This window comes from Blautia sp. HCP3S3_G3, from assembly GCF_052063365.1.
Lineage (GTDB): Bacteria > Bacillota > Clostridia > Lachnospirales > Lachnospiraceae > Blautia_A.
Genome location: NZ_JBQHXR010000016.1, coordinates 1 through 57671, shown reverse-complemented (window position 1 = coordinate 57671; position 57671 = coordinate 1). Strand labels below are relative to the sequence as shown.

50 protein-coding genes and 1 riboswitch (1 of these 51 running past the window's edge) are annotated in these 57671 nt (G+C 45.2%); of the genes, 35 read left to right on the top strand and 15 right to left on the bottom strand.

Annotated features, from left to right (window positions below; translation table 11 throughout):
- The 6 genes in view from ACTNEW_RS12380 to ACTNEW_RS12355 are tightly spaced (at most 24 nt apart) and all read right to left on the bottom strand, a layout consistent with a single transcriptional unit that may run on beyond the window.
- Nucleotides 1-250 carry the 5' portion of a hypothetical protein gene (locus ACTNEW_RS12380; RefSeq protein WP_441061445.1) on the bottom strand. The gene continues 239 nt to the left of window position 1, outside the view, so 250 of the gene's 489 nt are visible here — the first part of the coding sequence; its start codon is at nucleotides 248-250; the stop codon falls past the left edge of the window.
- The gene (locus ACTNEW_RS12375) at nucleotides 251-697 is read right to left on the bottom strand and encodes a hypothetical protein (RefSeq protein ID WP_441061443.1); all 447 of its coding nucleotides are present in this window, start codon (nucleotides 695-697) and stop codon (nucleotides 251-253) included.
- Nucleotides 698-714: 17 nt separating this feature from the next.
- Entirely contained in the window at nucleotides 715-1200 is a 486-nt protein-coding gene (locus tag ACTNEW_RS12370; protein WP_441061440.1) for a DUF4860 domain-containing protein, read from the bottom strand.
- Nucleotides 1197-1550 (bottom strand): hypothetical protein, encoded by a 354-nt coding sequence (locus tag ACTNEW_RS12365; RefSeq protein ID WP_441061438.1) that lies wholly within the window; start codon nucleotides 1548-1550, stop codon nucleotides 1197-1199. The genes ACTNEW_RS12370 and ACTNEW_RS12365 overlap by 4 nt, the downstream gene beginning before the upstream one ends.
- 10 nt (nucleotides 1551-1560) lie before the next feature.
- A complete protein-coding gene (locus ACTNEW_RS12360) occupies nucleotides 1561-2604 on the bottom strand; it encodes a type II secretion system F family protein (RefSeq protein ID WP_441061436.1) in 1044 nt (347 codons plus the stop codon).
- A 24-nt stretch (nucleotides 2605-2628) separates the two neighbouring features.
- Nucleotides 2629-3549, bottom strand: a complete 921-nt coding sequence (locus ACTNEW_RS12355; protein ID WP_441061434.1) for a transglutaminase-like domain-containing protein — start codon at nucleotides 3547-3549, stop codon at nucleotides 2629-2631.
- Nucleotides 3550-3808: 259 nt separating this feature from the next.
- A riboswitch (cyclic di-GMP riboswitch) is annotated at nucleotides 3809-3916 on the top strand.
- Nucleotides 3917-4155: 239 nt separating this feature from the next.
- On the opposite strand from ACTNEW_RS12355, the gene ACTNEW_RS12350 reads away from it, so the two are divergent.
- From ACTNEW_RS12350 to ACTNEW_RS12300, 11 genes are all read left to right on the top strand, one after another.
- The gene (locus ACTNEW_RS12350) at nucleotides 4156-5130 is read left to right on the top strand and encodes an anthrax toxin lethal factor-related metalloendopeptidase (RefSeq protein WP_441061432.1); all 975 of its coding nucleotides are present in this window, start codon (nucleotides 4156-4158) and stop codon (nucleotides 5128-5130) included.
- 633 nt (nucleotides 5131-5763) lie between these two features.
- Nucleotides 5764-7374 carry a transcription termination factor Rho gene (gene rho, locus ACTNEW_RS12345; protein ID WP_441061429.1) on the top strand — a complete coding sequence of 537 codons (1611 nt, stop codon included), beginning with the start codon at nucleotides 5764-5766 and terminating at the stop codon, nucleotides 7372-7374.
- A 128-nt stretch (nucleotides 7375-7502) separates the two neighbouring features.
- Nucleotides 7503-7706 carry a 50S ribosomal protein L31 gene (rpmE, locus tag ACTNEW_RS12340; protein ID WP_441061426.1) on the top strand — a complete coding sequence of 68 codons (204 nt, stop codon included), beginning with the start codon at nucleotides 7503-7505 and terminating at the stop codon, nucleotides 7704-7706.
- A 105-nt stretch (nucleotides 7707-7811) separates the two neighbouring features.
- Nucleotides 7812-8879, top strand: a complete 1068-nt coding sequence (locus ACTNEW_RS12335) for a DUF1385 domain-containing protein (protein WP_441061424.1) — start codon at nucleotides 7812-7814, stop codon at nucleotides 8877-8879.
- Entirely contained in the window at nucleotides 8866-9741 is an 876-nt protein-coding gene (prmC, locus tag ACTNEW_RS12330) for a peptide chain release factor N(5)-glutamine methyltransferase (protein ID WP_441061421.1), read from the top strand. Before ACTNEW_RS12335 ends, prmC begins: the two co-directional genes overlap by 14 nt.
- Before the next feature lie 24 nt (nucleotides 9742-9765).
- Complete coding sequence (gene prfA / locus ACTNEW_RS12325) at nucleotides 9766-10842, top strand: peptide chain release factor 1 (RefSeq protein WP_441061418.1); 1077 nt, start codon at nucleotides 9766-9768, stop codon at nucleotides 10840-10842.
- Between the two features lie 133 nt (nucleotides 10843-10975).
- Entirely contained in the window at nucleotides 10976-11893 is a 918-nt protein-coding gene (locus ACTNEW_RS12320; RefSeq protein ID WP_441061415.1) for a nucleotidyltransferase family protein, read from the top strand.
- Nucleotides 11894-11964: 71 nt separating this feature from the next.
- Nucleotides 11965-13311 (top strand): phosphoglucosamine mutase, encoded by a 1347-nt coding sequence (gene glmM / locus ACTNEW_RS12315; RefSeq protein WP_441061412.1) that lies wholly within the window; start codon nucleotides 11965-11967, stop codon nucleotides 13309-13311.
- Nucleotides 13312-13322: 11 nt separating this feature from the next.
- The gene (locus ACTNEW_RS12310) at nucleotides 13323-14381 is read left to right on the top strand and encodes a tetratricopeptide repeat protein (RefSeq protein WP_441061409.1); all 1059 of its coding nucleotides are present in this window, start codon (nucleotides 13323-13325) and stop codon (nucleotides 14379-14381) included.
- A 10-nt stretch (nucleotides 14382-14391) separates the two neighbouring features.
- A complete protein-coding gene (hflX, locus tag ACTNEW_RS12305; RefSeq protein ID WP_441061407.1) occupies nucleotides 14392-15633 on the top strand; it encodes a GTPase HflX in 1242 nt (413 codons plus the stop codon).
- 321 nt (nucleotides 15634-15954) lie between these two features.
- Nucleotides 15955-18324 (top strand): ribonucleoside triphosphate reductase, encoded by a 2370-nt coding sequence (locus tag ACTNEW_RS12300; protein ID WP_441061404.1) that lies wholly within the window; start codon nucleotides 15955-15957, stop codon nucleotides 18322-18324.
- A gap of 232 nt (nucleotides 18325-18556) precedes the next feature.
- Here ACTNEW_RS12300 and ACTNEW_RS12295 read toward each other — a convergent pair whose 3' ends face one another.
- Complete coding sequence (locus ACTNEW_RS12295; protein WP_441061401.1) at nucleotides 18557-20191, bottom strand: class I adenylate-forming enzyme family protein; 1635 nt, start codon at nucleotides 20189-20191, stop codon at nucleotides 18557-18559.
- 253 nt (nucleotides 20192-20444) lie between these two features.
- Here ACTNEW_RS12295 and ACTNEW_RS12290 point away from each other — a divergent pair, with 253 nt between their 5' ends.
- The gene (locus tag ACTNEW_RS12290; RefSeq protein WP_441061398.1) at nucleotides 20445-21983 is read left to right on the top strand and encodes a sodium:solute symporter family protein; all 1539 of its coding nucleotides are present in this window, start codon (nucleotides 20445-20447) and stop codon (nucleotides 21981-21983) included.
- A gap of 161 nt (nucleotides 21984-22144) precedes the next feature.
- Here ACTNEW_RS12290 and ACTNEW_RS12285 read toward each other — a convergent pair whose 3' ends face one another.
- Together ACTNEW_RS12285 and ACTNEW_RS12280 are read right to left on the bottom strand one after the other, a co-directional pair.
- The gene (locus ACTNEW_RS12285; RefSeq protein WP_441061467.1) at nucleotides 22145-22240 is read right to left on the bottom strand and encodes a putative holin-like toxin; all 96 of its coding nucleotides are present in this window, start codon (nucleotides 22238-22240) and stop codon (nucleotides 22145-22147) included.
- Nucleotides 22241-22344: 104 nt separating this feature from the next.
- The gene (locus ACTNEW_RS12280) at nucleotides 22345-23154 is read right to left on the bottom strand and encodes an amidohydrolase family protein (protein WP_441061395.1); all 810 of its coding nucleotides are present in this window, start codon (nucleotides 23152-23154) and stop codon (nucleotides 22345-22347) included.
- A gap of 245 nt (nucleotides 23155-23399) precedes the next feature.
- Between ACTNEW_RS12280 and ACTNEW_RS12275 the strand changes: the two genes are divergently transcribed.
- Nucleotides 23400-23828 carry an amino acid-binding protein gene (locus ACTNEW_RS12275; RefSeq protein ID WP_441061393.1) on the top strand — a complete coding sequence of 143 codons (429 nt, stop codon included), beginning with the start codon at nucleotides 23400-23402 and terminating at the stop codon, nucleotides 23826-23828.
- Between the two features lie 116 nt (nucleotides 23829-23944).
- On the opposite strand, the gene ACTNEW_RS12270 is transcribed toward ACTNEW_RS12275, so the two are convergent.
- Nucleotides 23945-24628: a DUF3786 domain-containing protein gene (locus ACTNEW_RS12270; protein ID WP_441061390.1), complete on the bottom strand. Its 684-nt coding sequence runs from the start codon at nucleotides 24626-24628 to the stop codon at nucleotides 23945-23947.
- Nucleotides 24629-24918: 290 nt separating this feature from the next.
- Here ACTNEW_RS12270 and ACTNEW_RS12265 point away from each other — a divergent pair, with 290 nt between their 5' ends.
- Entirely contained in the window at nucleotides 24919-25635 is a 717-nt protein-coding gene (locus ACTNEW_RS12265; protein ID WP_441061388.1) for an AzlC family ABC transporter permease, read from the top strand.
- On the top strand, nucleotides 25625-25942 hold the full coding sequence (locus tag ACTNEW_RS12260; protein ID WP_441061385.1) for an AzlD domain-containing protein: 318 nt from the start codon (nucleotides 25625-25627) through the stop codon (nucleotides 25940-25942). The genes ACTNEW_RS12265 and ACTNEW_RS12260 overlap by 11 nt, the downstream gene beginning before the upstream one ends.
- Before the next feature lie 72 nt (nucleotides 25943-26014).
- Here ACTNEW_RS12260 and dapF read toward each other — a convergent pair whose 3' ends face one another.
- Together dapF and hydF are read right to left on the bottom strand one after the other, a co-directional pair.
- On the bottom strand, nucleotides 26015-26869 hold the full coding sequence (gene dapF, locus ACTNEW_RS12255) for a diaminopimelate epimerase (protein ID WP_441061383.1): 855 nt from the start codon (nucleotides 26867-26869) through the stop codon (nucleotides 26015-26017).
- A gap of 212 nt (nucleotides 26870-27081) precedes the next feature.
- Nucleotides 27082-28335: a [FeFe] hydrogenase H-cluster maturation GTPase HydF gene (gene hydF, locus ACTNEW_RS12250; RefSeq protein ID WP_441061380.1), complete on the bottom strand. Its 1254-nt coding sequence runs from the start codon at nucleotides 28333-28335 to the stop codon at nucleotides 27082-27084.
- Between the two features lie 269 nt (nucleotides 28336-28604).
- Here hydF and ACTNEW_RS12245 point away from each other — a divergent pair, with 269 nt between their 5' ends.
- The 4 genes from ACTNEW_RS12245 to ACTNEW_RS12230 all read left to right on the top strand — a co-directional run bounded on the left by ACTNEW_RS12245 (nucleotide 28605) and on the right by ACTNEW_RS12230 (nucleotide 32643).
- Nucleotides 28605-29489, top strand: a complete 885-nt coding sequence (locus ACTNEW_RS12245; protein ID WP_441061377.1) for a transporter substrate-binding domain-containing protein — start codon at nucleotides 28605-28607, stop codon at nucleotides 29487-29489.
- Nucleotides 29490-29640: 151 nt separating this feature from the next.
- On the top strand, nucleotides 29641-30426 hold the full coding sequence (locus tag ACTNEW_RS12240; protein ID WP_441061374.1) for an amino acid ABC transporter permease: 786 nt from the start codon (nucleotides 29641-29643) through the stop codon (nucleotides 30424-30426).
- Between the two features lie 37 nt (nucleotides 30427-30463).
- Nucleotides 30464-31186: an amino acid ABC transporter ATP-binding protein gene (locus tag ACTNEW_RS12235; RefSeq protein ID WP_441061463.1), complete on the top strand. Its 723-nt coding sequence runs from the start codon at nucleotides 30464-30466 to the stop codon at nucleotides 31184-31186.
- Between the two features lie 14 nt (nucleotides 31187-31200).
- Nucleotides 31201-32643, top strand: a complete 1443-nt coding sequence (locus tag ACTNEW_RS12230; protein WP_441061372.1) for a M20 family metallopeptidase — start codon at nucleotides 31201-31203, stop codon at nucleotides 32641-32643.
- Between the two features lie 124 nt (nucleotides 32644-32767).
- Here the strand turns inward: ACTNEW_RS12230 and ACTNEW_RS12225 are convergent, their stop codons facing one another.
- Nucleotides 32768-33205, bottom strand: a complete 438-nt coding sequence (locus ACTNEW_RS12225; RefSeq protein WP_441061370.1) for a CBS domain-containing protein — start codon at nucleotides 33203-33205, stop codon at nucleotides 32768-32770.
- Nucleotides 33206-33390: 185 nt separating this feature from the next.
- Nucleotides 33391-34398, bottom strand: a complete 1008-nt coding sequence (asnA, locus tag ACTNEW_RS12220) for an aspartate--ammonia ligase (RefSeq protein ID WP_441061367.1) — start codon at nucleotides 34396-34398, stop codon at nucleotides 33391-33393.
- Between the two features lie 388 nt (nucleotides 34399-34786).
- Here asnA and nrdD point away from each other — a divergent pair, with 388 nt between their 5' ends.
- Complete coding sequence (gene nrdD / locus ACTNEW_RS12215; protein WP_441061365.1) at nucleotides 34787-36922, top strand: anaerobic ribonucleoside-triphosphate reductase; 2136 nt, start codon at nucleotides 34787-34789, stop codon at nucleotides 36920-36922.
- Between the two features lie 262 nt (nucleotides 36923-37184).
- On the opposite strand, the gene arcC is transcribed toward nrdD, so the two are convergent.
- Nucleotides 37185-38117, bottom strand: coding sequence for a carbamate kinase (gene arcC / locus ACTNEW_RS12210; RefSeq protein ID WP_441061363.1), 933 nt, complete (start codon nucleotides 38115-38117; stop codon nucleotides 37185-37187).
- A 723-nt stretch (nucleotides 38118-38840) separates the two neighbouring features.
- Here arcC and ACTNEW_RS12205 point away from each other — a divergent pair.
- The 15 genes from ACTNEW_RS12205 (at nucleotide 38841) to lgt (ending at nucleotide 57320) form a co-directional block, all read left to right on the top strand.
- Nucleotides 38841-41027: a hypothetical protein gene (locus tag ACTNEW_RS12205; protein WP_441061360.1), complete on the top strand. Its 2187-nt coding sequence runs from the start codon at nucleotides 38841-38843 to the stop codon at nucleotides 41025-41027.
- Nucleotides 41028-41161: 134 nt separating this feature from the next.
- Nucleotides 41162-42619 carry a UDP-N-acetylmuramoyl-L-alanyl-D-glutamate--2,6-diaminopimelate ligase gene (locus ACTNEW_RS12200; RefSeq protein WP_441061357.1) on the top strand — a complete coding sequence of 486 codons (1458 nt, stop codon included), beginning with the start codon at nucleotides 41162-41164 and terminating at the stop codon, nucleotides 42617-42619.
- Between the two features lie 15 nt (nucleotides 42620-42634).
- Nucleotides 42635-44854: a replication restart helicase PriA gene (gene priA, locus ACTNEW_RS12195; RefSeq protein WP_441061355.1), complete on the top strand. Its 2220-nt coding sequence runs from the start codon at nucleotides 42635-42637 to the stop codon at nucleotides 44852-44854.
- A gap of 28 nt (nucleotides 44855-44882) precedes the next feature.
- The gene (def, locus tag ACTNEW_RS12190) at nucleotides 44883-45365 is read left to right on the top strand and encodes a peptide deformylase (protein ID WP_441061352.1); all 483 of its coding nucleotides are present in this window, start codon (nucleotides 44883-44885) and stop codon (nucleotides 45363-45365) included.
- Nucleotides 45366-45370: 5 nt separating this feature from the next.
- Nucleotides 45371-46315, top strand: a complete 945-nt coding sequence (fmt, locus tag ACTNEW_RS12185) for a methionyl-tRNA formyltransferase (protein ID WP_441061349.1) — start codon at nucleotides 45371-45373, stop codon at nucleotides 46313-46315.
- A 5-nt stretch (nucleotides 46316-46320) separates the two neighbouring features.
- Nucleotides 46321-47028 (top strand): zinc metallopeptidase, encoded by a 708-nt coding sequence (locus ACTNEW_RS12180; RefSeq protein WP_441061346.1) that lies wholly within the window; start codon nucleotides 46321-46323, stop codon nucleotides 47026-47028.
- A 19-nt stretch (nucleotides 47029-47047) separates the two neighbouring features.
- Nucleotides 47048-48370, top strand: coding sequence for a 16S rRNA (cytosine(967)-C(5))-methyltransferase RsmB (rsmB, locus tag ACTNEW_RS12175; RefSeq protein ID WP_441061461.1), 1323 nt, complete (start codon nucleotides 47048-47050; stop codon nucleotides 48368-48370).
- A gap of 12 nt (nucleotides 48371-48382) precedes the next feature.
- Nucleotides 48383-49423 (top strand): 23S rRNA (adenine(2503)-C(2))-methyltransferase RlmN, encoded by a 1041-nt coding sequence (gene rlmN / locus ACTNEW_RS12170; protein ID WP_441061459.1) that lies wholly within the window; start codon nucleotides 48383-48385, stop codon nucleotides 49421-49423.
- 1 nt (nucleotide 49424) lies between these two features.
- Entirely contained in the window at nucleotides 49425-50171 is a 747-nt protein-coding gene (locus ACTNEW_RS12165) for a Stp1/IreP family PP2C-type Ser/Thr phosphatase (RefSeq protein WP_441061343.1), read from the top strand.
- Nucleotides 50165-52387: a Stk1 family PASTA domain-containing Ser/Thr kinase gene (gene pknB, locus ACTNEW_RS12160; RefSeq protein WP_441061340.1), complete on the top strand. Its 2223-nt coding sequence runs from the start codon at nucleotides 50165-50167 to the stop codon at nucleotides 52385-52387. Before ACTNEW_RS12165 ends, pknB begins: the two co-directional genes overlap by 7 nt.
- A gap of 3 nt (nucleotides 52388-52390) precedes the next feature.
- On the top strand, nucleotides 52391-53269 hold the full coding sequence (rsgA, locus tag ACTNEW_RS12155; protein WP_441061337.1) for a ribosome small subunit-dependent GTPase A: 879 nt from the start codon (nucleotides 52391-52393) through the stop codon (nucleotides 53267-53269).
- Nucleotides 53270-53944, top strand: coding sequence for a ribulose-phosphate 3-epimerase (rpe, locus tag ACTNEW_RS12150; protein WP_441061457.1), 675 nt, complete (start codon nucleotides 53270-53272; stop codon nucleotides 53942-53944).
- An 11-nt stretch (nucleotides 53945-53955) separates the two neighbouring features.
- Nucleotides 53956-54666 carry a thiamine diphosphokinase gene (locus ACTNEW_RS12145; RefSeq protein WP_441061334.1) on the top strand — a complete coding sequence of 237 codons (711 nt, stop codon included), beginning with the start codon at nucleotides 53956-53958 and terminating at the stop codon, nucleotides 54664-54666.
- 329 nt (nucleotides 54667-54995) lie between these two features.
- Complete coding sequence (gene ychF / locus ACTNEW_RS12140; RefSeq protein ID WP_441061331.1) at nucleotides 54996-56093, top strand: redox-regulated ATPase YchF; 1098 nt, start codon at nucleotides 54996-54998, stop codon at nucleotides 56091-56093.
- Nucleotides 56094-56111: 18 nt separating this feature from the next.
- Entirely contained in the window at nucleotides 56112-57320 is a 1209-nt protein-coding gene (gene lgt / locus ACTNEW_RS12135; protein WP_441061328.1) for a prolipoprotein diacylglyceryl transferase, read from the top strand.
- The last annotated feature ends 351 nt before the right edge of the window (nucleotides 57321-57671 follow it).

The following is a 57671-nucleotide window of genomic DNA, read 5'->3' as shown; positions in this document are numbered from 1 at the left end:
AGTCTTTTTCCTCAGCCGCCGTGGAGCGGATCTGGTAAAGCTCTTCTTCCGTCTCCCGGCAAAGGTCCGTTGCAGTGCAGCACGCATGATAATAGGCAGTTGTCTGTTCTATGGAACGTTTGCTCATAGTCAGATCAGAATGGGAACTTCCAAATGTCAGAAGTGCCAGAATTACCATACATAATACGGAAAAAATCAGAAGAAAAGAGGTAATTCCCATGGTAACAAGAGAACGGTGACGTGATTTCATCTAATTGGCCTCCTTTTTGCTGGTTAGTCTGGGAAACCGTATGGTCTGCTGATGGACAAGCGTTCCGTCTGCATTCTGGAAGGCTAGTACAGCCTGTTTGTAATCAGAAGCATGAGATAAGCTTACCGTCAGTTTCCAGACTGCATTTGTTTCGGAACAGGGGGCCCATTGGCTGTCGTAAAAATACAAAAGATTATTACCGGATAATTCTCCTTCCGGCATCAGGTTCAGGAATTGATCCGGATTTCCATCTGTGCCTTCCATAATCTCGCCGGCAGAAATGATGAGTTCTTCTATATGATTCCAGTTTCTGGCTTCTTTTTGATTGGATCTGGCAGAGGCAAAGAGCTGAATACAGACGGCTGATGTCAGTGCGAGAACCAGAATGGAAAAGATCATTTCTGTCAGAAACAATCCTGCTCTGGAATGTATCGCTGATTTTTTCATGTAAGGTCTCCTTATCGTTATACAGGTGTTCCGGGATGAAGCAAAAGGCTTCCGGTATGCCCGTTGTGATCAGTCAGGGAAATACGATAAAAATGTTCCGGTGTTTCATCTATGGAGAAAGAATCCAGAGAAGCAATCGTAGTTCCCATGGAAAGAGCAGCATCGCTTTGCCTAGTGGTAAACAGCTCCTTCAGTTCTCCATCATAGAGATAAATATAAGTAATGTAGGTTTGGCCGTCAATTTTGTCAGTAAGACAAAGCGCCTCAGTGTCTTCAATGGTATCGGTAAAAACATCTGTGTCATTATCGTGCTGCCGTATTTTTACAGTCAGATAGGACATGGCGGTACGAAGATTGGAGTTCTCGTCAGTCCCCTGCACAGCATTTCTGTATGCACGGGCCGCAAACAGGAGCAGGAGCAGAAGAAGCAGCACGTACAGACCGAAAAGCAAAAGGGATGCGAGAAGGTCGGAAGAATGCTTTTTTGCGGCAAAATGTTTCATAAAATACCTCCTTTATCCTCTTCAAGAGGAAGGACAGAAATCATTGGAAACAGATTGGATCCGCTGGGAATATATTCTATTACAAATTTCTGTCTGTCATAGGTGATGTGATATTCTTCCAGAAGCTGCGAAAGACTTTCCGGATATTTGCCTGTCAGAGCATAGGTCTGCACAGCGCCATGTTCCAGTGCCTGAAGAAGAACGGTCTGTTCTTTTTCCAGTGCGCCTTCGGAGGTACGGGAAACAGCTGCCAGAAAAAGGATACACAGGAGTGCAGGAAATACTGCAGGAAGAAGAGTACGCAGTACACAAAAAAATTTTTTTCTGCGCGGTTCAAAAATATCATCCATAATGATCACCTCACACGAGCATTTCGGAAAGGATTCCCAGAAGAGGCATCATGACAGAAAGAAGAATCAGTCCTACCAGAATAGAGAGAAGGATGACGCATGCAGGCTCTACAATGGAGATTACCTGTTCTGTCATGTCAAGAGCTTCCTGAGCGCAGCGGTCAGACAATTTTTCCATTACCTCATCAGAAGAACCTGCCCGGATTCCGATGGAAATCAGCCGGGCATCCATTCCGGAGAAAAGGCCGGACTGGGTAATGGCATCTGCAAAAAGGGCCCCTTCGTTCAGGCGGCTGACAGCTCTGGAAAGCTGTTCTTTTATCAATGGCTGTGTGAGCATTCCGTCTGCCAGCTCCAGGCTGGACTGGGGATCAAGACCGCTTCGCAGTCCCATGGAAACGGCTTTTGTAAGGCGGGCATAATCCAGTGCAGCAGGAATTTTCTTAAAGTGCGGGACAGAGGATAAAAAGTTTCTGGCTGTACTGCGTCCTTTTTCTGTGCAGCAGAAAAAGAGAATGCAGACGATCAGGATTGCCAGTAGACCAAGAAAAACCGCACTGTAGCGGCTGAAAACAGAACCGAGCCGTAAGAGTCCGGAAGAAAGCCCGTTCATTTCCATGCCCATCTGGCGGAAAACCTGCTGGAATACAGGCAGAACTTTTACGAGAAGAATAACAATCACAGCGCCCATGATTCCAAGCATGATCAGAGGGTAAGTGACAGCACTTCGAATACCCGCGGAAATTTCCATTTCCTGTTCATAATGTTCGGCGAGACTTGTGAGAACTTCATCGAGACAGCCGGTTTCTTCCCCGGTTTTTACATAGGCAATCATGGAACCTGGAAAAATTCCGGCATCTGTCAATGCCTGGGAGAGACTTCCTGTTTCTTCCTGAGTCTGGATCAACTCTGCAAAAATCTGTTTGCTCCTGTCAGAACTGCTGTCTTCTAAAAGAATCTGAAGACCTTCCGCACTGGAAATCCCGGAGTGGAGAAGAATGGCAAGCTGTTCGCAAAAATGAAACAGTTCCTGATTCGTAAGTTTCTGGTTCATAATTAACTCCTTTCGACAGGCAAATCATCGGGTAAACTGGACGGTATAATTATCACTGTCTCCAATATATTCCTGTATCTGTTCTTTATTATCTGCATCTGTGCTGGAATCGAAGGTGGGATCCATGCGGCTCCAGGTTTCGCCGTCAAAGGAAATGGCATGGTTGATCCATCCTTTGGAACGGATGTATACGTCAATCCAGGCATGTTTGATGTCACTGGTATATCCGATCTGCAGTTTGCAGGGAATATCACGGGCGCGGAGCATAGCAGTCATCAGTGCTGCGTAATCAAAGCAGATTCCTGTGCCGCTGGAGAGTGTTTCGTCAATATCCGGCAGATAACCGGCTTCCACGTTCCAGGCTTTTTCTTCATCGTATGTGATATTGGAAATGACATAATTGTAAACAGCATCAAGCCCGTCCAGATCAGAAGCATCATCCGGCAGCATGGTCTGTGCCAGAAGACAGGCATTGGATTCCGGACTGAAATTTACATATTGATTGGGGTAAAGGAATGGAAGGAATGGATTCTCCAGAGAGATTTCCAGTGTGTGGCTGCTGACAGCCGCATATTTGTCTCCGCTGATTTTCTGATAGCAGAGAATCTGATAACTTCCATCCCCGCTGGTAAAAGGAATGACGGCATTTTCTCCGGGGTCCAGGAAATAAGAGTAAAGGATACCATCCGGTCCGGTCATCTGAACATTGATGCCGGAAACAGAGGTATCGGCCTGCACGATCATATAGCCAAGAGTTTTGTTGGAAACATCCAGGGTTACCGGAGAATTTCCGAGAATCTCCGTTCCGTCTGCCTGAGGAACCAGTACCTGAAGGGGAGTGTAAACAGGCGGTTCATCGGAAGATGTGTTCTTCTGACTGCATCCTGTAGAAAAGAACAGGAAGAGAAAAAGAAAAAACGGTATGTAAGCAGAGATTTTTTTCATCTGACCGCTCCTCCTGTAATTTTTGTTATAATCAAAAGGGAAATGTCTGCTTATGCAGATATCACGAATGATAAAAGCCGATTATAGTAAGTATAACAGATTTATGCGAAAAGGGAAGAAAATAATGTGCATAATTTCTGTGCATCGCGAAGCGTGTTACTGAGAACGGAGTGAACAGTAACCTTCGGTTGCGTTACTGTTCATTTTTGAAACAGAAAATGATTGACAAAAGAAAGAAAAAAGGAGTATACTGTAACTAATTTAACAAGGGCAAACCTGTCGAAAGGCAGGGACGCAAAGCCAGGGGTCTAAAGTCCGGTATATAATTTGGAAAATGATATACGGAATATGATAGCCGGTTGCCGCATTAAATTCCGGTTTAGTGACGTAATTCAGGAACAGATCAGAGAATATTTGTATGCGTATGTGGTAACCGTTTATGAAAATAAACGGTTTTTTATATTTATAAGAACAAAGCGGATACTGAAAAAATCTGATATGACACAACTGCTCTGGCTGCGTAAAATTCTATTGTTACTATGGACAATAACAATCTGTTTGATAGATTGCTGTATACGTTGGTTTTATCAGAGGAGATGTGCGAAGATGAAGAAGAAAATTGCGAAAATACTCAGTAGTAAAAAATTTGCATGTGGTTTTGCAGCTGTTGCGCTGACTGTAATCATTGGCAGTGCGGTGGTACTGCAGCAGTCGGTTCCGTCTGTGGAAATGCCGGTATATGATGCAGATCCGATTATGGAGGTATCTCTGGAAGAGGAGGCTCCCCCCCTTGGTTCTGCTCCGAAAACAACAACCAAAACAACTAAGAAGACAACCAAAAAGAATGTAAAATTATCCAGGGCTGCAACCAAAACCTACAGCAAGAAAATTCCGACAACCAAGAAAACAACCAAAAAAACAACGACAAGCAGTACCAAAAAAGTAACCACTCAGACAACGGTTTCTACTGCAAAAACAGAAAAATATACCAAAAAATCAAAAGTCAAAGTAGTGACGACAACTGTTACCACAACGGTTAAGACTACAACAACGAAGCTTACGACAACCACTGCTGCAGCAGTTAAGACATCGTCTGCAAATACAACAGCTCCGAAAGGAAAGTATGAAGTGAGTGTTGCTGCGGCAGCGCCGAAGGCAGATGCACGGGTTCTGAATGCCTTCCGGACTCTGGGATTTAAGGTATATGTAGATTCTTCCGTATCCTATTCGGGATTGTTTGATGCATCTGCAAGAAGTATTACCCTTAAATCCCAGGATGATACCATTTATCATGAACTTGGTCATTTTCTTGCATTTATTGCCGGAAATGCAGATAAGACTACGGATTTCAAAAATATTTATGCGGCTGAGAAGAATCTGTACACGGGCGCTAATAAATCCTATGTAACTCAGAACAGTGCAGAATATTTTGCAGAATCTTTTAAGAATTATACCCAGAGTGCAGGAACTCTTAAGAGTGTCCGGCCAAAAACTTATTCAGCGATCAGCGCAGCTCTGAATAAGGTCACAACAGAACAGGTCACAAAAGTTCAAAAACTGTATTCTGTATTCTGGAAATAAATAGTTTCTGTCGTTTCATTTCGGCGGTATCTGTGAAGATACCGCCTTTTTTATATTACAGGAAAGTGCTCCGCATTTTCCTGTAATATAAAAATGTTTTTCTGTAATTATGAAAAAAATTCTTCTGTTTTGTATCATATTTTTATGATTTTTTATGTTCCGTACATAGGTGGACAGATTGAAAAAAATGTGTTAGAATACAGTTCGAAAATACTAAAAGAGTGGAGACATGGTATTTTGTGTCTCTGCATCATACGATTTAGCCGCTGCATCATGCAGTACAGAGCAGAAAAAGACGGATCCGCAAGGATTCTGATGTTCTTGTCTATTTCAGACAGAGTATCCCGTAGAATTAATGATAAAATTTGTAAAAGTCCCGGTATATGATATCTCGCAGGAGATATAGGAACAGCAGATATGAAACAGAATATGCCCGTGTACAGTCGTTCACGGACATGGACTTTTATAACTGGTATATCGTTTTTTGAATAACAATTTCCTTCGTTTGTCTGTATTTTTAAATTCGCATATTGTGTGAATGGTATAGTTATTTGTGAGACGATGTATTAACAGGGTCTGCAGGAGCAGACAGTTGCAGTTAGATGTGTATAATAGAAGGCTGAGGGAAAATTTATGAGAGAAAAGTACGAATCATTATCGCTGGCAGTCTTAAAAGATCTTGCCAAAGCCAGAGGTTTAAAAGGAGTTTCTGCATTGCGGAAACCTGAATTGGTTGAGCGTATGCTTGAGGAAGATGCAAAAGAAGAAAACCAGAGACCATCTGAAGTGAAAACCGGGGAGAAACCGGCAGCAGGAAATCCTGCCGTTGAGAAAAAAACGACGGAAAGACAAGCACACAGTCTGCCTGCATCGGACAGGCCATTCAGGGACAATGCAGCGAGAGACAATCAGTCCAGAGAAGGCCAGTATAGAGAAAATCAGCCGAGGGATAATCAGCCCAGAGAAGGTCAGTATAGAGAAAATCAGCCGAGGGATAATCAGTCCAGAGAAGGCCAATATAGAGACAACCAGTCCAGAGAGGGTCAGTTCAGAGAAAACACAGACCGTAATACCTCCGACAGCTCCTACCGTATCCCGGCAGAGACGGTACAGCTGGACAGCGGCGAAAAGGCCAATGGTATCCTTGAAGTAATGCCGGACGGTTTTGGATTTATCCGATGCGAGAATTACATGCCGGGAGAGAATGATATCTATGTATCTCCGTCACAGATCCGTCGTTTTAATTTAAAAACCGGTGATATCATTCAGGGAAATATCCGGATCAAAACACAGGGAGAGAAATTCAGCGCTCTTCTGTATCTGACATCCATCAACGGATTTCATCCCAGTGAGGGTCAGAGACGATACAATTTTGAGGATATGACACCGATCTTTCCGAATGAACGACTGGTGATGGAACGTCCGGGCGGAACCATGGCCATGAGAATCGTGGATCTGATCAGCCCGATCGGCAAGGGCCAGAGAGGAATGATCGTGTCTCCTCCGAAAGCCGGTAAGACCACACTTCTGAAAGATGTGGCAAAATCTATATTGAGAAATAATCCATCCATGCATCTGATCATCCTGCTGATCGATGAACGTCCGGAGGAAGTTACAGATATCAAGGAAGCAATTCACGGACCGAACGTAGAAGTTATCTATTCTACCTTTGATGAACTTCCGGAACATCATAAGAGGGTATCAGAAATGGTAGTGGAACGAGCACGCCGTCTTGTAGAACACAAAAAAGATGTGACGATTCTCCTGGATTCGATCACAAGACTGGCAAGAGCATACAATCTGATTATTCCGCCAAGCGGCAGAACCCTGTCCGGCGGTCTTGATCCTGCTGCTCTCCATATGCCGAAGCGGTTCTTTGGTGCAGCCAGAAATATGAGAGAAGGCGGAAGTCTTACCATTCTTGCGACTGCACTTGTGGATACGGGAAGCAAGATGGACGACGTTATTTATGAAGAATTTAAGGGAACCGGAAACATGGAACTGGTGCTCGACCGCAAACTTCAGGAAAAACGTGTATTTCCGGCAATTGATATTCAGAAATCCGGTACCCGCCGTGAGGATCTTCTTCTCAGCCGCGAAGAGCAGGAGGCAGTATACAATATGCGTAAGGCGCTGAACGGTATGAAACCGGATGAGGCGGTAGAACAGATTCTGAATATGTTTTCCAGAACACGGAATAATGCAGAATTTGTGCAGATGGCGAAGAAACAGAAATTTTCTTAATGATGCAGAAAATTTTATAAACAGCTTGCATTTGGCAGGGGAGTATGTTATAATCAGAAAGCTGTTTAATAGTGAATTCGTCAAATGAATACGAATAGAAATACAATAATCATAGAGAGGTGAAAATCATGAGAGAAGGAATCCATCCGAATTATTATCAGGCAACTGTAACCTGCAACTGTGGTAACACATTCGTTACCGGTTCTACCAAATCTGATATCCACGTAGAAATCTGCTCCAAATGCCATCCGTTCTACACAGGACAGCAGAAAGCAGCTCAGGCTCGCGGACGTATCGATAAGTTCAATAAGAAATACGGCCTGAATAAATAATCAAATAATTATAGACGTAATGTGAAGGTTGAGGTTGGGAAATCTCAACCTTTCTTTGCACCTGGGCAGAAATATGCTGTCCGTTCAGAACATTAGGAGAATTATATGAAATCATCGAATATTGGTGGTCAGGCAGTCATGGAAGGAATCATGATGCGGCATAAGGATAAGTACTCGATTGCTGTCCGACGTCCTGACAATGGAATTGAGCTGAAGACAGAGGATTACAAATGTATATTTGGAAAAGCTGCTTTCTGGCGTAAGCCGATTATCCGCGGTGTGGTAAGTTTTGTGGATTCTCTTGTAATGGGAACCAAATGTCTGATGTATTCCGCTGAAATCGTGGGAGATGAAGAGGACGAGGACTATGCGGCCAAAACCGCGCATCTTTCCGAAGAAGAAAAAGCAGCGAAGAAAGCAAAGGAAGACAGGCAGTTCCAGTGGCTTCTGTATGTGACGGTTGCAATCTCGATTGTCGTTTCCATTGGAGCATTTATGCTTCTGCCGTATGTGCTTGCAAGTCTTTGCAGGAAAGTTGGAGCGTCAGAGATTGTTATCACAATTGTGGAAGCGTTTGTCAAGCTGGCATTGTTTATGGGATATATGCTTCTGATCTCCAGAATGAAGGATATCCAGAGAACGTTTATGTATCACGGTGCCGAACACAAATGCATCAATTGTGTTGAACACGGGCTTCCGCTTACGGTTGAAAATGTCATGAACAGTTCCCGTCAGCATAAGCGCTGCGGTACCAGCTTTTTATTTCTGGTCATGCTGGTGAGTATTGCATTGCATTTTGTATTTGTTCTGGTTCCGGTTTACTGGGTGCGTTTATTTGGCCGTCTTCTGATGGTTCCGGTGGTGTCCGGAATTTCTTTTGAGATCATTCAGTGGGCAGGCAGAACAGACAGTAAATTTGCAGATATTATGAGCAGACCGGGACTTGCCATGCAGAAGCTGACAACGAAAGAACCGACACCGGATATGGTAGAGGTTGCGATCAAAGCAGTCGAAGCAGTATTTGACTGGAAGGCTTATTTAAAAGAAGAGTTTGGTGTGGAAGTGGAAGATGCAGAGTCGGACATGGATGTACATCAGACAACAACAGAAACAGTATCTTCCGGTATTTCAGAAACAGTCGTGACAGGGGAAGCAGCACATGGGAACATTTAGAGCGCTTCTTCAGGAAGGCACGGAAATTCTGAAAAAAGCCGGAATCGGGGAAGCCGGGCTTGATGCCTGGCTCCTTCTGGAATATACCAGCGGAAAAAACCGCGCATGGTATTATGCCCATGACTGCGAGGAGATGGAGTCGGAAACGGCAGAAAAATATCTTCAATTATGCCGGAAACGTGCAGAACACGTTCCTTTGCAGCATTTGACTCATCGGGCTTTTTTTATGGAATATGAATTTTATGTGGATGAAAATGTTCTGATTCCCAGACAGGATACAGAAGTACTTGTGGAGATTGCCGGTAACCTTCTGAAAACCAGAGAAAATCCGGTGATTCTGGATATGTGTACAGGTTCCGGATGTATTCTGATCAGTCTTCTGGCAGATAAGAAAGACAGCTTTGGGGTTGGGGTTGATGTTTCATCTGCAGCACTTTCGGTTGCCCAACGGAATGCACAGGCAATCGGTGTGTCAGAACGTGCGCATCTTATAGAAAGTAATCTGTTTTCCGGTGAATTTTTTCAGGGAAAAGATGGAAATGCACCGGAGAAATATGATATGCTTATTTCAAATCCTCCTTATATTCCGACAGAAGAAATCAGGGGACTTATGGAGGAAGTGCGTCTTCATGATCCGGTGCTTGCATTGGATGGACATAGAGACGGACTTTATTTTTATCGTATGATCACCAGGGATGCCGGCAGATACCTGAAGCCCGGAGGATGGCTTCTGTATGAGATTGGCTGTGAGCAGGGCAGTGATGTGTCGGCATTTATGAAACAGGCCGGTTTTACATCGGTGGAAGTGAGACAGGATCTGGCAGGACTTGACAGAGTAGTTCTGGGACAGATGCCGGAGTGATTATTTACATCAGGAGGACAAATCATGTTTGACAAATTGGAAGATCTGCTTATCCGCTTCGATGAAGTATTGAATGAGCTGGGAGAGCCGGGAGTTACCGACGATCCGGAACACTTCCAGAAGCTGATGAAAGAGCAGAGTGAGCTGCAGCCCATTGTGGATGCATATAAAGAATATAAGAATTGTAAAGAAACCATCCAGGACAGTCTTTCCATGCTGGAAGAAGAGAAGGATGAAGAAATGCGTGAGATGCTGAAGGAAGAACTTTCGGATGCAAAGAAACGCGTGGAAGAACTGGAAAGAGAGATTAAGATTCTTCTCCTTCCCAAGGACCCGAATGACAACAAGAACGTTATTGTAGAGATCCGCGCAGGTGCCGGCGGTGATGAAGCAGCTCTTTTTGCAGCGGAAATTTATCGTATGTATGTGAAGTATGCAGAATCTCTTCGCTGGAAGACTGAAATGATGAGCCTGAATGAAAACGGAATCGGAGGCTTCAAGGAAGTGACATTTATGATCACCGGAAACGGGGCTTATTCCCGGCTGAAATACGAGAGCGGCGTTCATCGTGTACAGCGTGTTCCGGAGACAGAATCCGGCGGAAGAATCCATACCTCGACATGTACCGTTGCAATTATGCCGGAAGCAGAGGAAATTGATTTTCAGCTGGATCTCAATGACTGTAAATTTGATGTGTTCCGTGCTTCCGGAAATGGAGGACAGTGTGTCAACACGACAGACTCGGCAGTGCGTCTGACGCATATTCCGACAGGCATTGTAATCTCCTGTCAGGATGAGAAGTCTCAGCTTAAGAATAAGGACAAGGCATTGAAAGTGCTTCGTTCCCGTCTCTATGAGATGGAGCTGGCTAAACAGCATGATGCAGAAGCAGAAGCGAGAAGAAGTCAGATCGGTACAGGGGATCGTTCCGAAAAGATTCGTACCTATAACTTCCCGCAGGGACGTGTGACCGATCATCGCATTAAGCTGACGATTCACCGGCTTGAGAGTGTTCTGAACGGAGATCTGACGGAAATCATTGACAGTCTGATCGCGGCAGATCAGGCAGCGAAACTGAGTAATCTGCAGAATGATAACTGAGAGTTCTGAAAAGCCCTCCGGGCAGAAATCCTTCTCATGTGTATTTTGCAGTAAACATTTTTACCGGAAAATCAGCGAGTTTAGACTGAAGGAAGTCATATGCATATGATATAAGTATGAAAGGAAAAGGAATATGAAAAAAACAGCACTTGTAATTATGGCGGCAGGAATTGGAAGCCGTTTTGGAAAAGGAATCAAACAGCTGGCGCCGGTGGGACCGAACGGGGAGATTATCATGGATTATTCCATTCATGATGCACTGGAGGCAGGATTCAATAAAGTAGTGTTTATTATCCGTAAGGATATTGAAGAGGAGTTCCGTAAAGTCATCGGCAACAGAATTGAAAAGATCACAGAGGTTGCCTATGCATTCCAGTCACTGGAGGATCTTCCGGAAGGATTTACAGCTCCACAAGACCGTACCAAGCCATGGGGAACCGGTCAGGCAGTACTGGCAGCAAAAAAAGTGCTGGATGAGCCGTTTGCCGTGATCAATGCAGACGATTATTATGGAAAAACTGCTTACAGAATCGTACATGATTATCTGGTACAGGAACAGCCGCAGGATGGTCTGCTTCATATCTGTATGGCAGGATTCCGCCTTGGAAATACACTCAGCGATAACGGAAGTGTAACAAGAGGTATCTGCCATATCGAGGATGGAGCTCTGACAGGTGTGACAGAAACGCATGATATCTTTAAAACCGCTGACGGTGCAGAAACCCGTGCGGAAGACGGCACGGTCACTCCGTTAAATACAAAGAGTCTTGTTTCCATGAATATGTGGGGGCTGACACCGGAGTTCATGGATACTCTGGAAAAAGGATTTGTAGAATTTCTTGGCAGTCTGGCACCGGAAGATATTAAGAAAGAATACCTTCTTCCGGAGATGATCGACCGTCTGATCAAGGCAGGAACTGCAAAGGTGGATGTTCTGGAGACAAAGGATACCTGGTTTGGCGTAACTTATCAGGAAGATAAGGAATCTGTGATGGCAGCTTTCCGTAATCTGGTGGAAGAGGGCGTTTATCCGGCAGATCTTTACGCATAAATGGAATCGGAAACTTCGGTTGTGAAGAAGTGACAACACGTGATATATAGCAGGTAAGGAGATTGTTTATTATGGGAAAATATTTTGGAACAGATGGTTTCCGCGGAGAAGCAAACGTAAAACTGACAGTAGACCATGCATTTAAAGTAGGCCGCTATGTGGGATGGTATTACGGACGTGAACATAAGGCAAAAATTGTAATCGGCAAGGATACCAGAAGAAGCAGCTACATGTTTGAATACGCACTGGTAGCCGGTCTGACTGCTTCCGGAGCAGATGCATACCTGCTTCATGTTACGACAACTCCAAGTGTGTCTTACGCAGTAAGAACGGAGGATTTTGACTGCGGTATTATGATTTCTGCCAGCCATAATCCGTTTTATGACAATGGAATCAAGCTTCTGAACGGCAACGGACAGAAGATTGAGGCTTCTATCGAAGCGCGTATCGAGGCATACCTGGATGGGGAAATTGAGGAACTTCCTCTGGCAACCAGAGAAGATGTGGGACGTACCATTGATTATGCTTCAGGCCGCAATCGCTACATCGGTTATCTGATTTCCATTCCAAGCCGTGACTTTAAGAACGTCAAGGTCGGACTGGATTGTTCTAACGGAAGCTCTTCCGCTATTGCCAAGAGTGTATTTGATGCGCTGAGAGCAAAGACGTATGTGATCAACAACCAGCCGGATGGAACAAATATCAATACCAACTGCGGTTCCACTCATATTGAAGTACTGCAGAGATATGTGGTTGATAACGGGCTGGATATTGGATTTGCCTATGATGGTGATGCAGACCGCTGTATTGCCGTGGATCACAGAGGAAATATCATTGACGGAGACAAGATCATGTACGTCTGCGGCAAACATCTGATGGAACAGGGCAAGCTCAACAAGAATACCGTAGTGACTACGGTAATGTCCAACCTGGGGCTTTATAAAGCTCTGGAAAGAGAAGGCATGCGCTATGAGCAGACAGCAGTAGGTGACAAATATGTGGCAGAGAACATGCTGGAAAACAATTACAGTATCGGCGGTGAGCAGTCCGGGCATATTATTTTCAGCCGCTATGCTGCTACCGGTGATGGAATCCTGACTTCTCTGATGCTGATGGAGACATGTGTAGAGAAAAAAGCCACACTCTGTGACCTTGCAAAGGAAATGCAGGTTTATCCGCAGCTTCTGCGTAATGTACGTGTTGCGGACAAAAAAGAAGCAAGGGAAAATCCGGCAGTTGTGGCAGCTGTGAATGCAGCAGCCGAAGCGCTGGGCAATGACGGACGGATTCTGGTCAGAGAGAGTGGTACAGAACCGTTGATCCGTGTAATGGTAGAGGCCGGTACGGACGATATCTGTCGTGAGCATGTAGAGAATGTGATCAAAGTAATGGAAGCCGAAGGGCTGATTGTAGAATAATAAGGGAACGCATGAAAAATAAAAGAGTATCATGGATTTTTGCAGCCTGTGCAGGAATGTTCCTGCTTGCAGGCTGCGGCGGTGAAAATCAGGAGATTTTCCGGCAGGCTGAGAAAGATATGGAGCAGGGAAGCTATGAATACGCACGCCAGGGTTTTGAGACCAGTGTTTCCAATGGCTGGAAAATGGCGGAGTCCTATCGCGGAGCCGGAATCTGCAGTATGCGCCTTGGTAATTATGAAGATGCCATTGCTTATTTTACCAATGCTCTGAACTGTGAAAAAGTAAGCAAATCTCTGGCAAAAGATGTTCTGTCCTATCGTGCCGCAGCCAGTCTGCAGGCAGGTCTTTTGGATGATGCCATGGCAGATTGCCAGACTCTTTCAGAAGAGTATACGATGGATGCAGAGACATATTTTCTTACAGGTGAGGTTGCTCTGACCATGGATTCTTATGATGAGGCGGCGTCAAATTTTCAGAAGTCTTATGAAGAAGATACCACTTATGACAGGGCAATCGAAATATATGAATCCTATCTGGAACAGGATATGGAGGCTGACGGGACGAAGTATCTGGAAGCAGCACTGGAAACAGAGCCGAAGGATGCAGAAGATTACTGCGACAGAGGCCGTGTGTATTACTATATGGAAGATTATGAGCAGGCGCGTAAAGAACTGATTGAGGCATCAAACCAGGGGGATACGGAAGCTCTGCTGTATCTGGGAATGGTCTATCAGGCACAGAAAGATATTTCCAATGCCCGTTCCATGTATCAGGATTATATTTCCAAAGGAGATTCGCCTGCAAAGGGATATAACGGTCTGGCGCTCTGTGATATTGCAGAGGGTAATTACGGGGATGCACTGACGGAGATCAGCAATGGCCTTCCACTGTCAACAACGGAAGAAATGCAGGATCTTCTGTATAATGAAATTGTGATTTATGAAAAACAGCTTGATTTTTCCACTGCTCTTCAGAAAGCAAAAGAATATCTGGAGATTTTTCCGGAAGACGGGAATATGGAAAGAGAAATGAAATTCTTACAGTCTCGTGTAGGAACTACACAGTAAGGGTGTGTTTATGCAGTTTTACGACTTTAAAGAAATCGAAGAACGAGTGATTCTGGTAGGGGTACAGATGGACTACGGAGAGGACATCAGTGATTCACTGGATGAACTGGAAGAACTTGCCGCAACAGCGGGTGCAGTTACGGTGGGGAAGATTATTCAGAACCGCGAAGCTGTTCATCCGGGAACCTATATCGGAAAAGGAAAAATAGAAGAAGTGCGTGCGCTGGCTCTTGCGGTGGATGCCAATGGAATTATCTGTGATGATGAGCTTTCACCTGCTCAGATGAATAATCTGGAGAGGGAACTGGAATGCAAAGTCATGGACAGAACGCTGCTGATCCTGGACATTTTTGCAAAAAGAGCAGTGACCAGCGAAGGAAAGATTCAGGTGGAACTTGCTCAGCTGCGATATCGTTCCGCGCGTCTGGTAGGTCTTCGGGAGTCACTTTCCAGGCTGGGCGGCGGTATTGGAACCAGAGGTCCCGGAGAAAAGAAACTGGAAACGGACAGACGTCTGATCAGGAACCGGATTTCCGCACTCAAAGAGGAGCTGGCGCAGGTGGAAAAGCACCGCGAACTGATCCGCACCAGAAGAGCTTCCGGTAATCTGAAAACCGCTGCGATCGTAGGATATACGAATGCAGGGAAATCCACTCTTCTAAATACGCTGACAGGAGCAGAGGTACTTTCGGAAGATAAATTATTTGCCACACTGGATCCCACAACAAGACTTCTGACGCTTCTGGACGGACAGCAGATTCTTCTGACGGATACCGTAGGATTTATCCGCAAACTGCCCCATCATCTGGTGGAGGCGTTTAAGAGTACGCTGGAAGAGGCCAGATATGCGGATTATATCATTCATGTGGTGGATGTTTCCAATCCTCAGGCAGAGATGCAGATGCATGTTGTATATGAGACTCTGCAGCAGCTTGGGGCGTCCGGGAAAAAGGTTATCACTCTTTTGAACAAACAGGACCGGGTGCCGGAAGGACAGATCCGGGATTTCAGGGCGGATTATACACTGAAGATTTCCGCAAAAACAGGGCAGGGACTGGATGAACTTCAGGATCTTCTCTCCAGACTGCTTTCGGAAGATCAGATTTATATTGAGCGGTTGTTTTCCTACCGGGAGGCAGGCAAGATTCAGCTGATCCGGGAGTATGGACAGCTTCTGGAAGAAGAGTATACAGACCAGGGAATCGCAGTAAAAGCCAGAGTTCCCATGGAAATCTATCCTCGTATGAATTGAAAAACGGATTCGGTTTTATATAAGAGAATGAAGAAATGCCATATGAAAAGTTTGCTCTATCCAACACAATGGAATGAACAAACGCATATGACAAGATTTATTCAGTCCAACACAATGGAATGAACAAACGCATATGACAGGATTTATTCAGTCCAATATAAGGGAATAAACGAACACCATATTGTGTGTTGATGAATAATTAACACTATATATGGTGTTTTTATATTGACTCAAAGAAGATACTCTGATACAATAGGTCTACAGCTTTGAAAACGTCAGGGGTTTACGGGGAAATTTAAGAGGAAGCAGAGGAGGATTACTATGTTTCAGGTTGTGAAGCGTGATGGTGAAATTGCTGATTTTTCCATGGGGAAAATTACAGCTGCAATAGATAAGGCGTTTGTTGCAAAAGAGAAGAATTACAGCAAAGATATGATCGATCTGCTGGGGCTTCGCGTAACAGCGGATTTTCAGAATAAAATTAAGGACAATCAGATTTCCGTAGAAGATATTCAGGACAGTGTGGAAAATGTGCTGATTCAGGCAGGATACGCAGATGTGGCCAAGGCCTATATCCTGTACCGCAAACAGAGAGAAAAAGTCCGCAATATGAAGTCTACGATTCTGGATTATAAAGAAATTGTCAACAGTTATGTAAAGGTAGAAGACTGGCGTGTAAAAGAAAATTCTACCGTGACATATTCGGTAGGCGGACTGATCCTCAGCAATTCCGGCGCGGTTACGGCCAATTACTGGCTGTCTGAGATTTATGACAATGAGATTGCGGATGCACACAGAAATGCGGATATTCATATCCATGATCTTTCCATGCTGACCGGATATTGTGCAGGCTGGTCTCTGAAACAGCTGATCCGGGAAGGACTTGGCGGAATTGAAGGAAAGATCACCTCTTCTCCGGCCAGACATCTGAGTGTACTCTGCAATCAGATGGTGAATTTCCTGGGAATCATGCAGAATGAATGGGCAGGAGCGCAGGCATTTTCTTCTTTTGATACGTATCTGGCTCCTTTTGTAAAAGTGGACAACCTTTCTTATCCGGAAGTGAAAAAGTGTATTGAATCTTTTGTTTACGGAGTGAATACACCGAGCCGCTGGGGCACACAGGCACCATTTTCCAATATTACACTTGACTGGACAGTGCCGGATGACCTTGCAGAGCTTCCTGCAATCGTGGGCGGCAAAGAGATGGATTTCAAATACAAAGACTGTAAGAAAGAAATGGATATGGTCAATAAGGCGTTTATTGAAACCATGATCGAGGGAGATGCCAATGGCCGCGGATTCCAGTATCCGATTCCGACTTATTCCATTACCAGAGATTTTGACTGGTCAGATACAGAAAATAACCGTCTGCTGTTTGAAATGACGGCGAAATACGGAACTCCGTATTTTTCCAATTATATCAACAGTGATATGAAACCAAGTGATATCCGCAGTATGTGCTGCCGTCTGCGCCTGGATCTGCGTGAGCTTCGCAAGAAGAGCGGCGGATTCTTTGGCTCCGGTGAGAGTACCGGGTCTGTGGGTGTTGTAACAATCAATATGCCGAGAATTGCGTATCTGTCCAAAACTCCGGAAGAGTTTTACCGCAGACTGGACCATATGATGGATATTGCTGCCAGATCCCTTCATATCAAGAGAGAAGTCATCAGCAAACTGCTGGACGAGGGGCTTTATCCGTATACCAAGAGATATCTGGGAAGTTTCAGCAACCATTTTTCCACCATCGGTCTTGTGGGCATGAATGAAGCAGGTCTGAATGCCTGCTGGCTGGGATGTGATATGACAGATGCGCGTACCCAGAAATTTACGAAAGAAGTGCTGGAGCATATGCGCAGCCGTCTTTCTGATTATCAGGAAATGTACGAAGGAGAACTGTTCAATCTGGAGGCAACTCCGGCAGAGTCTACGGCATACCGTCTTGCAAAGCATGACAGAGAGCGCTGGCCGGATATCCGCACTGCAGGAAGCAAGGGAGATACCCCGTATTACACCAACAGTTCCCATCTTCCGGTGGAATACAGCTCTGATATTTTTGATGCGCTGGATATTCAGGATGAACTGCAGACGCTGTATACTTCCGGTACTGTTTTCCATGGATTCCTTGGCGAAAAGCTTCCTGACTGGAAGGCAGCAGCATCTCTTGTGAGAAAAATCGCGGAGAACTACCGCCTGCCGTATTATACGATTTCTCCTACGTATTCGGTATGCCCGGAGCATGGCTATCTGAGCGGGGAACATTTCACCTGTCCGAAGTGCGGAAAGAAGGCGGAGGTTTACAGCCGTATTACCGGTTATTACCGCCCGGTCCAGAACTGGAACGATGGCAAGGCTCAGGAATATAAGAATCGTACCCTGTATGATATTACGAACTCGAGACTGAAAAAGGTTCATACCAGTGTTGTGACTCTGACTGAGGATGATGTCAGGGTTCAGCCGCTGGAGACTCACAAATATCTGTTTACCACCAGCACCTGTCCGAACTGCCGCATGGCAAAGAAGATGCTGGAGGGCGAAGATCTGGAGATCATTGATGCAGAGAAAAATCCGGAGCTGGCAAGACAGTTTGGTATTATGCAGGCGCCGACACTGGTCATTACAGACGGAGAACACCTGACGAAATATGTGAATGCGTCCAATATTCAGAGATACGTGGATGAGGAACTTTAAAAGAGCAGATTAAGAATAAAGAGTATTGCAGAAGCCTGGAAGAATATCGGGGAAATCTGATATTGGTTGGAATCCATTATGATAAGAAGACGAAAGAACATGAATGTGTGATCGAGAATGTAATGATCCTTTAACCAATCATAAATTTAACAGCGGCGTATGGAAATGACATGGAAATGCCATTTCTGTACGCCACTGTTATTTTTTTCAGTCATTTTTCATTTGGCAGGAATCAGCCCTGATTCTGTGCTGCGACAAGATGGGAAGCACCATATATTTCACGAAGCTTCGGCTTTTCAATTTTACCTGTGGCATTTCGCGGAACATCAGCAAAAATAATCTTTCGCGGACGTTTGTAACGCGGCAGTTTTTTGCAGAAGATGTCAATATCTTCTTCCGTACAGGTGACATCCGGCTTCAGCTGGATAATGGCTGCGGAGATTTCACCGAGACGCGGATCCGGAAGGCCGATCACAGCAACATCCAGGATTTTATCATTGGTACGCAGGAAATCTTCAATCTGGACAGGATAAATATTTTCACCGCCGCTGATGATGACATCCTTCTTGCGGTCAACAAGGAAAATAAAACCGTCTTCATCTTCCATAGCCATATCTCCGGTATACAGCCAGCCTTCGTGGAGTACTTCGCTGGTAGACTTCGGGTCATTGTAGTAGCAGACCATGACACCGGGACCTTTGACAGCAAGCTCGCCGGTTTCGCCCTGTTTGACAGGATTTCCGTTTTCATCGATGATTTTGGTCTCCCATCCGTAGCCGGCTTTGCCGATAGCACCGACTTTGTGGATGTTTTCCACACCAAGATGAACACAGCCTGGTCCGATAGATTCGCTGAGACCATAGTTGGTATCATACTGATGATGCGGGAAATATTCTTTCCAGTGTTTAATCAGGCTCTGGGGAACCGGCTGTGCGCCAATGTGCATGAGACGCCACTGGTCAAGCTGATACTGGCTTAAGTCAATCTGACCGCTGTCCAGTGCGAGGAGAAGATCCTGTGCCCACGGAACAAGAAGCCAGACAATCGTACATTTCTCTTCGGAAACAGCCCGGAGAATAAATTCCGGATTTGTACCTTTCAGAAGAACAGCCTTGCCTCCCACCAGAAAACTTCCGAACCAGTGCATTTTGGCCCCTGTGTGGTAAAGGGGTGGAATGCAGAGGAATACATCGTCTTTGGTCTGGCTGTGGTGATGCTGTTCGGTCTGTGCGGCATGCATCAGAGCACGATGGGTATGCAGGATAGCCTTCGGGAAACCTGTGGTTCCGGAAGAAAAATAAATGGCTGCATAATCTTCATCGGTAATATTGATTTTTGGTGACTGGCTGGAGCAGTTGACGGTATGCATGGTGTAATCTTCTGCAAATCCGGGACAGCCATCTCCAACATAGTAGAGGAGACGGTGTTTGCCGATTTCGTCTGCAATTTCTTCCACACGTCCGATAAATTCCGGCCCGAATACAAGAATATCCACCTGGGCCAAATCCAGACAATACTGGATTTCTTCTGCAGAATAACGGAAATTCAGCGGTACGGCAAGGGCGCCGGTTTTTAAAATTCCAAAATAAATAGGCAGCCATTCCAGACAATTCATCAGCAGGATGGCAACCTTATCTCCTTTCTGAACACCGCGTTCGAGAAGCAGGTTTGCGAAGCGGTTCGCTTTTTCGTTAAAAACATTCCATGTAATTTCACGGCGGTAGTAAGGTGAACGTACCGGCTCGATCAGTTCATATTCTTTCCATGTAACACGTCTTGTTTCCGGCATTTCCGGGTTGATTTCCACAAGACAGACATCTTCGCCGTAAAGCCGGCAGTTTTTTTCCAAAATTTCTGTGATAGGCATAGGGTACCCCTTTCTGGCTTTTTGTTATTTGTTTCACACGTTAAAGCGCCTAATCATTAAAGTTTATATTAATAGATTTTTGTAGAAAAGTCAACCGTTATTTGTCAATATATACAAAAATCAGATATAAAAGAAAAGAAAATTGTTGAAAAATATTGACATTTTGATAGAAGATGATATACTGAAACGTGCAATTTAACAATTAAAAGCGTAACACTTTAATGTACGAAAATACGATGAGGGAGGATTTTTTATGGCGGTTAAACTTTTATTGTTAATTATCTTTTTTGCAGTGATGGTGTGTGTGGGAGTGGTTTCCAGAAAACATGCCTCCAATGTAAACGATTTTGTACTTGGAGGAAGAAATGTTGGTCCGTGGCTGACGGCCTTTGCTTTTGGTACTTCGTATTTCTCTGCAGTTGTGTTTGTGGGTTATGCGGGACAGTTTGGATGGAAATATGGTCTTGCATCTACCTGGATCGGACTTGGAAATGCATTTCTCGGAAGTCTTCTGGCATGGGTGGTTCTTGGAAGACGTACCAGAATTATGACTCAGCATATACAGGCTGCTACGATGCCGGACTTTTTTGGCAAACGATTTAACAGCAACGCGCTTCGGATTGCGGCATCAGCAATTGTATTTATCTTCCTGATTCCATATACCGCATCTCTTTATAATGGACTTTCCCGTCTGTTCGGGATGGCGTTTGACATTCCGTATACGGCTTGCGTCGTTTTGATGGCTACTTTGACGGGCGTATATGTCATTCTGGGCGGATATATGGCTACGGCAATTAACGATTTTATTCAGGGAATTGTTATGATCGGCGGTATTATTGCTGTTATCGCAGCGGTACTGAGCGGACAGGGCGGCTTCATGGAAGCTGTGGGCAAACTTGCGCAGCTGGAGAGTGACATTCCGGTAACTCAGGGACAGCCGGGTGCGTTTACTTCCTTTTTCGGACCGGATCCTCTGAATCTTCTGGGAGTTATCATTCTGACTTCTCTTGGAACCTGGGGTCTTCCGCAGATGGTTCATAAATTTTACACGATTAAAAATGAAAAGGCAGTTAAGACCGGTACAGTGATCTCCACTGTTTTTGCAGTGATTATTTCCGGCGGATGCTATTTCCTTGGCGGATTTGGACGTCTGTTTGATGACCCGGCGATTTATAAAGCAGACGGAAGCATTGCTTATGATGCAATTATTCCGCAGATGCTGTCCACACTGCCGGATATTCTGATTGGTGTAGTGGTTATTCTGGTATTGTCTGCGTCCATGTCAACACTTTCTTCTCTTGTTCTGACCTCCAGTTCCACACTGACACTGGATTTTATCAAGGGAAATATTGTGAAAGAGATGGATGAGAAAAAACAGCTCCTGGTTATGAGGGTGCTGATTGTATTCTTCATTGCAATTTCTGTGGTGCTGGCACTGGATCCGCCTACCTTTATTGCACAGCTGATGGGTATTTCCTGGGGAGCACTGGCAGGTGCATTTCTGGCACCGTTTATGTATGGCCTCTTCTGGAAAAAAACAACACCGCTGGCTGTCTGGGCAAGCTTTATTTCCGGCGTGGGAATTACGGTTTCCAATATGTACTTTAAGTTTATTGCTTCCCCGATTAATGCCGGTGCAGTGGCAATGATCGTAGGTCTGGTGATCGTTCCTGTTGTAAGCCTGATCACACCGAAGATGAATGAGAAAAAGGTCAATGATATTTTTGCCTGCTACGATGAGGGAGTTTATGTAAAACGGAAAGTGGCGCTCCCGGAAGAAGAGAGAGCATAATGAATAATAAAAAATGCGGAAATTTATGTTTTGTCTTGCCGCCTGCTGCAAGATGTGCTATATTGAAAATATAAAAGGGAAAGCCAGAAAAGCGGCTTACCCCGAATACTAAAGCATCAACCTCTTATAAGGTCAGCCGTCATTATTCGCAGTAATGGCGGCTATTTTCGTTTCCCCTTGAAAACCGTGTAACACAATCCAACAAGGGCAACAATGAATATTCCAATCTGAATTAAATCAGAGTATGTAACATACATTGGTAAGGAATTGTCCTTATTCATCGCAATTTTCTAGTTAAAATCGTTACAGGATAGAACGTGTTTGAAAATAAGCTCAATGTTTATGATTTCTCTTCAGACATTTACATCAGGAGAAACTGGGCATTGCCCGAGAAAATCAGGTCTTTTTCCACCTGGGAAAGTCCGGTGAAAGACTGCAGGCGTTCGACGCATTCTTTCTGGCTGGTCCATGGGGTATCCGTTCCGAACAGAATCCGTTCTGCTCCGTGAAGATGGACCATACGGACAAACTGTTCCTCCGGCATATGCATGAGAGAATAGGCAGTATCCAGATATACAGGCCTGCCGCAAAGTTTTTCTTCTGCTTCGCGGTAATTTTCATTAGCTCCCATATGGGCGAGGATCAGTCTGGGCGGAGCAACTTCATCCAGAACATGGAGAATCATGTCAGGAGAACAGAACTCTTCTTCAGGGGTGTAGGGATCGTAACCGGCATGAGTAAGAATGGAAAGGCCGAGTTCCGATGCTTTGTCAATGATCCGCATGTAATGGATATCATCAAAGTGAAGTCCCTGGTAATTGGGATGAAGTTTGATACCCCGGAAACCTTCGTTTTTGATCTGTTGAAGCTGGTCTTTATAGTGCTCAGACAGGGGATGGAGGCTTGCCAGGGAAATTAGTTTCGGTCCTGGAATGTCTGCATAAGTTTCATTTACATGGACGGCGAAACGGAAAATGGAGTCAAACTGATGCGGGTCTGTAACAATGGGGAGGACAACGCTGACGTCAATTCCCCCCTGCTCCATGGAAGCCCGCAGTCCGTCTACGGTACCATTCATACTGGGGGGCAGATGGATAATGGAAGAGAGATTGGGAATTGCTTTGGCAGCAACTTTATCCGGAAAAATATGTGTGTGAAAATCAATAATCATGGGAATCCTCCTGAAACATAAATCGGCGTTTTCATTAAGTATAACTGAAAAAAAGTAGAGTTTCAAGATTACAGTTCATGGGAACGGAGTGAACAGCAGTGTTTCCAGAGCGTATGGGAAAATTGCTTTCTGACAGATGCGGCGCATAGATTCTTGCGGAATCATGGGTATCGTGGTAGTATTATCTGGAGCGGAATACGATATTTACAGGAAAAAGTGAATAAGTAGAAAAGAGGAGAAAAATTATGATCAAACAGAATATTGTTTTTGTGGAAAATAAGGCAGGAAGCCTTCGGAAAGTGACAGAAATTCTGGCAGGAGAAAAAATTGACATTTATGGATTTGCATGTTTTGATGCACCGGAATTTGCCCTTTTCCGTATGGTATCCAGTGATGCGGAAAAAGCAGAAAAAGTTCTTACAGAAGATGGTTTTATCAACCGTATTACCAATGTAATCGCAGTAAATGTGAAGGATGAAGTCGGAGGGCTGGATGAGATTCTGAATGTAGTCGGTGAGAGCAATATCAGTCTAGATTATATTTATACCTCCTATCACAGAACCAATCAGATTCCGGTTGTGATTCTGCATTCAGATGAGATCTTTCTTACAGAAAGTATTCTCAGGAATAATGGATTTAAAGCTATAGACAGTGTGGATGAGCTTGTGAAATAAAGCGGATTGTTCAGTGCATCGCTCTGCGGCGGAGAGGAATTATATTGCGAAAGCAATCCGCCGCAGTCGGAGAATCCTGCAGAGCAGGATTCTTTTTAACTGAGCAATCTTTTGTTTTACCGGATATCCCCGCCCATCAGATGGTCGATGTTTCCGATTCCGGATTCTTCGCCAAGACGTCTTGCAAAGTCAGAAGCAACGCATACAACGGTTTCTTCATGAAGGAAATCCGTAATCTCCGCATCAAAAAGCATGTTGGCCTGAGCGTCAAATTCCTCGTCTCCATCCCAGAAAATAACCGTCAGAGGCATCCAGGGGAATGCATGAATAACATACCCCACATCCCCCTGGGAAATGGGGGTTCCATGGAGTGCCAGACAGGCTTTTTCCAGTTCCTGTATATGCCCGTTGAATGTTTGAGCCAGTGGTTTCAGAATGGTTCGCTGAAAGGTAGGATCAAAGGGGGCCGCGCGTTTGACATGGCGAAACGGAACAAAGGTTCCGCAGACCTTTGCCTGGGGTTTGGCATAATAAAACAGGTTGTAGATGGTGATAATTGTATTGAATTTCAGGCGCTTTTCCGGATCGTCTGTAAGTGTGGTCATACCGGTTGTGCGGTCAATACGGTAGATCTGTGAAAAATAGGGGATATACAGTGCTTTCTCGTCGGCTTCCAGAGAAAAGCGCCGGATCAGTTCTTCCTGATCCATTTCCAGAAATTTATTGCGCCAATTTTCACAGGTAAGTTCATAGTGGTCAACGGGCTTTCCCTCCCGCTGTGTGATATAGCTGTCTCTCATGTGATTCCTCCAGTGCTTGTAATAAATTCATCATACCACAGATTTGTAGAAGACGGGTAAAATTCTCCAAAAACATATAGAATCTTCATAATACAGTTCTAATCAAAAGCTCTGAGAATTCTGGTTGAAGTTGTCAGGATGCAGTGATAGAATAAAAGAAGTCTGAAATGACAGGATAAATGGAATTCTGCCATGAAAGAACAAATGAGGAAATCGGATACATCGGTTTGCCGGTTATTTGATGCAGCTGCTTTGAAACCGGTGTATGAAATGATGGAGGGAGAAGTTTTATGGATATCGTAAGCTTTCGACGAGGACTGAAGGATGGAGTCCCGATCGGACTTGGCTATTTTGCAGTATCGTTTACATTTGGTATGATGGCGGTTTCCGGAGGAATGAGCACCTGGCAGGCCGCTTTGATCTCGCTGACCAATCTTACTTCCGCAGGGCAGTTTGCGGGACTGGATATCATACTGGCATCCGGATCCTATTGGGAAATGGCGCTGACACAGCTGATCATTAATCTCCGGTATTGCCTGATGTCGTTTTCTCTGGCACAGAAACTGCGCAGAGATGTGCCGTGGGCACACCGATTTGTGGTGGCATTCGGTGTGACAGATGAGATTTTTGGAGTCAGTGCAAGTCAGGAGGGAAAAATCAGCCCCTGGTATAATTATGGCGCCATGTGTGTGGCAATACCCGGCTGGACACTGGGAACTATCGCAGGAGGTATTTCGGGAAATCTGCTTCCGGCATTTATGGTTAGTGCACTGAGTGTTGCTATTTACGGAATGTTTCTGGCAGTGATCATTCCTACGGCCAAGAAAAACCGGGCTGTACTGGGTGTTGTGATCGGAGCCATGGCAGTGAGCAGCCTGTTTGCGGTAGTTCCGGTATTGAAGAAGGTCTCTTCCGGTTTTGTGATCATTATTACAACGGTAGTGGTGGCAGGAATCGCTGCCCTGATCTGTCCGGTAAAAGAGGAGGAAAACGCTCATGAGTCATAATATTTATGTATATATTCTGGTGATGGCAGGGGTTACCTATCTGATTCGTATGCTTCCGCTGGTATTATTTCGCAGAGAAATCACCAGTCCTTTTGTAAAGTCGTTTTTGTATTATGTTCCCTATGCATGTTTGGCAGCAATGACATTTCCGGCCATTCTTTTTTCGACGTCAAGTGTGATTTCGGCTGTGGTCGGGTTTGCCGTGGCGCTGATCGCGGCATATAAAGAAAAAAGCCTGCTGACAGTGGCATTGTGTGCATGTGCGGCAGTGTTCGTGGCAGAGAGGATATTGGAAATAGTGGCATGATGCCATGTGAAAGAAAAAAGACAAGCGCGGGAACTTGTCTTTTTTCTTTTTGTCTATGTATTTGAAAATCTTTTATTCCCCAAGGAAAGCAAGGTCGATTTCCCCGTCAAAAACAGTAGCAGCCGGGCCTGTCATATAAACCAGGTTTTCTGCCTGATCCCAGAAAATCTGCAGATCACCGCCGAGAAGTTTTACTGTGACCGGTTTGTCACCATCCACATGACCGTTCAGGATGGAAGCAACCGCAACTGCGCAGGCACCGGTTCCGCAGGCAAGTGTTTCTCCGGAACCTCTTTCCCAGACACGCATCTGAACCGTATGACGGTCAAGAACTTTTACAAATTCGGTATTGACTCTGTCCGGGAATACAAGGTGGTTTTCGAAAGATGGCCCTATTTTTTCGAGATCCAGATTGTCGATTTCGTCCATATAGATGATCGCATGAGGATTTCCCATGGAAACAGCAGTCATATGGTAGGTGTTTCCGTCGACATCTATAGGGGCGTCAATGACCTGTTCTGTTTCTGCGACAACCGGGATCTGGGAAGCTGTAAGGATCGGTGATCCCATATTGACTTTTACCATGGAGACTTTGCCGTCTTTTATCGTGAGATCCAGGTATTTGATGCCGCTTCTGGTTGCAACGCTGATGCTGGTTTTGTCCACGATACCGTAATCGTAGGCATATTTGGCCACGCAGCGGATACCGTTGCCGCACATGGCTCCCTGTGAGCCGTCCAGATTGTACATATCCATTTCGCAGTCTGCAATATCTGACGGTTTGATGAGAATCAGCCCGTCAGAACCGATGCCGAAATGACGGTCACTGACGAATTTGGCAACCTCTGATGGATTTTTAACAGTTTCCTGAAAACAGTTGACATATACGTAATCGTTTCCGATCCCATGCATTTTGGTAAATTTCATTGTAATTCCTCCTTAAAAGTCCGGCAGTTTTATGAATGATCTGAAAAGACTGACATTGCCGGTATTATTTATACTTTTGCAGAATGTGTGCTGTCGCTCAGGGCAGATTCTGCGTTCCCCTCTTCCGGAACATTTTCCCATTATATAGAATAAATGTTACCAAAATGTGTGCATTCTGAAAAAATTGCGGTTTGCTGATTATGTGAAATCGGTCAGTTCAGTAATTTCAGAATTTCCGGGAATGGTTCCAGGCTGCGCCTGAGAATGCCGGTTACCTGTGCGATAAGAATTCCATAATTTGTGATAGGAACATTCTGATCACAGCAGCAGGCAATGCGGTATTTCATTTCACGTTCGTTCAGCATACAGCCGCCGCAGTGAACGACCAGCTTATAGGAACTCACATCATCGGGAAATTCTGTGCCGGAAGTAAATTCAAAAACAGGTTCTTTGCCGGTATACTGGCGGATCCAGTTAGGCATTTTGAATGTGCCGATATCATCGCACTGGCGGTGATGGGTACAGCCTTCTGCGATCAGGATCTTATCACCGTCCTGAATGGAATCCAGCGCTGCAACCCCGCGGACAGAGGTTTCCAGATCTCCCTTGTATCTGGCAAAAAGGATGGAAAAAGAGGTCAGAGTGATGTCATCAGGTGTGTCTTTGGATACACGGGCAAAGGCCTGGCTGTCAGTAATGACCATGGACGGTTTGATTCCTTTGGTAATCAGAAGATCCAGTGTGGCTTTTAATTCTGTATCCCTTACCACGAGAGAAGATGCTCCGGATTCCAGAATCGCGCGGATCGTCTGCTGCTGCGGCAGGATCAGACGGCCTTTCGGCGCTGCCTTGTCAATGGGAACGACCAGGATCACCAGATCGAGAGGATGGATAAGGTCCGTAATAATTGGATATTTATGCGTATCTTCCGGTTTCAGAGAAGCGATGATCTCTTTCAGTTCCTGAATATTGGTGTGCGTTTCTGCACTCACCCAGATTTCCCGTCCGCAATTATCGGAGTTTGAAGAAAGACTTGCAGATGCGGCAAGTTCCGCCTGCTGTTCCTGGGGCATGAGATCCAGTTTGTTATATACAATCAGATAAGAGATGCCTTTTGCCTGGAATCTGGCGATCAGTTCCTCTTCCTCGGGTGTTTTGCCGAGAGTGCCGTCTATTACCAGAACTGCGATATCTGTTTTGTTCAGGACCTGATAGCTCTTTTTGACGCGAAGAGAACCAAGTTCCCCGCTGTCGTCAATGCCGGGGGTATCCACGACCATGACCGGTCCCAGCGGAAGAAGTTCCATTGTCTTATAAACGGGGTCCGTGGTAGTGCCCTTAACATCTGACACAATTGCCAGATTCTGACCGGTAACAGCGTTGATTACGCTGGATTTGCCGGCATTACGCTTTCCAAAAAAGCTGATATGTACCCGTTCAGCTGCCGGTGTCTGATTCATTCCCATAAAAACCCTCCCTGTCTCATTTCCTCATCCTGTAGCTCACACATGTTCCTTCCTTTTATTATAAAAAAAACTGGTTTATTATGCAACAGATTTGACAGGAAGAATGAAATTTTGGCGAAGATACGGTAGAAGACGTCGAAATTTGTATGTAAATAACAGAAATACATCTTGCATAATTTGAGAAATCCGTTATAATGTAAAAATAATGAATACCATTTAATATTTATGCATATTTCTGGATGACGGAAATATGAAAAAGGAGGATATCTATGAAAAAAGGATTACTTGCACTTAGTCTGGCTGCATGTATGGCATTCAGCTCTACAGCAGTATTTGCCGAAGAAGCAGCAGCTGATCTGACAACGGTTACAGAAGGAAAGCTTACTGTGGCAACGAGCCCGGATTTTGCTCCATATGAATTCTATTCTATCGATGAAGATGGAAATCCGACACTTGCAGGATTTGACCTGTCACTTGCACAGTATATTGCTGATTATGCAGGACTGGAACTGGAAGTAGTTCCAATGGATTTTGACGGTGTTCTGACAGAACTTGCCAATGGCTCTGTGGATATTGGATTAGCAGGACTTTCTCCAGATCCGGCACGTGAAGATGCAATGGCTTTTTCTGATATTTATTACAAAGGCGGTCAGTCTCTTGTAACAATTAAAGACAATGCAGAAACCTATAACTCTATTGAGGCATGCAACAATTCTGACGTATCTGTTGGTGCGCAGATTGGTTCCATCCAGATGGATCTGGCAAATGAAAATACTCCGGATGCAGACATCGTTGCGCTTCCTAAGGTAACAGATCTGATTTCCGAGCTGATCGCAGGCAAACTGGATGCGGCATTTATCGAAACTGCTGTAGCAGAAAGCTATCAGAAAAACTATCCGGAACTGGAAATCGTAGCAGATGTTCCATATGAAGTGGAAGGATCTGCAGTTGGTGTAAATAAAGGAAATGAAGCGCTTCTGAAAGTGGTAAATGAAGCAATCGCTGCTGCTCTGGAAGATGGAACGATGGATGATTTTATTGCGGAAGCAAATGCTCTTGCAGCAGGCGAGAAATACGAAGGACTTCTGGATGATGAGAACAGCGTTCCGGAAGAAGCTGCTGAAGATGTAGCTGAGGAAACAGCTGAAGAATAAAAGCAGTTTATAAACTGAATAAGGTTTAATAGCAATTGAGCAGGGAGCTTGCTGCATGAACGGGAAAAGTGCGGCGGCTCCCTGTTGAACAGTCATAGCCATGTTCCTGTTTCGGATAGGAACGTAATCAAAATGCAGAGAGGAGTCATTTATGGATTCGTTTATCAAATTCAGTAATTTTTCCAAAATCCTTCCCTATGCCCAATTATTTCGGCAGGGTATGCTGGTTACCATACTTCTGTCGTTATTTACGGTTGCGATCGGATTTTGTCTGGCATTGATTCTGGCGCTGATGCGTCTTTCGAACTTCCGTCCACTTCGTTTTCTTGGGATTGATAAGAACGGACATGAGAGACAGGGGGGATTCCTGGAATTGGTCAGCAGATTTAATCCTCTGAATTTTATTGCTACAGCATATGTGGAAATTCTGAGATCTACTCCTGTGCTGGTGCAGATTTTTATTATTTATTATGGTGTGTTCGGATTGATTGAACTGCCGAGTTTTCAGGTGTTCGGATTTATTAAATTTGACCGTTTCTTTCCGGGAGTGGTAGCTCTTGGCATGAATTCCGGAGCTTATCTTTGTGAAATTATCCGTTCCGGAGTTCAGTCTATTGATGGAGGACAGACAGAAGCTGCACGTTCTCTGGGGCTTTCTCAGGTACAGAACCTGCGTTATATCATACTCCCACAGGCACTGAAGAATATTCTGCCTGCGATTGCCAATGAATTTGTTGTTATTATCAAAGAATCAGCAATTACCTATACGATAGGTGTTCAGGATATCATGTCTGCAGTAAATGCAGTAAAGGGAGCGACTTTTGTGATTATTGAACCGCTTCTGGTAGCAACGGCAATTTATTTCTGCCTGTGTTTCCCGACTTCGAAAGTAATTGCATATTTTGAAAGGAGAATGAGCCGTGGCGACAAGAGATAGTCTGATTCAGGTAACTGATTTGAAAAAACATTACAACATGGGCGCCATCAAGGCTCTGGATGGTGTGACTACCAACATTTATCAGGGAGATGTGGTCGTAGTCATCGGACCTTCCGGATCTGGAAAGTCCACGTTTTTGAGAAGTCTGAATCTTCTTGAAGAACCGACCGGTGGTTCGATCATGTTTGATGGAATCGATATTACTAAGAAAAAATACAAAGATGCCAGTGGAAAAACAGTGAAACTGAATATTGATCAGCTCAGACAGAAAATGGGAATGGTATTTCAGCATTTTAATCTGTTTCCTCATATGACAATTCTGGATAATATGGTGCTGGCTCCGGTAAAGGTAAAGGGGATGGACAGAGCAGAGGCTGAGAAAAAAGCTCTGGCTCTGCTGGAACGTGTCGGCCTGGGAGACAGGGCATCTGCTTATCCGATCCAGCTTTCCGGCGGACAGAAACAGCGTGTTGCCATTGTGCGGGCACTTGCTATGGAACCGCAGGTAATGCTTTTTGACGAACCGACATCTGCTCTGGACCCGGAAATGGTGGGAGAAGTTCTGGATGTTATGAAAGAGCTTGCAAGAGAAGGAATGACGATGGTATGCGTGACTCATGAGATGGGGTTTGCCCGTGAAGTGGGAAATCGCGTATTATTTATGGATCAGGGAAAATTACTGGAGGAAGGGACTCCGGAAGATATTTTTGAACATCCGAAGAATCTGAGACTTCAGGATTTTCTCTCAAAGGTATTGTAGGGAGACAGAATGAAATGACAAAAGAAAAAGAGCGGGCACTGGAAGCCATTGAGGAAAAAGCAGATCTGATCCGCAGTGCAGCGGATAAAGTCTGGGAGTATGCAGAGCTTTCTCTTCAGGAAACAAAATCAGCAGCTTATTATTGTGAAATATTAAAAAAAGAAGGATTTCAGGTAGAAGAAAAGGTATCGGACATCGAAACGGCATTTTCTGCTTCATACGGAAGCGGAAGGCCGGTAATTGGAATCCTTGCAGAGTACGATGCACTGTCCGGTCTTTCTCAGAAAGCGGGAAGTCTTGAAAGAGAAGAACTTGTACCCGGCGGCAGCGGACACGGATGCGGACATAATCTTCTCGGTGCAGGAGCCCTTGCGGCAGCCCTTGGGATTAAGGCTTATCTTGAGGATCATCCGGAAGAGGGAACGGTGATTCTCTATGGCTGTCCAGGGGAAGAAGGAGCGGCTTCAAAGGCATTTATGGCACGTGACGGTGTATGGAAGAAACTGGATGCCGCACTCACCTGGCATCCGGAAGATGTCAATGAGGTGGCTACCGGATCATCCAATTCCTGTATCCAGGTTCAGTATAAATTTCAGGGAATTGCCTCTCATGCGGCAGGTGCGCCGGAGATGGGGAGAAGCGCTTTGGATGCAGTGGAACTGATGAACATCGGTGTTCAGTTCCTCAGAGAACATATGAGTGATAAGGCGAGAATTCATTATGCAATTACAGATACCGGCGGGTGCAGCCCGAATGTGGTGCAGCCAAGGGCTTCTGTTTTGTATATGATCCGTTCCAATCATGTTGCGGAAGCGATTGAGCTGGAAAAACGGGTAGATAAAATTGCTGAGGGTGCTGCTCTGATGACAGAGACTTCGTTTGAAAAGAAGTTTATAGATGGACTTGCTGATACGGTGAGCAATTTTGCACTGGAACGTGTACTTTATGAGAATTTCCGGGAAATCGGAGTACCGTCCTACACTTCGGAAGAACATGATTTTGCAGATAAACTTGCCATGACATATTCTTCAGAGGAATATCTGCCTGGGGTAGCTGCGGAATTTGATCCGGATCTTCGGGAAGAGGTGCATGAACTGCGGAAGAAAAACGGTCATGCCATGAATGAATTTCTGGCTCCGCTGTATCAGGGGGAAGCCTTTAAGGCAGGGTCTACGGATGTGGGAGATGTGAGCTGGCTTGTACCTACTGCTCAGATTCATGTAGCTTCGTGGCCGAATGGATGTCCGGGACACAGTTGGCAGAACGTGTCCTGTGATGGAACGGAAATTGGGAAAAAAGCTGCGATTCATGCGGGAAAGGTTCTGGCAGCAGCAGCTATTGATCTGCTTACCAGACCGGAACTTCTGAAAGAAGCAAGAGAAGAATTTGAAAAACGGACAAGAGCAGGATATACCTGCCCGATTCCAAAAGGAGCAATTCCGGTAATACCGGATTAAAAAATATGCGTCAGGGGTGGAAACCTCTGGCGCATATTTGAGTTCCGGCTTATTTATTTATATCACAGAAAAGTTCCTTGCTTTTTCCTATGATATGGAAAAGTTATCCGGGCAGGATTCTTTCTCACAGTTCTTTTTCTGTTTTATCATCGGATGATAATTTCTTAAGCTCTTTGTAGCAATATTTGATAATTTCCTTACGGGTGATGATACCGATGAAATAACCGTTATCATCAACAACCGGGACGTAATTCTGATTAATGGCGCGGTCCAGAAGGTCTTCCATGTCAGAGTTTACATGCACCGGCTTATAGGTGGCTCTGCGGGGAATAGCCATGATCGGGATGGATTCCATGGATTTGATATCCTGGAGATCCAGTCTCTTAATTCCCCATAAAAGATCTCCTTCCGAAATGGTGCCGGTGTATTTGCCGTCCATACTCAGAATCGGAATACAGGAAAACTTCCGGTGTTCCATTTTCTCTAAAGTCTGTCTCAGTGTTTCATCTTCAAAAATGTATGCAACTTCACTTTTCGGTGTTAAAAAAAATAATATGTTCACGTTTATTACCTCATATATTTGATCTGCTGTTTTTCAATTCCTATGATATCATGCAGTCTGGGCAATTTCAATAAAACAGATTATTAAAATTCTGAAAAAATTGTGAAGACAGAACAATCTGGCTCTTCTCCGATGAAAGCAATTTTCAAACACACTCCAGCGGTGAACATCAGACGCTGCAGAAGTTAGAGAAGCTGGACTCCATTTGCAGCAGCTTCTTTCATGACTTCTTTCGGCCAGAGAGAAGCGTGTACTTCTCCGATATGAGCTTTGCGAAGGAAGAACATACAGATTCGGGACTGTCCGATACCGCCTCCAATCGTGTATGGCAGTTCTTTATTCAGGATGGCTTTCTGGAAATCAAGCTCCCGTCTGTCATCGCAGCCTGCACTGGCAAGCTGGCGATCCAGTGCTTCTTCATCCACGCGGATTCCCATGGAAGAGAGCTCCAGAGCAATATCCAGAACCGGATAATAAACCAGAATATCTCCATTGAGTTCCCAGTCATCGTAGTCCGGGGCGCGCCCGTCGTGACGTTCTCCGTTGCTCAGGGTCTTGCCTACCTGCATCAGGAAAACAGCACCTTTTTCTTTGACGATCTTGTATTCCCGTTCCTTCGGGGTGCAGTCCGGATACATGTCTACCAGTTCCTGGGTAGAAACAAAGGCAATCTCACGGGGAAGGATTTCCTCGATATAATCATACTGGACTGCCATATATTTCTCTGTTTTGCGAAGAACACTGTAGATGGCACGGACAGTGTTGATCAGGGTCTCCATTGTGCGCTCTTCTTTGGAGATGATTTTTTCCCAGTCCCACTGGTCTACATAGATGGAATGAATGTTGTCTACATCTTCATCCCGGCGGATAGCCACCATATCGGTATATAATCCCTCTCCGTGAGAGAAACCGTATTTTTTCAGTGCGTAGCGCTTCCATTTGGCAAGGGAATGCACGATCTCTGCATTTTCTTCCTGTCCCCTGATGTCAAAGCTGACAGGGCGCTCCACACCATTCAGGTTATCATTGAGACCGGTGGAAGGGGCAACAAAAATCGGTGCGGAAACGCGCAGAAGATTCAGTTTCTGTGCCAGTGTCTGCTGAAAAAAGTCTTTCACTGTCTTGATGGCTACCTGGGTATCATGCAGATTTAAATCTGACTGGTAGCCGACAGGAATCTTAATCTGTTCCATGGAATTTCCTCCTCAATTACACATAATTAATCACTGCTGACCATTATAACAGGAAACAGCGGATATTGCAATTTTGAAGTTGAAAAAAGAAAAACGAACATATGGTTGCTTTTTGGGAGCGGCTTATGTTATGATAAGAAGAAATAAGAGAAGATAAGAGAAAGGAAATCCGAAACAGACAAATCTGTCTGACAGGAGTTTTTTTATGGAAGAAGATTCTGAAATCAGAGCGGTCAATTGTACAAATTATGAAATCCGATAAGATAATAAATACCCTCTTCCTTTTTGCTGGTATATGTGCTATACTGTGACAAGTACACCAGATATGGAGAAAAAATGGGGGAAACGAGGGGTTGACCCACTAGATGTAGTATATAGGAGAACAGGTATGATTTATGTAATTAAGAAAGACGGCACTCGAGAAGAATTTAATCCTCAGAAAATTATAACTGCGGTGAACAAGTCAGCTGCACGTATTTTATATACATTTTCCGATGAAGAGAAAGAGTTTATCTGCCGTTTCGCTCAGGAACATGCGGAATCCCTTGGGAAGAATGAGATTGAGATCCAGGAAATGCACAACATTGTAGAGGGTGCGCTGGAGAGAGTGAATCCTGCGGTTGCCAAGAGTTACCGTGACTACCGCAATTATAAACTGGACTTTATCCACATGATGGATGATGTTTATACCAAGAGTCAGGCGATCCGCTACATTGGAGATAAGAGCAATGCCAATACGGACAGTGCTCTGGTTGCCACCAAGAGAAGTCTGATTTTTAATGAACTGAATAAGGAACTTTACCGGAAATTTTTTATGAACCGCAATGAGCTTCAGGCATGCAAGGACGGGTATATTTACATCCACGATCAGTCTGCCCGTCTGGATACGATGAACTGCTGTCTGTTTGATGTTGCTTCTGTACTGAGCGGCGGTTTTGAAATGGGAAATGTATGGTACAATGAACCCAAGACCCTGGATACGGCATTTGATGTTATGGGTGATATCATTCTGAGTACTGCAGCTCAGCAGTATGGCGGATTTACGGTGCCGGAAGTGGATAAGATCCTTGCTCCGTATGCCCAGAAGAGTTATGACAAATACATTCAGGAATTTATGAAATACTCTGATCCGAACTGGAGCGGCAGAGAGGAGAAAGCCATTGAATACGCACTGGATAAGGTTCGCAGGGATTATGACCAGGGCTGGCAGGGAATTGAGTATAAGCTGAATACGGTAGGTTCTTCCCGTGGAGATTATCCGTTTGTAACAGTGACACTGGGACTTGGAACAGAACGGTTTGAGAAGATGTGCAGTCTTTCTCTTCTGGAAGTTCATATGGGAGGACAGGGCAAGAAAGGCCATAAGAAACCGGTCCTTTTCCCGAAGATTGTGTTCCTTTATGATGAAAACATCCATGGACCTGGCAAATGCTGTGAGGATATCTTTGAAGCAGGTGTGGAATGCTCTTCCAAGACCATGTATCCGGACTGGCTGTCCATGTCCGGCAAGGGATATATTTCCAGCATGTATAAGCGTTATGGCAAGGTTATCAGCCCGATGGGCTGCCGTGCTTTTCTGAGCCCATGGTATGAGCGTGGAGGGATGCATCCGGCAGATGATCAGGATGTTCCGGTATTTGTGGGAAGATTTAATGTGGGTGCAGTCAGCCTGCATCTTCCGATGATTCTTGCTAAAGCCCGTGCTGAGAGCAGAGATTTTTATGAAGTACTGGACTTCTATCTGGAGATGATCCGTAATCTGCATATCCGTACTTATGAATATCTGGGACAGATGCGGGCATCCACCAATCCGCTGGCTTATTGTGAAGGCGGTTTTTACGGCGGACATCTTCAGCCTCATGAAAAAATCGGCAAGATTCTGAAGCCTATGACAGCTTCTTTCGGAATCACCGCCTTGAACGAACTGCAGGAGCTTTATAATGGCAAGTCGATTAAAGAGGATGGACAGTTTGCTCTGGATGTTCTGAAATATATTAATGATAAAGTAAATCAGTTTAAGGAAGAAGACGGATATCTTTATGCAATCTATGGAACACCGGCAGAAAGCCTCTGTGGTCTGCAGGTAGAACAGTTCCGTAAGATGTACGGAATTGTGGAAGGCGTTTCCGACCGTCCGTATGTAAGCAACAGCTTCCACTGCCATGTGACAGAGGACGTTACGCCGATTGAGAAACAGGATCTGGAGGGACGTTTCTGGGAACTTTGCAATGGCGGTAAGATTCAATATGTCCGCTATCCGATCGGATATAATAAAGAAGCCATTCGTACTCTGATCCGTCGTGCCATGGCACTTGGCTATTATGAAGGAGTGAATCTTTCTCTGGCTTATTGTGATGACTGTGGACATGAAGAACTGGAAATGGATGTGTGCCCGGTATGCGGTTCCAAGAATCTGACCAAGATCGACCGTATGAACGGCTACCTTTCCTACAGCCGTGTGCATGGTGATACCCGCCTGAATGAAGCAAAGATGGCAGAGATCGCAGAGCGTGTATCTATGTAACATCCGCAAGGTGGCTCCGCGGTCACGGATGCAGTAATCTGAACCAGCAGGTGGTTTATAAAGACGGAACAATTTATGAAAATGGTGTTTCCAGCAATTCTCCGGATATGGGAGTTCGTCCGGCCATGTGGGTTCGCCGTAAGAGATAACAGACAATGAAAGAAAAATGACAGGCGGTCGTGGAGACCGCCTGTTTTGTGCAAAAAGAGATATTTCAGATTTTGTCACTTTCTTTTTTGAAGAAATCATAATTTCCGGTGGATTATTTAATGATTGTTCCGGTTTTGCCTCTGTAGGCATCTTTGGCATGGGCAATGTCTGTAATAATGGTTCTGCGTCCTTCTCCTTTTTCGACAAAGGAAACACCTGCTTCAAACTTCGGAAGCATGGAACCCGGGGCAAACTGATTGTCCGCAATGTGTTTCTTCGCTTCTTCGGTATCCATCTCATCCAGAAATTCTTCATTATTCTGTCCAAGATTCAGGCTGACCTTTTCTACACTGGTGAGGATCATCAGGGTATCCGCATTCAGCTGTTCTGCCAGAAGCCCACTGGTAAGGTCTTTCTCAATGATCGCACTGGCACCATGAAGGCGTACGCCCTGTTCCATGACAGGAATTCCGCCGCCGCCTGCTGCAATGACAATCTGTCCGGCGTCAACCAGTGTACGGATGGTTTCGAGTTCGATGATTTTCTGCGGCTTGGGTGCAGCTACGATTCTGCGGTAGCCATTGTCAGAGATTTTCGTGACAAAATTACCTTTTTCTTCTTCTGCCTCTGCTTCTTCTTCGTTCAGTACACGGCCGATAATCTTTTCCGGTTCTGCAAATGCATCATCGTAAGGATCGATTACTACCTGAGTCAGTACGGTTGCGACTGGTTTATAGATTCCGCGGGAAATCAGTTCTGTGCGGATCGCGTTCTGAAGATCGTATCCAATATAGCCCTGGCTCATTGCAGAGCAAACGGACATGGGAGCAAATGTATAATCAGGATGGGCCTTGCCGAACTCGTTCATGGCAGTGTGAATCATGCCGACCTGAGGGCCATTGCTGTGTGAAATGACAACGGATGTGCCTTCTTCAACCAGGTCTGCGATGGCCTTGGCGGCGACTTTGGTGGCAACCTGCTGTTCCGGAAGGGTAGTACCCAAAGCTCTGTGGCCCAATGCAACTACTACGATTTTTTCGCTCATAGGGAATACCTCATTTCTGTCTGATTTATCTTTTTATTATAAAAGACATGGGCGGGAAATGCAATAAAAGAATGAGGAAAAAGGAAAAGTCGCCTGCTAAACAGACGACTCGTTTCCTTTACTTTTTTGAGGGGGGAGATAGAGAGTGGTTTTCATCTATCCGAGATTTATTATATCCAAGAAATGTGTGCAAAGTGTGTATTGTTTCTAAAAGAAATCGAAAATTTCTAAATCGTTTATTAACTGAGGATGTTCAGATTCGTATGAAACGTAAATGCTTGCTGTTCAGATTCGTCTTAAATGTAAATGCCTGCTGTCCAGGAATTTCCGGAAATATAAAAGAAATATAAAAAGGATAAAGAATTCAGGAATTGCTTGTGCGTGAAGTGAAAACATGGTATGTTTTAAATGTCACACTCCCATATCTTTCGGAGTGTATCAATTCTTATTCGCCGGATCGGCGAAATTACCCATTCTTTTTTAATATCGGTGAAGGGAGGAATGCCTATGAGTGTATTCTGGTACATCAGTTTGTTTTGATGATGGAACAGGGCTGTTGACAAGTAGTATGCATAATTTCTGTGCATCATAAAGCGTGTTACTGAGAACGGAGAGAACAGTAACATTCAGGGACTGCACAGAAGAACAGGAGCAGAGAAGTTTGGAAGTGAACTTCCAAATCTACCATTATTGACGCAGCAAGTGCGTCAGGAAAGAGGAAATATGAAGAATAAAAGATTATGCAGATTGGGGAATCTGGGCATGGCAGTACTTCTGATATCCGGAATGGTATCCGGCATTTTTGCAGGGGAAGTTTATGGGGATGCTATGGAGCAGGAAAGCAATATTCCTGAGATGAAAACAACGGCAGTTTGGACGGATGAGGAAAACTTCCGGGCTGAACTTGCTGTGGAAATTACCGGATTGAAAGAGTGGATGGATGCGTACAATAAGAGAGAAGATGCGAAATCAGAAGAAGAGGAAGAAAAACAATCGGAAAAAAGTGAGGTTTCGGAGAAACCAGAAGACCAGACAGAAAAAAACGGAACTCCGGAGATTTCAGAAGAACAGCTGGAAAACAACGGGCCTACGGAGAAACCAGAAGAACAGCCGGAAAAAAGCGGGATTCCGGGGATTTCAGAAGAACAGTCAGGAGAATCTGAAAAGGAATTTTTGGAAGAAACAGCAAAAGAGTCTTCGGAAGCTTCAGCAGAAAAACCTGTAAAAGAATCATCCCAAAAGTATCCGGAAGAAACATCAAAAGACTTTTCCGAAGAATCCCCGGAAGAATTTTCCGAAACAAGATCAGAAGAAACCGCGAAAGAAGCAGAAGCCGATGTTATTGCGGAGATTTCCCCATATCGTCCGACCTGCAGAAGAATGACAATCGCTGGAGTAACAGAAGATTCTTCAGAAAAAATGTATGCAGCAGGAAAAGTGTATGCTGCAGGAATGGTAGATGCAGCGGAAACGGTATATGTCGCAGAAATGGTAAAAGCAGTAAAATCTGTGACAGATGTCCGTTCAGTTTCGGAGAAATTTTTCGGCAGTAATCAAGAAGAATCTACAGAGCTGATACTGGATGCCTGGATTTCTCAGTATTTTTATGTGCCTGAAGAGGAACTTCCGGAAAATTGCAGTTCCCGGATTCTGATGCTTCCGGGTGAAGAGGAAGAGCCTGTTGCAGTGACAGAAGTGGTCTGGATATTCCCGGAAGAAGAAATCGTGGACAAAAGCAGTGTGTCGATCCCTTTGATTTTGAAAGAAGAATACCGTTATTGTGAAAAGGTACGACAGCTGGAAGTTCTTGTAAAAACAGAAGAAAACGGGAGTATAGAGAATCCGACAGAAGAAACGGAGAAGAGTACGGGAGGATTGACGTTGTCTGTATCGGGAGAAAGTCAGCCTGAAATTTTGTTGACAGAGATAAATCCGGTCTTTCTGGAAACACCGGTTACCATGGCTGATTACACGATATCTGTAAAAACAGATAAAGAAAATCCCAAAGCGGGTGAGACACTTTCTTACATGGTAACGGTTACAAATACCGGGAGTCAGCCCCTTCCGCTGATCACGCTGGAGAGCAGTCTCAGTCCCTCAGAACTTCCATGCAGCTGGAGTTCGGAGGAAGGTCAGGAAACTGACGTAACCGGCAGAACTGTCATATTGACTGATTTGAAGCCGGGAGAAATACGCCAGGCTGCATGCCGGGTGAAATTGCCTGAGGACCAGAGTGAGCCGGTGGTAAACAGAATCACAGCTTCCGCGCAGAAAGCTTCGGATTCGGAAACGCTCCTTGTTCGTGATGTCACCCTGAAAACAGCAGTTACCCCTCTTAAGGTGGATTTTGCAGTAAGCAAATCTGCAGACCGTACTGTGGCAGGACCGGGGGATACGATTACCTATCAGATCTGTATCAGAAATACAGGAGAGCGAACTCTTCATTCTGTCCTTAGTACCGAGCGGTTTCAGATGGAAAATATTCAGGCACAGTTTGTAAAAAAAGACGGAGTTCTGCTGAGCAGTGATAAAACGCAGGCCTTGATCACGGAGATTCCTCCGGGAGAAGTGTTTTCTCTGGATGCGGTAGTGACGCTGCCGGAAGATCTGAAAAGCGGAGAACTGCTGAATCAGGTACTTGTAAAAACAAGGGAGACCGGTGACAAAGTGGTACAGACAACAGCGGCGGTACAGATTCTGGAAATGACTCCGACCCCGTCGCCGGAAAATGCTTCTGCGGATGAACAGGGAGGAACGGAAAACACCTCCGAAAACAGTGGATATCAGGCCTTGGATGCACCAAAAACTTCTGATGATTCCAATCCGGCTTTCTGGCTGATCATGCTTGGCACCGCATTTTTTGCATCAGCAGGCATATGGGGATATCATCAATTTCGCAAAAAACAGTAACCTGGAAAACGCAGACATTGAAAAGGCGGATTAGGTGTGATATTCTATAATGGAATATACTTTTGGATATTGGAGCTTTTGTTTTCAAAAGTTTGCAAAAAGTAAGTTATAGTCCATATATGGAGGTAAAAAATATGAAATTATCATCCCTGTTGGAACGTCTGGAATACACCTGTATTCAGGGAAGTACAGACCGGGAAGTCACAACGGTTGTTTATGATTCCCGTAAAGTTCAGGAAGATTCCCTTTTCATCTGTATCCGTGGTGCAGTTGCAGACGGACATAAGTTTATCCCGGATGTTGTGGCAAAAGGAGCCAAAACACTGATCGTGGAAGAGGAAGTGCAGGCACCGGAAGATGTTACGGTGATTCTGGTGAAAGATACCCGTTATGCAATGGCATTTATTTCCGCTGCGTATTTCGGTTATCCGGCAGAAAGCCTGAAAACCATCGGTATTACAGGAACGAAGGGCAAGACTACCACCACCTATATGGTGAAATCCATTCTGGAAAATGCCGGATACAAAGTTGGTCTCATTGGAACAATTGAGGCAATTATCGGTGAGAAAGTCATTCCGGCTGCCAACACGACTCCGGAATCTTTTGTGATCCAGCAGTATTTCCGTGAAATGGTGGACGCAGGCTGTGACTGTGTGGTGATGGAGGTTTCTTCTCAGGGCCTGATGCTGCACAGAACACAGGGATTTGTATTTGATTATGGTATTTTTACCAATATCGAGCCGGATCATATCGGACCGAATGAACACAGAGATTTTGACCATTACCTTTCCTGCAAATCCATGCTTCTGAAGCAGTGCCGTGTTGGAATCGTAAACCGTGATGACGAACATTTTGACAGAATTATTGAAGGACATACCTGTGAACTGGAAACCTATGGATTTTCCCCGGAGGCGGATCTTCGTGCAGAAGATGCGAAGCTGGTAGGCGGCAAGGGATATCTGGGCATTTCCTATCATCTGAGAGGACTCATGGATTTTCCGGTGGAAATCGATATTCCGGGGAAATTCAGCATTTATAATTCTCTGACAGCGATTGCTATTTGCCGCCATTTCCGTGTTTCCGAGGAAAACATCATCAAAGCACTGAAAGTGGCGAAGGTAAAAGGCCGTATCGAAATGGTAAAAGTTTCCGATGATTTTACGCTGATGATCGATTATGCACACAATGCGATGGCTCTGGAGAGTCTTCTGACTACCTTGAGAGAATATCAGCCTCACCGTCTTGTCTGCCTGTTTGGCTGCGGAGGAAACCGTTCCAGACTGCGCCGGTATGAAATGGGTGAAGTTTCCGGACGTCTGGCAGATCTGACGATCATCACTTCCGACAATCCAAGAAATGAGGAGCCGCAGGCCATTATCGATGATATTAAAGTCGGCATGGCAAAAACAGACGGAAAATATGTGGAGATTCCGGACAGAAAAGAAGCGATTGCCTATGCGATTCATCATGGAGAACCGGGCGATATTATCATTCTGGCAGGAAAAGGCCACGAAGACTACCAGGAAATCAAAGGAAAAAAATATCCGATGGATGAACGTGTGCTCATTGCTGATATTCTGGCAGGCAGATAGGAACAGAGAAAATACATGATATATGCGGATGTAATTGTAGACATTTCCCACGAAAAAGTGGACCGGAGCTTTCAGTACAAAGTTCCGGAGAATATGGAAAAAGAGATTCGTGTGGGAATGGTGGTACGGATTCCTTTTGGAAATGGCGACCATGAACGGAAAGGTTATGTGATCGGCCTTTCCGATGAAGCCAAATTTGACCTTCGGCGTATGAAAGAAATCCGGGGAGTCTCAAGCGGTGAAGAAACTACGGAATCAAAGCTGATCGCACTTGCCGCCTGGATGCGGGAATACTATGGTTCTACCATGATCCAGGCACTCAAAACCGTCCTTCCCGTGCAGGAAAAAATCAAAGCAAAAGAAAAAAGAACCATTTGTCTTGCTGTTTCCCGTCAGGAAGCAGAACAACTTGCCGGGCAGCTGGAAAAAGGCAGATGCAAGGCACGGGCGAGACTTCTTCGTGCGCTTCTGGAGCAGGGAAACCTGGATTATACGGCTGCTTCCCGTGAACTGGGCACAAATGCAGGAGTATTGGCTCCCCTTACCGAAGAGGGAATCATACGGGTGGAGAACAGTGAAATCTACCGTATGCCTGCAGATGTTCAGTCTCTGTCCGCAGAAAAAGAGCAGGAATTAAGTCCCGCTCAGCAGGAGGCAGCAGAACAGATCGGGAAAGAATGGGAAGATCCATCTCCCAGACCGGTATTGCTCTACGGCGTGACCGGAAGCGGCAAAACACAAGTTTACATGAAACTGATCGAGCAGGTGCTTGAGGAAGGGAAAGAAGCCATTGTGCTGATTCCGGAGATTGCGCTTACCTATCAGACAGTCCGGAGATTTTACGGGAGATTCGGAGACAAAGTTTCGGTGCTGAATTCCCGTTTGTCTCAGGGAGAACGATACGATCAGTTTAAAAGGGCGAAACGCGGGGAAATTCAGGTCATGGTAGGCCCCAGATCTGCCCTGTTCACACCGTTTTCACATTTAGGTCTTATCATTATCGATGAAGAACATGAACAGACCTACAAGAGTGAAAACAGTCCGAGATATCATGCAAGAGAAACCGCAGTAAAGCGTGCCTCCATGGAAGGGGCAAGAGTAGTTCTCGGATCTGCCACTCCTTCTCTGGAGTCATACAGCAGGGCAATGTCCGGAGAGTACGCATTGGTGAAACTGGAAGCCCGGTACGGGGAACGTCCCCTTCCAGATGTATCGGTGGTGGATCTTCGCGAAGAACTGAAAGCCGGGAACCGGTCCGTTCTCAGCCGAAAGCTGAAAGATGCCATTTCGGAGAGACTGAAGCGGGGCGAACAGGCTATGCTGTTTTTGAACCGCAGGGGCTATGCGGGATTTGTATCCTGCCGTTCCTGCGGCCATGTAATGAAATGTCCGCACTGTGATGTATCTCTTTCCGAGCATAATAATGGGAAGCTTGTCTGCCATTACTGCGGGTATGAACAGCCGCGGGTGGAACAGTGCCCGGAGTGCGGATCGCCTTATATCGGAGGATTTAAGGCCGGAACACAGCAGATCGAGCAGGTGCTTGCCAGAACTTTTCCGGAGGCCAGAATCCTGCGGATGGATTATGATACGACCCGAAATAAGGGAAGCTACGAAAGAATTCTTTCTGCATTTGCAGAGCATGAGGCAGATATTCTGGTGGGCACCCAGATGATCGTCAAAGGACATGATTTTCCTCTGGTTACTCTGGTAGGAGTGATCGCGGCGGATCTTTCTCTGAATGCGTCGGATTACCGCTGTGCGGAACGGACATTTCAGCTTCTGACACAGGCAGTGGGACGATCCGGGCGCGGAATACGCAAAGGAGAAGCAGTCATTCAGACTTATCATCCGGAACATTACAGCATCCGTGCATCTGCTGTCCAGGATTACGAAGCGTTTTATGAGGAAGAAATGGGATATCGTACCCTGATGGATTATCCGCCGTCTGCGCACATGCTTTCTGTTCTGGCTTTTGGGGAGGATGAAGAACTTCTGGAAAAAGGGATGGAATACATTGCGAAATTCATTCGCCGTGTATATTCCGGAGAAGACCTTCATGTAATTGGACCGGCATATGCCTCTGTAGGCAAAGTCAATGATGTATACCGTAAGGTCATCTACCTGAAACACACAGAATATAAAATATTAAATCGCATCAAAGATAAAATAGAAAAGTACATAGAGATTAATTCCGGTTTCCGGAAACTTTATATACAGTTTGATTTCAGTTAATCAGTCAAGAAGAAAGGAAGAAAAGAAAATGGCACTTAGAACTATCAGAACAGAAGGAGATCCCGTACTGAGGAAGAAGAGCAGACCAATCACAGAGATGACACAGAAGCTGCGTAATCTGATTGTAGATATGATGGATACCATGTATGATTCTATGGGTGTGGGCCTTGCCGCACCGCAGGTGGGAATTCTAAAAAGAATTGTTGTGATTGATGTGGGAGAAGGACCGATCGTGCTGATCAATCCGGAAATTCTGGAAACATCAGGAGAACAGACCGGTGAAGAGGGCTGTCTCAGCGTACCGGGAATGTCCGGACAGGTTACCCGTCCGGATTATGTAAAAGTAAAAGCTCTTGATATTAATATGGAAGAAGTGGAATATGAGGGAACAGAACTGCTTGCCCGTGCTTTCTGCCATGAGATCGATCACCTGGACGGAAAAATGTATACCGATCTGGTAGAAGGGGAACTGCACAAGGTAAGCTATGAGGATGAAGACGAAGAGGAGTAATGACATTGAAAATTATTTATATGGGGACCCCTGATTTTGCGGTACTGCCGTTGCGTGCTCTGGCAGAATCGGGATATGAAATCGCTGCTGTTGTAACGCAGCCGGATAAACCGAAGGGCAGAGGCAAGACCATGCTTCCTACCCCTGTAAAAGAAGAAGCACAGAAGTATGATATTCCGGTTTATCAGCCGGTAAAAGTACGTGATCCGGAGTTTATTCAGGTTCTGGAGGAAATTCATCCGGATCTGATCGTGGTGGCTGCCTTTGGACAGCTGATACCAAAAACGATTCTGGACCTTCCGGAGTTTGGGTGTATCAATATTCATGCATCCCTGCTTCCGAAATACCGTGGTGCAGCTCCAATCCAGCAGGCAGTCATTGACGGGGAAAAAGAATCCGGTGTGACGATTATGCGCATGGGAACCGGGCTGGATACAGGAGATATGATTTCTAAAGTGATCGTGCCTCTTGCAGACGATGAGACCGGCGGAAGTTTGTTTGATAAATTGGCGCAGGCCGGGGCAGAATTATTGATAAAGACCCTGCCGTCCATTCTTGATGGTACTGCTGTCTATGAGAAACAGCCGGAAGAAAGCCCGACACCGTATGCGGCAATGATCACGAAACAGATGGGTCTTCTGGATTTTTCCGAAAGTGCAGTGAAACTGGAACGTCTGGTACGGGGACTGAACCCGTGGCCCAGCGCTTATACGTATCTGAACGGCAAGACGCTGAAAGTATGGAAAAGCAAAGCGGTACCCGGAAATACAGAGGAAGCGCCCGGAACCATTCTTGCTGCAGACAGAGAGGGCATTCATGTGGCATGTGCTGATGGAATCCTGGTACTGACAGAAGTACAGCTGGAAGGCAAAAAACGTATGGATACCGATGCTTTTCTTCGTGGCTATAAAATCGAAAAAGGCAGCGTCTTTATGAATCATAAGGAGTGAGAAATATGTACGGATATCGATATTACTGGGGATTTGACTGGACATATCTTCTGCTGGTGATAGGAATGTTTCTTTCCATGGCAGCATCCGGAAGGGTAAAGAGTACATTTGCGCGATACAAAGGCGTCAGGAGTGCATCCGGCCTTACCGGAGCCATGGCTGCACAGAGAATTTTGCGGGCAGCGGGCATCTTTGATGTACAGATCGTACGTGTCCGCGGAAGCCTGACAGACCACTATGATCCGAGAACAAAGCAGCTGGCATTGTCGGATGACGTTTTTGACAGCAGCTCTCTGGCAGCCGTAGGTGTGGCAGCTCATGAGTGCGGACATGCAATCCAGCATGCGACAGGATATGGACCGCTGCAGCTTCGGAGCGCAATTGTTCCTGTGGCGAATATTGGCGCCAATATTTCCTGGCCGTTATTTGTGGCTGGCCTGATTTTTTCCATTCAGCCGCTGATTACAGCAGGAATTGTGCTGTTTTCTCTGGCAGTTCTCTTTCAGCTGGTAACTTTGCCGGTGGAGATCAATGCATCTTCCAGAGCACTGCAGAATCTGCGGAGTCTTGGAATTCTGGGAGAAAATGAGATAAACGGTGCCAAAAAAGTTCTTTCCGCAGCAGCGCTGACGTATGTGGCAGCTCTTGCCTCCTCAATCCTGCAGCTTTTAAGACTTTTGATACTTGCCGGAGGAAGAAGACGTGACGATTAATGGAATCAATACCCGAGAAATGGTCCTGGAGATTTTGCTGGAAATTGAAGAAGGGGAGCACAGTCATATTGCCATTCGCAATGCCCTTTCCAAATATCAGTTTCTGCCGAAACAGGACAGAGCGTTTGTGACGAGAGTGTGTGAAGGAACCCTGGAATACAGGATTCTGATTGATTATATCATTGATTCATTTTCAAAAGTAAAAGTGGACAAGATGAAGCCTGTGATCCGGGAAATCCTGAGAAGCGCTGTTTATCAGCTGAAATTCATGGACAGTGTGCCGGACAGTGCAGTATGCAATGAGGCTGTCAAGCTTGCCCAGAAAAAAGGGTTTTATAATTTGAAACCATTTGTGAATGGTGTTCTGCGCACCATCGCAAGACAGATGTCGGAACTGGAGTACCCATCCAGAGAAGAGAATCTTCTGCGATATCTTTCTGTGAAATATTCCATGCCGGAACAGCTGGTTACACGCTGGCTGAATGATTACGGAGAAGAAACAACCGAAAAAATGCTGGCAGATTTCCTTGAAGAAAAGCCTATGACCGTACGCTTCCGGACATATCTGAATTCCGGCGAGGAAATCCTGAAAAGCCTGAAAGACCAGGGGGTAAAAGTGGAGCAGGCGCCATATCTTCCCTACGCCCATTATATTTCCGGATTTAATCATATCTATATGCTGGATGCTTTTGTCCAGGGAAAAATTCAGGTGCAGGATGTAAGTTCCATGCTGGTGGCGGAAGCCGCCCATCCGGAAAAGGGAGATTATGTCATCGATCTCTGCGCTGCGCCCGGCGGAAAAAGCCTTCATCTGGGAGATAAGATGGAAGGCTATGGAACGGTGGATGCCAGAGATGTAAGTCAGTATAAGGTGGATCTGATTGAAGACAATATTCAGAGAACCGGTTCGATCAACGTACAGGCAAAAGTCCAGGATGCCACGGTATTTGACGTGGAATCGGAATGCAGGGCGGATATTGTTCTGGCAGATGTTCCGTGTTCCGGATATGGTGTGATCGGCAAAAAGCCGGAGATTAAATACCGGGCAACCGCACAGAAACAGGAAGAAATCGTAATCCTGCAGAGGACGATTCTTGACCGGGCAGCAGAATATGTAAAACCCAGAGGAGTTCTGATCTACAGTACCTGTACCATTGCAAAAGAAGAAAACGAAGAGAATATGATGTGGTTTATGAATAACCACCCATTCAAACTGGAGAGTCTGGATCCTTATCTTCCGGAGGAACTGCATTCGGAAACAACAGCCCTTGGTTATCTTCAGCTTTTGCCGGGGGTACATAAGACAGACGGGTTCTTTATTGCGAGATTCAGAAGGAAATAATAAATGATGAATATGACAGACATTAAGTCGATGACAATAGACGAATTAAAGGTGCTTATGACGGAACTGGGTGACAAACCGTTCCGGGCAAAGCAGATCTACAGCTGGCTTCATGAGCATCTGGTTACTTCCTACGATGAAATGACGAATCTGCCGAAAAGCCTGCGGGAAAAGCTTTCCGCCTATCCGATCACAGCCCTGGAGGCAGTGGATGTACAGATTTCGAAAATTGACGGTACCAGAAAATATCTTTTCCGGCTCAGTGACGGAAATGTGATCGAAAGTGTGCTGATGCGTTATAAACATGGAAATTCCGTATGTATTTCTTCGCAGGTAGGCTGCCGCATGGGGTGCAGATTCTGCGCATCTACGATCGGAGGATGGACGAGAAATCTGCTTCCCTCAGAAATGCTGGATCAGATTTACCGGATACAGGTGCTGACCGGAGAGAGGGTCTCCAATGTGGTAGTGATGGGAACCGGAGAACCTCTGGATAATTATGAAAATCTTCTGCGTTTTATTCACATTCTTACAGAAGAAGGCGGAATTCATATCAGTCAGAGAAACCTGACTGTTTCTACCTGCGGACTGGTGCCGAAGATTTATGAGCTGGCAGAAGAAAAACTGCAGATGACTCTGGCAATTTCTCTTCATGCGCCTAATGATGCCAGACGGCAGGAACTGATGCCCATAGCAAAAAAATACACGATGGATGAATTGCTAACAGCCTGCAGAACTTATTTTGAAAAGACCGGACGCCGTATTACATTTGAGTACAGTCTTGTAGCAGGTGTCAATGACAGTGACGAGGATGCCAGGGAGCTGTCAGAGCGGATCCGCGGAATCAACTGCCATGTGAATCTGATTCCGGTAAATCCCATAAAAGAGCGGAATTTTCAGCGTTCTACCCGTGAGGCGGTCCAGAATTTCAAAATAAAACTTGAAAAATGTGGAATAAATGGTACTATTAGAAGGGAAATGGGCAGCGATATTGACGGTGCCTGTGGGCAACTGAGAAAGAGTTACATTGAAAAAACAGAAAGCGAGAAGTGACATGAGGGTATATTCAGCTACAGATGTAGGGCAGAAGCGGAAGATGAACCAGGATTATGTGTTTGTCTGTGAGAGCCCGGTAGGGAATCTTCCTAATCTGTTTGTCGTTGCTGATGGAATGGGCGGACATAATGCAGGGGATTACGCTTCCTCACATGCGGTCCAGATCTTAGTCGACGAAATTCGTGGAGATGCGGATTTTAATCCTATCAAGGTTATCCGTCATGCCATCGAAACTGCTAATACAGAAATTATAGAGCAGGCACAGAAGGATGAACACCTCAGAGGAATGGGAACTACCATGGTGGTATCAACGGTCGTCGGGCACTATGCTTATGTGGCAAATGTGGGAGACAGCCGTCTGTATGTGATACAGGATCATATCCGCCAGGTGACGAAGGACCATTCACTGGTACAGGAGATGGTTCGGATGGGCGAACTGAGACCGGAAGAGGCCAGAAACCATCCGGATAAAAATATAATTACGAGAGCCCTTGGAGCAGAGAGAACAGTAGATATTGATTTTTTTGATCTGAAACTGGAACCGGGAAGCACGATTCTCATGTGTTCCGACGGTCTCAGCAATATGGTGGAGGACAGCAAGATCGAAGAGATTATCTTGAAATCCGATACAGATCTTACCGAAAAAGGTGAGACACTGGTTCGGGAAGCAAACCGGAATGGCGGCAAGGATAACATTGCAATTGTATTAGTGGAACCATTCACAAATGAGGTGGAGAAATGTTAAAGACAGGAATGATTATTGCAGAGCGCTATGAAATATTATCGAAAATAGGTACCGGCGGAATGGCCGATGTTTACAAAGCCAAGGATCATAAACTGAACCGCTTTGTGGCAGTGAAGGTTCTGAAGGCAGAATTTCGTGAGGATACGACATTTATCCGGAAGTTCAGAAGTGAAGCTCAGGCAGCTGCAGGACTTACCCATCCGAATGTTGTCAACGTATTTGATGTAGGAGACGATGAAGGAGTTTACTACATTGTTATGGAACTGATTGAGGGAATTACGCTGAAGGAGTACATCACCAAGAAAGGAAAGCTTTCTGTGAAAGAGGCTACCAGTATTGCCATTCAGGTTTCGATGGGACTGGAAGCGGCTCACAGTCACGGAATTGTTCATCGTGATGTAAAACCCCAGAATATCATTATTTCCACAGACGGCAAGGTCAAGGTGACAGATTTTGGTATTGCAAGAGCGGCTTCTTCCAATACTATCAGCTCCAATGTTATGGGATCTGTACATTACAGCTCACCGGAACAGGTACGCGGCGGATACAGTGATGAGAAAAGCGATATCTACTCTCTTGGTATTACCCTGTATGAAATGGTTACCGGAAGAGTTCCGTTTGACGGTGATACGACAGTAGCCATTGCGATCAAACATCTTCAGGAAGAAATGGTTCCGCCAAGCATTTATGCGGAAGATCTTCCCTACAGTCTGGAACAGATCATTTTGAAATGTACTCAGAAGAGTGTTGGAAGACGATATGACCGTATGGAAGAGGTCATTGCGGATCTGAAACATTCTCTGATCGACCCGCAGGGTGATTTTGTAAAAATTGATACCGTTGATAACGAAGCAAAGACCGTCGTGATTTCTGATGAGGAGCTTGGCGAGATCAAGCATACGCCCAAGCAGTCTTCTCGCGCAGGTCAGAAAAAAATGGAAGTTGCAGATCTGGAAGAAGAGACGTATGACACGGATTATGATGACGATGATGACGGATATGAGGAAAGACGTGCATCAATCAGAAAATCCAGAAAAAAAGCAGAAAAGAGCAGAAGTATAGGCCGTGCAGTGACCATTATCGCTCTGATTGCCGGTGCTGCACTGCTGGTGGCTTTGATTTTTTATATTGGAAAAGCATCCGGTCTGATCGGCGGAAGCGCAGAACCGGAAACGAAGCAGGAAGAACAGCAGACAGAGAAGAAAGAAGAAGACAATCTCGTGGAAGTGCCAAATCTGATCGGACTTACAGAGGAGGAAGCCGGAGAACTGACATTGAATTCTCAGCTTGGCATCCAGATCATCGGAGAGAAAGCTTCTGATCAGGAAAAAGGCCGTATCTGTGAACAGGATATTCCGGCAGGTACCATGGTAGAAGCATTTACCACATTGAAATATTATGTCAGCAAGGGTGTACAGCAGGTGACGGTTCCGGATACTGACGGAAAAACAGGCGTGGAAGCACAGCAGCTCCTGGAAGACGCCGGATTTATAGTAAATGTGCAGAAAGAATACAGTGAACTGGATGAAAACGGATATTGTCTGGTAGATCCGGGCTATGTATACTATACCACACCGGAAGGCGGCACCACTGCAAAAGCCGGTGATACCATTACTCTGGTTGTCAGCCGTGGAGTCAACTATTACGGAGAAGATGTCCAGGTACCGGATGTAATCGGATGGCAGAAGAATGATGCGGTTACGGTTCTTGGCAAATGGATTGATATTCAGATTGTGGAACAGAGAAGCACTGATTATGAAGAAGGCGATGTCATTTCCCAGAGTCCGGAAGCTTATTCCTATGCAAATCCGGATGAAACGATGACACTTACTGTCAGCTGCGGTGACAAAGATCCGTCTGCAGCAACTTCAGAAACAAATACAACTGTACAGGATACGACGCAGCAGGATACGACTGCGCAGACACAGGTACAGACGCCGGTGACAGGTGCTGACGGCACATGGAAATGTACACAGCGTCTGGATACTCCGGCAGGATACCAGGGCGGTGCAGTGAGACTGGAACTGGTACAGAATGTAAATGGCCAGCCGACTGCGACACTGATACTGGAAAATCAGGTTCTGACGTTCCCTTACCAGCTTGACATTACCGGAGCTTCCGGTGTCAGCGATGGTACCCTTTATCTGTCAGAACAGGTAGACGGAGAATATCAGGAACTTGGCCACTATTCCATTACATTTGCAAAGGTTGAATAGTGCATGCAGGGGAAAATTATGAAAGGCATCGCCGGATTCTATTATGTTTATGCAGAAGACGGAGAAGTCTATGAATGTAAGGCAAAAGGAATTTTTCGCAAAGAGAATCAGAAACCGCTGGTAGGCGATGATGTGGAGATACAGATTCTTGACAGAGAAGAAAAAGAAGGCAGTATCACTTCCATTCTGCCCCGGCGGAATTCCCTGATTCGACCGGCAGTAGCCAATGTGGATCAGGCATTTGTCATTTTTGCGGCAGAGAATCCCAAACCGAATCTGATGCTTCTGGATCGTTTCCTCATTATGATGGAGCGGGAAGGAATTCCGGCGGTGATTTGTTTTAACAAAAAAGATCTGGTCAGTCCGGAGGAGCTGGAAGTTTTGTATGAAACATATGCGGGCTGTGGATATCAGGTCATTCTCTCCAGTGTAAATCTGGGAGAGGGTGTGGAAGAAATCCGGCAGATCCTTCAGGGAAAAACGACAGTTGTAGCCGGACCTTCCGGAGTGGGAAAATCTTCTCTGACGAATCTCATGCAGGAAGATGTGCAGATGGAAACCGGTGAAATCAGCAAAAAGCTGAAAAGGGGCCGCCATACGACGCGGCATTCGCAGGTGATTCCGGTAGCGGAAAATACGTATCTGGTGGATACTCCCGGTTTTACCTCCCTGTATCTCACAGATATGGAAGAACAGGAACTGAAGGATTATTTCCGGGAATTTCAGCAGTATGAAGGAAAATGCCGGTTTCAGGGCTGCAGACATATCCATGAACCCGGCTGTGCAGTGAAGGAAGCACTGGAAAATCAAAAAATCAGCAGGATCAGATACGAAGACTATCTGGGACTTTATGAAGAATTAAAAGAGAAAAGGAGATACTGAATTATGTATCAATTGTGCCCGTCGATTTTATCAGCAGACTTTAACCGCCTGGGCGAACAGATAAAAACCCTGGAAAAAGCAGGGGTAAAATGGCTGCATATTGATGTGATGGATGGAGATTTTGTTCCGAGTATTTCTTTTGGAATGCCGGTGATCAAGTCTATCCGCAGGGAATCCAAAATGTTCTTTGATGTTCATCTGATGGTAACTGCACCGGAACGGTATATTCAGGATTTTGCAGACTGCGGAGCGGATTCCATTACGATTCATGCGGAGGCATCCGATGATCCGGAGCGTGCGATCGAACTGATCAAAGATGCAGGGATTAAAGCTGGAATTTCCATTAAGCCGGCGACACCGGTAAATGATATCAGTCATCTTCTGGAGGATGTGGATCTGGTACTGGTCATGACTGTTCAGCCGGGATTTGGCGGACAGAAATATCTGGATGAATGTACAGAGAAGATTCAGGAACTCCGTGAACTGATTGACAGAGAAGAACTTGATGTGGATATTCAGGTGGATGGGGGAATCAATGATGATACGCTGGAAACTGTTATGAAAGCAGGAGCCAATCTGATAGTGGCAGGTTCTTATGTATTCCGCGGTGATCTGGAACAGAATGTGAAGAGTATCCTTCGCAAAATTGATAAAATCAGTCAGGAACTGGACTAAAGAGGAATTTTATGATTGATACGATAATTGTAAGCGGGGGCAATATCCAAAGCGATTTTGCCCTCGATTTTTTGAAAAAAACGATAAATGAAACAGGAAGAGAACATCTCTGTCTGATCGCTGCAGACAGAGGAATGGATTTTTTTATAGAGACTGCCGAAGCCGCAGGAATCCGGCCGGATATTGCAGTGGGAGATTTTGACAGCCTTTCCGAAAAGGGGAGACATTATCTGGAAAGAAGTATGGAGCATACTTCTATGGAAGCGGCACATCATCTGGAAATTTACCGCCTGAAACCGGAAAAAGATGATTCCGATACACAATCTGCCGCTGTATTGGCTATGAAGCGGGGCAGAAAAAATATCGCAATTCTTGGAGCTACAGGCAGCCGTCTGGATCATGTAATGGCGAATCTGGGACTTTTATCTCTTGGAAGAAATTATGGTGCGAATATCACACTTCTGGATGCCTGCAATTATATCACTCTTGTGGAGAGCGGTACCAGGCTGGAGCGTACAGGACAGTTTGGAAAATATGTTTCCTTTTTCCCTGTGGGCGGTGATGTAGACGGACTGACTCTGAGAGGATTTAAGTATCCTCTGGATGGGTATCGCCTGACAGCTGCAGACAGCGGACTGACCGTGAGCAATGAAATTCAGGATGAATGGGCGGAAGTCCAATATGAGAGGGGAAGCCTCCTGATGATCATGTCGAGAGACTAGTACATCGAATAATAAATAACCAGCTATATCACTTGCCTGATTTCTCATCTGCTGCGTGATATAGCCAGTCATTTATTTTTCGATGTACTAGAGTGTGTTTGAAAATTGAAGAAATGGGACATGGCATTTGTATGGGAGGCTGTCAGATTTTGTTATTTCCTGGCTTGAAAGAGAAATAGGGTTGTGTTAAGATGAAATGTACAAATGCGTTCGAAAAATAAATGTCTGATGAGGTATGTCCGATGTGTCAGTTATATATTTTTCGATGTACCGAAAATACAAAAAATTACAGACAAAAATGAAAAATGAGATAAAGAGAGGAATTTATTATGAAACTTGGTATTGTAGGTTTGCCGAATGTGGGGAAAAGTACGTTATTTAATTCTCTTACAAAAGCAGGAGCGGAATCAGCCAATTATCCGTTCTGTACCATTGATCCCAATGTGGGAATTGTAACTGTGCCGGATGAGAGACTTCAGCTTCTCGGAGATTTTTATCATTCCAAAAAAGTAACACCTGCAGTGATTGAGTTTGTGGACATTGCAGGACTGGTAAAAGGCGCATCCAAAGGAGAAGGACTTGGCAATCAGTTTCTGGCAAATATCCGTGAAGTAGACGCAATCGTACATGTGGTACGCTGCTTTGAGGATTCCAATGTTGTGCATGTGGATGGAACGATCGATCCTCTGCGTGACATTGAAACCATCAATCTTGAGCTGATTTTCTCTGATCTTGAGATTATGGAGAGAAGAATTGCAAAAGTAACAAAAACTGCCCGTATGGACAAAGAAGCTGCAAAAGAACTGGATTTCCTTCAGAAAGTGAAAGAACATCTGGAAAATGGTCAGATGGCGATCACAATGGAACTGGAAAACGAAGATGAAGAGGGCTGGATGGGTACCTATAATCTTCTTACTGCAAAACCGGTGATCTACGCTGCCAATGTTGCAGAAGATGATCTGTCAGATGACGGTGAATCCAATGCTTATGTGCAGTCTGTCCGGAAATACGCTCAGGAGCAGAACAGTGAAGTATTTGTAATCTGTGCACAGATTGAACAGGAAATCGCAGAACTTGAGGATGACGAAAAGAAAATGTTCCTGGAAGATCTGGGCCTTGCAGAATCCGGACTGGAGAAGCTTGTCCGCGCAAGTTACCGTCTCCTGGGACTGATGAGTTTCCTGACTTCAGGGGAAGATGAAACAAGAGCATGGACGATCAAAATCGGTACCAAAGCACCTCAGGCAGCAGGGAAAATCCACACAGACTTTGAACGCGGCTTTATCAAAGCAGAAGTTGTCAATTATCAGGACCTTCTGGACTGCGGTTCTTATGCAGGTGCCAGAGAGAAGGGCCTGGTTCGTATGGAAGGGAAGGAATACGTGGTTCAGGATGGAGATGTGATTCTGTTCCGTTTCAACGTATAATACAGGTGAATTATGGAGATGTCGATTCGATTCCCCAACATTGGAATAAATTTGAGCTATGTGGGAAGAGGTATCAGTGTTTTTGGATATGAGATTACTTTTTACGGAATTCTGATCGCACTGGGAATGATGCTTGGAATCTGTTTTATTGTGCTGGAAGCAAAAAGACGCGGACAGGAACCGAATCTTTATCTGGGAATGATACTCACATCAATGATTACCGGAACAATCGGCGGACGGCTTTTGTATGTGGCGTTTAGCTGGACGCTTTATCGCGGAAATATTCAGTCGATCTTCAATATCCGGAATGGCGGGATGTCTTTTTACGGGGCTCTTTTCGGAGGAATCCTTGGAGCACTGCTGTTTGGCAGAATCAAAAAGACTTCTTTCTGGAAAGTGGCAGATACTGCCAGCATGGGACTGCTCATTTCACAGATAATAGGAAGGTGGGGGGATTTCTTTAACAGGGAATCCTTTGGAGAGTACACGGGCAGTTATTTTGCCATGCAGCTTCCATTGTCATCTGTGCAGTCCGGTTCAGTCAGTGCTTTGATGCGTGAGAATCTGACAGTAGTGGATGGTATCTCTTATATTCAGGTCCATCCGGTTTTTCTGTATGAAAGTGCGTTGTGCCTGATCCTTCTGTTTTTCCTTCTTGCCAGTCAGAGACGCAAAAAGTTTCAGGGAGAGATTTTTATGAGATATATGTCTCTGTATGGACTGATTCGCTGTTTTACAGAATGGCTGAGGACAGACGGAATCAGGATTCCCGGAACGCGGATTTCTGTATCGTTTGTGATATCGGCATTTTTGTTCCTGTTTTTTGGTACAGAGGCATTGGTCAGAAGAGCAATGGAGAAAAAAAGAGCAGCTGCCCGAAAACGCAGAAAAGAGGCTTTATATGCAGCAGAGGAGCAGGCAGAAGCAGAACTTGACCGACAGGATAAAGAGAAAGAAATTGCTGCGAAGCAGAAGCAGGAAGCACTTGCCGCAAAAAAGGAACAGGAAATACGGTCTGAAGAAAATCAGGAAGATGACTGGGACGGCACGCTGCCGTCTGCCAGAAAGAACCGGGAAGATGCCGAGGATGGTGAGGTATCGTTTGCCGGAAAGAACCGGGAAGATAACAGAGACGATAATATGCCGTCCGATAAAAACCATCAGGATATGCAGAGGGAGAATGCTGTATCTGAGAATGCAGATTCTGCAGAAGATTCTGAACTGTAGAATTCAGTGCAGAGAGGATCTTCAGAGAAATCTTCTTCTGAGCAGGAGACTGGATCGACTGATCGCACATTATCAGAGTGAATAAAATATGAGATTATTAGAAGAGGGGCACTTACAGGGTGTCTCTCTTTTTTGAATCAGGAATTGGTGAAAGTATATCTTGATGAATGAAAGAGTGCTTTAGTTCAGCAACTGTATGTGAGAATTCTTCGAGTTTTACTATGTGTATGGTTTTCTCCGGAACTTTGGTTCAGTGCGAAACACTGTGAAGTGTGATGTGAAAAACCGTACGCGAAAGAGGAACCCCTCCAGGGGCTGCGGTGGACAGATACTTCCTGTTCCTGTGCAGGC

What these genes read in the sequence shown, in the direction of transcription:
- ACTNEW_RS12320 (WP_441061415.1), top strand. Translation starts at nt 10,976, where the DNA reads ATGAAAAAAACAGCACTTGTAATTATGGCGGCAGGAATTGGAAGCCGT.
- ACTNEW_RS12270 (WP_441061390.1), bottom strand. Translation starts at nt 24,628, where the DNA reads ATGAGAGACAGCTATATCACACAGCGGGAGGGAAAGCCCGTTGACCAC.
- ACTNEW_RS12280 (WP_441061395.1), bottom strand. Translation starts at nt 23,154, where the DNA reads ATGATTATTGATTTTCACACACATATTTTTCCGGATAAAGTTGCTGCC.
- hflX (WP_441061407.1), top strand. Translation starts at nt 14,392, where the DNA reads ATGCAGTTTTACGACTTTAAAGAAATCGAAGAACGAGTGATTCTGGTA.
- pknB (WP_441061340.1), top strand. Translation starts at nt 50,165, where the DNA reads ATGTTAAAGACAGGAATGATTATTGCAGAGCGCTATGAAATATTATCG.
- ACTNEW_RS12260 (WP_441061385.1), top strand. Translation starts at nt 25,625, where the DNA reads ATGAGTCATAATATTTATGTATATATTCTGGTGATGGCAGGGGTTACC.
- ACTNEW_RS12285 (WP_441061467.1), bottom strand. Translation starts at nt 22,240, where the DNA reads ATGTATGTTACATACTCTGATTTAATTCAGATTGGAATATTCATTGTT.
- ACTNEW_RS12205 (WP_441061360.1), top strand. Translation starts at nt 38,841, where the DNA reads ATGAAGAATAAAAGATTATGCAGATTGGGGAATCTGGGCATGGCAGTA.
- ACTNEW_RS12200 (WP_441061357.1), top strand. Translation starts at nt 41,162, where the DNA reads ATGAAATTATCATCCCTGTTGGAACGTCTGGAATACACCTGTATTCAG.
- arcC (WP_441061363.1), bottom strand. Translation starts at nt 38,117, where the DNA reads ATGAGCGAAAAAATCGTAGTAGTTGCATTGGGCCACAGAGCTTTGGGT.
- ACTNEW_RS12290 (WP_441061398.1), top strand. Translation starts at nt 20,445, where the DNA reads ATGGCGGTTAAACTTTTATTGTTAATTATCTTTTTTGCAGTGATGGTG.
- ACTNEW_RS12300 (WP_441061404.1), top strand. Translation starts at nt 15,955, where the DNA reads ATGTTTCAGGTTGTGAAGCGTGATGGTGAAATTGCTGATTTTTCCATG.
- ACTNEW_RS12245 (WP_441061377.1), top strand. Translation starts at nt 28,605, where the DNA reads ATGAAAAAAGGATTACTTGCACTTAGTCTGGCTGCATGTATGGCATTC.
- ychF (WP_441061331.1), top strand. Translation starts at nt 54,996, where the DNA reads ATGAAACTTGGTATTGTAGGTTTGCCGAATGTGGGGAAAAGTACGTTA.
- ACTNEW_RS12375 (WP_441061443.1), bottom strand. Translation starts at nt 697, where the DNA reads ATGAAAAAATCAGCGATACATTCCAGAGCAGGATTGTTTCTGACAGAA.
- ACTNEW_RS12235 (WP_441061463.1), top strand. Translation starts at nt 30,464, where the DNA reads ATGGGCGCCATCAAGGCTCTGGATGGTGTGACTACCAACATTTATCAG.
- ACTNEW_RS12240 (WP_441061374.1), top strand. Translation starts at nt 29,641, where the DNA reads ATGGATTCGTTTATCAAATTCAGTAATTTTTCCAAAATCCTTCCCTAT.
- ACTNEW_RS12265 (WP_441061388.1), top strand. Translation starts at nt 24,919, where the DNA reads ATGGATATCGTAAGCTTTCGACGAGGACTGAAGGATGGAGTCCCGATC.
- ACTNEW_RS12350 (WP_441061432.1), top strand. Translation starts at nt 4,156, where the DNA reads ATGAAGAAGAAAATTGCGAAAATACTCAGTAGTAAAAAATTTGCATGT.
- rsgA (WP_441061337.1), top strand. Translation starts at nt 52,391, where the DNA reads ATGCAGGGGAAAATTATGAAAGGCATCGCCGGATTCTATTATGTTTAT.
- ACTNEW_RS12145 (WP_441061334.1), top strand. Translation starts at nt 53,956, where the DNA reads ATGATTGATACGATAATTGTAAGCGGGGGCAATATCCAAAGCGATTTT.
- ACTNEW_RS12370 (WP_441061440.1), bottom strand. Translation starts at nt 1,200, where the DNA reads ATGAAACATTTTGCCGCAAAAAAGCATTCTTCCGACCTTCTCGCATCC.
- lgt (WP_441061328.1), top strand. Translation starts at nt 56,112, where the DNA reads ATGTCGATTCGATTCCCCAACATTGGAATAAATTTGAGCTATGTGGGA.
- ACTNEW_RS12360 (WP_441061436.1), bottom strand. Translation starts at nt 2,604, where the DNA reads ATGAACCAGAAACTTACGAATCAGGAACTGTTTCATTTTTGCGAACAG.
- ACTNEW_RS12355 (WP_441061434.1), bottom strand. Translation starts at nt 3,549, where the DNA reads ATGAAAAAAATCTCTGCTTACATACCGTTTTTTCTTTTTCTCTTCCTG.
- prfA (WP_441061418.1), top strand. Translation starts at nt 9,766, where the DNA reads ATGTTTGACAAATTGGAAGATCTGCTTATCCGCTTCGATGAAGTATTG.
- ACTNEW_RS12165 (WP_441061343.1), top strand. Translation starts at nt 49,425, where the DNA reads ATGAGGGTATATTCAGCTACAGATGTAGGGCAGAAGCGGAAGATGAAC.
- ACTNEW_RS12335 (WP_441061424.1), top strand. Translation starts at nt 7,812, where the DNA reads ATGAAATCATCGAATATTGGTGGTCAGGCAGTCATGGAAGGAATCATG.
- rho (WP_441061429.1), top strand. Translation starts at nt 5,764, where the DNA reads ATGAGAGAAAAGTACGAATCATTATCGCTGGCAGTCTTAAAAGATCTT.
- ACTNEW_RS12230 (WP_441061372.1), top strand. Translation starts at nt 31,201, where the DNA reads ATGACAAAAGAAAAAGAGCGGGCACTGGAAGCCATTGAGGAAAAAGCA.
- hydF (WP_441061380.1), bottom strand. Translation starts at nt 28,335, where the DNA reads ATGGGAATGAATCAGACACCGGCAGCTGAACGGGTACATATCAGCTTT.
- ACTNEW_RS12275 (WP_441061393.1), top strand. Translation starts at nt 23,400, where the DNA reads ATGATCAAACAGAATATTGTTTTTGTGGAAAATAAGGCAGGAAGCCTT.
- rpmE (WP_441061426.1), top strand. Translation starts at nt 7,503, where the DNA reads ATGAGAGAAGGAATCCATCCGAATTATTATCAGGCAACTGTAACCTGC.
- ACTNEW_RS12310 (WP_441061409.1), top strand. Translation starts at nt 13,323, where the DNA reads ATGAAAAATAAAAGAGTATCATGGATTTTTGCAGCCTGTGCAGGAATG.
- ACTNEW_RS12295 (WP_441061401.1), bottom strand. Translation starts at nt 20,191, where the DNA reads ATGCCTATCACAGAAATTTTGGAAAAAAACTGCCGGCTTTACGGCGAA.
- nrdD (WP_441061365.1), top strand. Translation starts at nt 34,787, where the DNA reads ATGATTTATGTAATTAAGAAAGACGGCACTCGAGAAGAATTTAATCCT.
- rsmB (WP_441061461.1), top strand. Translation starts at nt 47,048, where the DNA reads ATGGTCCTGGAGATTTTGCTGGAAATTGAAGAAGGGGAGCACAGTCAT.
- glmM (WP_441061412.1), top strand. Translation starts at nt 11,965, where the DNA reads ATGGGAAAATATTTTGGAACAGATGGTTTCCGCGGAGAAGCAAACGTA.
- prmC (WP_441061421.1), top strand. Translation starts at nt 8,866, where the DNA reads ATGGGAACATTTAGAGCGCTTCTTCAGGAAGGCACGGAAATTCTGAAA.
- dapF (WP_441061383.1), bottom strand. Translation starts at nt 26,869, where the DNA reads ATGAAATTTACCAAAATGCATGGGATCGGAAACGATTACGTATATGTC.
- ACTNEW_RS12365 (WP_441061438.1), bottom strand. Translation starts at nt 1,550, where the DNA reads ATGGATGATATTTTTGAACCGCGCAGAAAAAAATTTTTTTGTGTACTG.
- def (WP_441061352.1), top strand. Translation starts at nt 44,883, where the DNA reads ATGGCACTTAGAACTATCAGAACAGAAGGAGATCCCGTACTGAGGAAG.
- rlmN (WP_441061459.1), top strand. Translation starts at nt 48,383, where the DNA reads ATGACAGACATTAAGTCGATGACAATAGACGAATTAAAGGTGCTTATG.
- priA (WP_441061355.1), top strand. Translation starts at nt 42,635, where the DNA reads ATGATATATGCGGATGTAATTGTAGACATTTCCCACGAAAAAGTGGAC.
- asnA (WP_441061367.1), bottom strand. Translation starts at nt 34,398, where the DNA reads ATGGAACAGATTAAGATTCCTGTCGGCTACCAGTCAGATTTAAATCTG.
- ACTNEW_RS12180 (WP_441061346.1), top strand. Translation starts at nt 46,321, where the DNA reads ATGTACGGATATCGATATTACTGGGGATTTGACTGGACATATCTTCTG.